Raw genomic sequence first — 53,559 nt, 5'->3', positions numbered from 1 at the left:
AAAAAAAAGAGGAAATATTTTTCATTTTGTTAATCAAGCTATAGAAAATTGGTATGAAAATAGTCCAAAAGTTGCAGGTGGCAATATCACTTATAGTGATGAGGTTGTAATTTTAATACACATAATAGTTCATCTTTTTAGAATTGGCTTGAGACAAGCTGTAGGTTCTGTAAAAGGTTATATGGTACAAATAGGCAAAAAAACTTAAGATTATCAGCTATACACAAGCGTCCAGAAGCTTTAAAAAGCTTAATTTGAAGATTGATGACCATAGAGCCAATAAGGATGATTTTGAAAATATTAAAATTGCCGTAGATAGCACTAGAGTTGGTATCTAAAATAATAACGGTGGCATAGTAGGCTTAATACTCGAAAAAGAAAATACAGTGGTTATGGTCAAGTAAGAAAACTACATGTTGTTTTAAACGTGAATGATAAGAAAGCAATAAGCATGAACTACACTAGTGGTGTTGCTGTAGACTATTTGCCGGTCTGTGATATGTGAGAAGAAGTCAGTGATAAATATAATATTTGTTCTATTCGAGCAGATGTGGCTTATGATATAAAAAGTGTGTATAAAGAATGCAGAAAATACAATGTTGTGCCTATTATTCCCCTAGAAAGGATACTTAAATTTGTTTAGCTGATTACTTCTCAGAAAGAAACGAGTACATTAGTAGAATTAGGTAATATGAGAATTATGAAGATGGTATTAATGAATGGAAGAAAAAAGTTAAGTATGGAGCACGTTCTTATATTGAAGTCTTTTTCTATAGGTTGAAGCAAATATTTGTGTTTAACTTGAAAAATAAATCAGAGGTAAATCGTGAAAAAGAGCTGTTAATTAAGTGCTACTTATTGAATAAATTTACTGATATAGGTGTGGCTAAATTTAAATTAGCTGCGTAAATTTACTTTGATTTACATGCACTATCAGTTCTATGCAATAAAGCCAATCGGCATTAAAACCTTATTTAAACTACCAAAATTTTCTATCAAACTCTTTGCTATTGGCTTTACATCGATTCTACTATATGCTGAATATAGAATGTGTTCTAAAATCTCATAATCAAGTAATGATTGTCCGTTATCTAAAATAATTCTCTCTTAGGCGCTTTCTATGACCTTTTTTGTAATCTTTCATTATTCATGAATTGCTTATCTCTTATAATAATAAATTAAATTTTAAGTAAAATATTTAATAAAACACATGAAGCATAATTGTAAATTTTTGAAGACAGCAAATGAAAGTAGTCCATCTCTTGTCATCTCCTACTCCCTCCTTCTTATCAATTCAAGTAGCCTCTATCCCAGTGCTTGACACTGGGATCAAGCCTTTCTTACCAACAAAAACCTAGCATAACTTTTAGGCTCAAAAAAAATTCCATTATTAAGTGCTGGCCTGAGGCTTTAGCTATAAGTGTTAAGAAATTTACCAAGCAAAAAAAAAGGCAAAAAAAATCCATGTGTAACGAGTCGAGTTTTGACCCTATGATAATGTAAATTGGCGCTGTAATAATGTGCCAACGCTTAAAATAAGCGCGTTTTGGCTAAATGTAGAAAAATAAAAAAAAAAGATATGCAGCCGCTATAATTTTTATTTAATTTGCCAATGAATAACTGAGTTTTTTTACTTAATTTTTGTTGTTGGACCCGCGCAAATCTAAAACAAGGATAAATACTCTCGTTATCATAATAAGGGGCTGGCGCAGTTTGTCAAGGAAGTTTTATGCGAGAGATCTATTGAAATGCTCATGCAAAATCATACTATTAATTAGTATACTATAAATTTATTATTATAAATATGTTAAGCAAATTAGTAACTTTGCTATTAATTTTTATATTTCCTTTTTACTCATATTCATATCAGTTTAGAACCAAAGCAAAGCAAGCAATTGTCTTAGATTTAGCTTCAGACTCGTTCATTTTTGAACACAATTCCAGGGAAAAAATGGTCCCATCTTCAATGAGCAAATTGATGACTTTATATGTAGCTTTTGATTATCTAAAAGCTGGAATAATAAATATGGAAGATAAATTTCAAGTAAGTAGAAAAGCGTGGGAAAGAAAAGGCTCTTCCATGTTTTTGAAAGAAGGTCAATTTGTTACGGTAAAAGAACTACTTGAAGGAGTTACAATTGCCTCAGGTAATGATGCATGCATAGCGCTAGCCGAGGGTATTGCAGGATCAGAGGAGAATTTTGTTGCTGAAATGAATGAAGTTGCACAAGATTTAAATCTTAATGATAGTCATTTTGTTAACTCAAGCGGGTGGCCAGATGAAAACCATTTTATGAGCGCAAAAGACTTGGTAACACTGGCAAAAAGAATTTTCACCGATTTTCCTGAATACTATGATTTATTCTCTGAACAATATTTGACATATAACGATATTGTACAAAAAAATAAAAATCTTTTACTTTTCCATGATATTGGAGTTGATGGTCTAAAGACAGGTCATACAAGTGATGGTGGTTATGGCATTATAGTATCTGCAAAACGGAACGATAGGAGAATTTTTGCTGTTGTGAATGGTTTGGACACCGAGAAAGAGAGAATAGAGGAAGCAAAAAGACTAATACAATATTCCTTAAATCATTTTAATACCAAGAAAATATTTGCTAAGGATAGCGTAGTTGAAGAAATAAATATTGTTTATGGAAAAGATAAAAAAGTTCCCGTTACAGTTGCAAACGATGTTACCATAACTTATAACCGCAGATTATATGATAAAATTAAAGTGCGTATTAAGTATAAAGATATGGTACCCGCACCAATTAAAAAAGGCCAAGAAGTGGGCAAAATTTTTGTAGAAATACCTGGTGCTGAGCAAAAAACTATACCTGTTTATGCAGCAAATGATGTGCAGGAATTGAGCTATATAAAAAAAATTTTTAGAAAGTTGTTTTAATCAGCAAATGTAAGTTAAGGAGACCTGAAATACTAATCTACTTTCAACCTCTCAGCATGTAAACTGCGTGGTAAAGATTCCAACTCTTTTGCAGCAGTGAGTTCTTTATTTTTTGCATGTATACCGAGCTTATTGAATTCTCGAGCAGCAGGAAACACTCTTGCCTCAAGCGAACCAGCAGTTTTATTGTAATGATCAACAGCACTTTTTAAGCTTCTGCGTAAATTATCAAAATTTTCGCCCATTGTGCAGATTCGCTCATATAAAATATGGCCTAGTTCACTTATTTTCTTTGCATTTTCAGCTATCATCTCTTGCTTCCACCCATAGGCTACTGCCCTAAGTAGCGCGATTAAAGTGATTGGTGTTGCAATAATTACTTTTTTTTCTATTCCAATTTCTATCAAAGCTGGTTCACATTCTAGTGCTGCACTGAAAACCCCTTCTCCTGTTAAAAAAAGCACCACAAACTCTGGCGTATTTTCAAATTGGTTCCAATATTCCTTTCTGCCTAGATTATTTATATGTTTTTTTATTGCCAGAGAATGATTCTTCAATTTTTCCTTTTGGATCTGTAAATCATTTTGCGACATAGCATCCATGTAAGAATCAAGTGGTACTTTAGCATCTATTATTATTTGCTTTCCTGATGGCATTTTTACTATTAAATCAGGACGTAACAAATTGTCCTCATTTTTATCAATTACTGAGGATTGAGTAAAAAAATCGCAATATTCAATCATTCCCGCCATCTCTATCACTCTTTTGAGCTGCATTTCACCCCACTTACCTCTAATGTGAGGTTTCCTCAAGGCGTTGGCAAGGCTAGAAGTTTGGTTCATTAATGCTCCAATTTGCTCCCTTAAACCTTCGTAGGCCCCTACCCTCTCTTTCTCTAGCTCACGTATTTCACTGTCGAATTTTTCTAATTTTTCTTTTATTGGAGTGATAACTTCGTTGATCGTTGCTTGCCTTTTTTTGAAGTCACTTTCTGTTTCTTTTAGCTTATTATCGATCACTTCTTTTGCTAAGTTCAGAAAATTATTATTGTTTACCTGAAGAGCATCAAGAGAAAGTGCTTTAAAAGTGTTCGTAAGCCTCTCCTCTGCTTTTGTTAGTAATTCTATTTCCTTTTTCTTTTCTTCACGCTCTTTTTGAAGAATTACTTCAAGTTCTGCGTTCCTCACTTTTAAATCAACTATTTCCTTATTTTTATCTACTAAAGCCTGTTTTGACTCTTGAAGTTCATGTGCTACTTTAAGTAAATTATTCTCAAGATTCTCACTAAATTTTCTGTTCTTTCTTACAACAATATAGAGAAATAGTAGTAAAAAAAGGAAATTTAATACAAAAGCTACAGAATTGAAAAGCATCAGAACACAGAAAAAACCGCACTCACAATACTATCTAATTTTTTTATATATAAAAAAGAAAAAAAGAGCACTTGAAGAGATGCGCTTACTGAAGAGCTTGGTTTGCTAATTAATAATCGTTTTCTTCTACACTTGGATTAGTAACATAATGTCTTTTTATTGAAAATCTTATGCAAGAGTTATTTTTATAATATCAAATAGTAAATATATTAACAACTCAATTTTACTCTCATTATTATAATACTTACATACCAGTTACTTCACTAAAAACTTAGCTTCAATCCGGCAAAAAGCACATATCCGAAGTTATTATCTTCCACTGCAAGCTCCTTAGTACTAAATCTTACAATATCAAAGTAATATGAAGTACCAACAGCTAATGGATATTCAAGACTGAAAGCCTGTGATGTTAATTCGTTTGTACCTTTGTCTGTAATATCCCTAACACTATTAAAATATGTTAAGCTCACTTTACGAGAATCAGAATGATAAGCAATACCTGCATTTACATAATGCATATTATTCGTTTCATGACTACCCTTCTCACCAGATTTACCACCATTCCCGTACGACAAAATGCAATCAAGTTCAAAAAGCTTTAGTTTCACACCAAAATTCCAGTGTAGTAATTGATTATGACACTGAAGATCGCTAGAATTTTTGTTTGTACAGTCAGTTAAATTTTCCCTTGCAAATTCGCCAGTCAAAGCAGTAGTAAAATTTATTTCATCTGATAGGTCATTTTTATAGGAAAGACCAGCGGCTATTAAATTATTATATTGTAAATTATTTTTACCTAGAACATAACTGAATCCAAGTTGAAAGTTATGAATTTCAGGAGAAATATAGTTTATCATTGGTTGTTTTAACTTCATCTCTAGTCCATTATAGTCGCTGTAAACATTGGGTTTTACCCAAAATACCTTGTCCTTATTATACCCAGAGTCATCATCTTTTTTTCCATTACCGCATAGATTTGCATAGTTTGTCCAATGACCATTTATTCCCCCAGCAGCTGTATAAATTTTTGAAGTGTTAATTAACATACTCTGACTAACTAAACTTCCTTTACCATATTCAAATGATCCAAACTCCTTATTCTTTATGACAAAATACCACTTCTCCATTTCTAACTTTTCTATGTCTAGTGCCTTTAAGTTTGCAATACCAGAAACTCCTGCCTTAACATCAAAACCCATTTTAGTATTTGGATAAACTTGCTGTAAACAAAGCAAGCGCATGTCTGAATAACTTGAGGTCTTGTCTTTGGCAGAGCTAAAAGAATCTCTATTGAAAGCGTAGCCAAATCTTAAATCTACTTTTCCATCTAGTTCTACATAAGACATCTCCTTATCCAGAATTACCCTAGCATTAGCACTTCCTCCCACTAGCAATGATAAAAACAGTGTGATTAGTAACCTTATAAGTAAGCTTAAACTCTCATTATAAGCTTAACAGAAATAAAAAACAATCCTTATATCGTGTAGAACTTAGATACTACAAACCAATTAATGACAAAAGCGTTTAAGCATTCTTCACACTATGCTTTTGAATTATATTTCCATAAATAATTGATATACTTGGTAGTTTTCGCTTTAATAACTGCTTGTTAATAGCAGAGCGTATACGATTCACTATTTTAGACGTGTTTTTTGTAACACATTTCATCAAAATAAAAAGCACCTTATTCTCATCAAGAAATCCACAAAAAATCACCAATATGGCAATTTTTATAAAATGCTCTATGAGCACGTTCAATGGATCGTTCGTCTCAATCAATTTACTATTGAAGCCTATTATCCCTATAACTGCATTAATTTGATATTCAAAGGCAAAATTTAGTACAACATATAACTCAAAATAGTGGACTCATTATCTGGTATGTTAAACAAATTGTGGTTTTTATATTTTTTACCTATCAGGTATTTATCCCTAAACATTACCAGCTTATGAAATAGGCTAATGTCACGTATTAATAGCTCATAATTAATATTGCTATTAGTAAATTACGTTGTGCGAAAAACTTTTACCTTTGTTTTTATATCTTCTCCTTTAGCGTCGATTAAAGAAAAGCCTATCACTTTTGGCAATATATCGTGCAAATCGCGCCCATCTTCAGTATACTCCAAATAGATTTTCATATCTTCAGCTGCTCTTTTACTTAAAATATTGATTAACGGCTTATTAAGTAAATTCTCTTCCTCACATTTTAATAAATTCCTTGCAGCTTGCTTGAGTCCCAAGATTAATACGTTCTTTTTCTCATTATCCTGACAAACAGATATCACAGGATCATCTTTCCTTCTTCAGTTATAAAATCTTCCATATCTTCTCACATATAACGTATTCATAATTATAATAAGATTGTATTAAAATACATTTACCCATTAATTTACTCGATAAAGTATAGACAAATCATCATATTGCTGCATGTTCTAAGTCATGATAAAGGAAGCAAAATTACAAATATAATTTTGCTTATTCTCTTTATACCTTCACTATAATAACTTATTTTGCTGTATTGGATTAGATGATTGAATATAACCTAAACTACTGTAACAAGATTCTTCGTGTGAGGGTAGTAGTTCCTCAAGCGATGTTGAAAGTTGTACTTTTTCATAATTGTCAGAAGGAAAATTGTCTAATTCTTTATTATTATTTGCCTTATCCATACATTTTATTTGTTGATCTATATAGTCTTGTACTTCTTCTGTAAAACTATGATTTAGATAACAATTTGTTAAGTAAGCTACACCTGCTATTGTTAGTGCTAATGCTGCAAAAACTAAAGGTGAATCTCCTATACACCTAAAAACCTTTACTTTATACATGCTCATATGAGCAGGTGAGTCAATGGTTATTGCTAAAAAAATAAAAAACCAAGTGAAAAAAAATATTAACACTCAAAATCCAACCAGTGAACAAGATCCTAACACTACTTCTTTTAATGATTCTTCGTTTTTCTTGTTATTATTAAGGACTCGATACATTTCATTAACGTTAGTATTGCTAATATAATCTTCTAGTTATTTTAAAATTTTAGTCTTTAACTCTTCAATATCGTTATCTATTGACGAATAGTATTTTTTATACCGCTGCTTCAATTGCACATCTAATACTGATTTACCACCATTTAGAAGATTTAAAATATCTTTTTTGCATAACTTAATCTCCTGAGAAATTTTAGAATCGTTTTGTTCTTTTATATCTTGATCTATTTTAGCCTGTAGTTTTTGACCAAAATCTTTAAATACAGTTCTGCAAGAAAGGTATTTTAATATAATAGGTAAAGCCAGCTCATTCCCTTACTGAGCAAAGATAAAAGATTCAAAAGCGAAAGAATTAGGTACTGCTTCTCTTGGTAGAATTAAGTTGAAATCTTGGATAGTAGACCGGCGGAACCTCCCCACTGCCATTAAGTTAAGGGAAAGAGAAATTAAGATTGGACAAAAAATTTGAAGTGATTGATAATTATGGTAAATACTAGGGTGAATTTTTAAGAAAACGGAGTCTGAAAAGTGCAAGTTATTTAAAAAAGTAATAATTGCAGGTTATTTTGCAAAGAATGTACTAATGCAATGATACTGAAAAGATATCTTGAATTTAAAACACATGTTTTCTAGCTCTTTTTTGGTAGTTGAGTGAACGAATATCAAATATCTTATGAAGATCAACTCTTCTCCCTTTTCTTACCACTAAAGTGTTCATCAAAAATAACTGTGATAGTTGATCCATAATGCAGTCTATGTCTGACTCTGTAAAAAAAATATCAAAAGCTAAGTTTTAATCGCATTAAATGAGACAGATTTATTGATGCTTTTTTTAGTTTACTATTCTATGCGCTCAATGTCTCTTCATCATCTTCTATCATAATACTTTCTAGATTACTGATGAAGATAATTGACCAAAAATCCTACTTGATAGTTTCAATGCTTTTTCCTGTGAAATTCTCTAAATTTAATCTTCCCTTCAACCTAGAAAAAATGTTTCTACTCCCCAGAGCAAGTAATATAATCTCTCAAACTCTTCGACTGTAAAACTTTGCTTATCTAACAGAGATGTTACTAACACTTCAACTTATCCAGAAGAAAGTATTATTTTGACTAACCTGAATTTCATCTCATCAGGTAATGCTAGCTTTCGTAGCTGTCTTGCTACTCTAATAGGTGCGGTAGACACTACCACCGTACTAGATGGGCTTTCCGTCTTAAACATAGCGTTTATTTCATTGAAAGACGAACTTGGACAGCGAATTATATAATTTATTTTCCTTCCTGTAAGCTCAGTAAGAAATCGAAGAGCAAGAATTAGTGAAGAAATTTTTATCTAGGGATATAAAGGATAGTAAAGAAAAAGTGAAAAAAACAGAAAAAATCAAAGTTGCGAAAAATATAGCAAAGGCATATGTTGCTAGTGATATTATTGTGCGAGCAAGTGGCCTAATTGATGATTAGTTGGGTGATTGTTAAAATTGAATTGTGTTAAAGACGGTTGGGAGTGTTAAATAATATATTAAGATACAAGTAAAAATAGTTATATACTTAATATAAATAAAAGTTGCAAATAATCTACGTATGCTGGATGTTTCTATTGAGGAGCTTGAAAATTGTACTTTCAAAATTTAACCTGGGTTAAAAATAGTGATAGCTTACTGACTCAAAAATAATATATTAAGATATAAATAAAAGTAGTTAATATATCTATTCTAAACCCTTGTTTAGCTGACTCAACTGAAGCATTTTCATAAAGTTTTGCTGCTAACCTGCTTGTTTGATAACTGTCTTTAATGTCATCACAGCTAACACTGAAAACACATATTGCTAATGCTATCAGAGAAGCTAGCTGGTAAAATCGCCACAGCCGTCAGTACTCCCGATTACTTTTCCTGATAATATGATAGTATTCGCAAGTATTATCATATATTACAAAAAAATCAGTTAGCATTTCTGTTTATTAAAATTGTACAACAAAGCTGCATTTTATATAATGCTTCTCAAATTATTTCTACTAAATATTTATGAATATGGTTAAACAGTAGACAGAAGAAGCCTTTTCTATTATTGATCTTTTGTGCAGTACAAGTTATCTCATAAATATTAAATGGGAGTTTTATGTATCACGGACTGAGAGCTTATTTGCTTGGAGTTACCTGGTTTATACTCAGTTTACTTAGTAGTGTAGTCAATGATACTATATCAAAGTGTCTCGGTTTACACCTTCAAAGTTTTGAAATAATCTTTTTCCGTTTTTTATTTAGCACTATTACTCTTATACCTTTTATATTTTACTATGGAATAGGAGTCTGTAAAACAAGTCGAATATCTATTCAAATAACTAGAGGTGCATTGTTGTTTTGTGGAATGTCCTTATGGACCTATGGGTTGACTATTTGCCCAATAGTAACTGCAACAATTATAGGTTTCTCAATACCATTGTTTGTTATGCTTCTTGCAATTCCTTTTCTGGAAGAAAATATAATTTGGCAAAGATGGGTAGTAGCTGTCATTGGTTTTATTGGTATTGCTATTACTACTAAAGCTTATAGCGAGGACTTTAATCCTAAAATTCTTATTTTTATCTTATCCGCATCAATCTTCGCTACACTAGATGTACTTAACAAGAAGATTGTAATGAAGGAGTCAATAATAACTATATTATTTTACTCAGCTCTAACAACAACAATTTTTTCCACTCCATCTTTGTTATTTTATTGGCATATGCCTTCCTTGCCAGAATTAATATTACTGCTGATTTTGGGAATAAGTTCAAACCTAATTCTGTTCTTCATGTTAAAAGCTTTTGCTCTTACTGATGCTACTGCACTTGCACCGTATAGATACATAGAGCTAATAATTTCTGCAATAGTAGCATACGTTATATTTAATGAATTACCTGATAAAAGTGCTTTATATGGTACCTTGATATTAATACCGTCAACCTTATTTATAGTTTACTCGGAAGGTAAGGCAATTAAGCAAAATAATGTAACAACAAAAGTTTATAATTGTTAATGGTATTTATTTTAGATGCTAAGCTATATTTTTAAGGTGATAATAAAATGCACATAACTATTATAGGAGTAGGGTATGTAGGCTTATTATCTGGTCCAATGTTATCGGAGCAGGGCCATAAAGTTGATTGCATTGACATAAATACTAAGAAGATTGAACTTTTGAAATCAGGGAAAATTCCTCTATATAGATATTAATTGGCAGATTATTTAGAGAATAATATAAAGTCACAAAGGGTAAGATTTTTTGATTCGTGTTCTCAAATAAATCCCAATACAGAAGTAGTATTTGTAACTGTATATACTCCATCAGACTACCTAGGAAATGCAAATTTAAAGAATGTATATAATGCAGTAAGTGAAGTTTCTGAGAGAGTTAATCAAGATTACTTAATAGTAATAAAGCCAACTGTTCCTCCTGGTACTGCAGAAAATATACATAATCATTTATCTAATAAGAGCTATAACTTTGATTTTGGAGTTAATCCAGAGTTTCTCAAGCAAGGATCTGCAATATCAGATTTTTTATACCCAGATAGGATAATAATAGTAGTAAAAACTAAGCTAGCTAGGGCAAAACAAGAAGTTGTATATAGATCATTTATAGATAAGAATATTACGTTAATAATCACTGATACAGTTACTGCTGAAATGATTAAATATGCTTCTAATGCTTTTTTAGCAACAAAGGTTGCTTTTATCAATGAGATGGCAGGTTTATGTGAGCTATTAGGAGCGGAAATTGACCTTTTAGCTAACAGTGTGATAATGGACCATAGAATGGGTAAGGAATTTCTCAAAGCTGGTCCATGATTTGGAGGATTATGTTTTCCTAAGGATTTGTCAGCTTTAATTCAGCAACGGTATCAAATAGATTTTTTTGCTGCAGAGGTAAAATAAATCTCACGCTCTCTACTATATCATCAGCTGATTCAATAAGTTTAGCGCCGTTCTTAATTAAATAATTACTACCACTACAGCGTAAATCTAAAGGGAAACCAGAAATTGCAAATACCTCTCTCCCTTTATTCAAAGAAAAATCTGATGTGATGAGAGAACCAGACTTTTTTAATGCCTCAATTACCACAACACCGAGTGAAAGTCCAGATATAATTCGGTTTCTTTGGGGAAAATACTGAGGCTTTGGTTTAGTAGCAAATGGAAGCTGAGTAATTACTAATACGCCATTTTCATTGATTCTTTTGTATAGATCAAAATTTTCTCTTGGGTATACTACGTCAATTCTGCTTGCTGTAACAGCAATAGTGGGGTAGTTTTATATATTACACTGTTTGCTGCATTATCAATCCCTCTTACAAGACCAGAAATTACGATGAAACCAGCTTCGCTTAAATCGAGTGCCAACTTATTGGCAAAATTTCTCCCATTCATTGAAGAATTACGTCCACCGATTATTGCAATAATCTTACGAATTAATAATGATACATCACCAAGTATAGTTATTACAGGAGGACAACCAGAGATATTCCTTAAAATTTCATGGTAATCTGGATCACATGCTGGTGTTATTTTGTCTCCAATTTTTCTGCATTCTTAATTTCTTTTCGTGCATTTTAAATTCCATAATCCTTGTCAGTCAACTTATTAAGATATTTAAGCACTTCATATAGCGACCCACATGCTCTAAGTATACTAAAGAACTTTACTGGTCCCACAGTTCTAGACAAGCTTAGCCATATTTCTAATTCTTCGTTATTTAATTTATTTATCTTCATAAAAGGCTTGAATTTCTTATCAATTTAGTGTACCCAAGATAATGTAGATATACAGTGTTTTATGACGCATTTTGTTACAGATAAATGCATAAAATGTAAATATACGGACTGTGTAGAAGTATGTCCCGTTGACTGCTTTTATGAAGGTAAAAATATGCTCGTGATTAACCCAGATGAGTGTATTGATTGTGGAGTATGTATACCTGAGTGTCCAGTGGATGCGATTGTAACTGATGATTCCATAAAAGATATTATAGAACTAGAAGAAGGCTTGCTGAACAATGAACAAAAAATCTTTAAATCATTTTACAACATAAACGTAGAATATTCGCAAAAATGGCCAAACATTACAGCTAAAAAGCAACCCCTAGATACAGCAGAAGAGTATAAAGAAAAAAAGGATAAGACAGCTTATTTTGATGAAAATTTAGGGTCATAGAGTACAAAAATATACTTACATTTTTTTTTGATTAAATAGATTGTGAAATGGAACTATCTGTAGTTGCTGATCAATATGACATTGAAGGTGTAGAAACAGTTGATTACACAGATGTAAAGTGGAAGTCAAGTGGATTACAAAATTAAATTTTTAAAGAATATTACTGAAAAAGATCTTCCAGTTTTACTTTCAATCTGGTGTCTGATCATAAAGGAACCAGTTTGCATGACACCATCTGCAAGTTTCAATATCTGTACAGCTGTGGAATTTTTCAAAGCGTTTTTTTCTATTGAAGATAAAAGTATCTTTTACATATGATGTATAGCAGAATATTATGGTGCTTATGGTTCCAACTATAGCAATTTTAAGTGGTGGATTTTCTTGCGAAAGAGAAATATCGCTTATGAGCGGAAAAGCAGTAAAGAAGGCGCTTGACAGCCTTTCATATAAGGCAATAGAAATAGATGTTGATATCAACATTGCTCAAAAGCTTAAAAAAACTAATCCCGCTCTTGCTTTTATTGCCTTACATGGACCTTATGGTGAAGATGGCTGTATTCAAGGTTTATTGGAGATTTTAGGTATAAAATATACACACTCAGAAGTTATGGCTTCGGCTGTTGCTATGAATAAAGTGATGTCAAAGCATATATTCCATTCTCTTAATATAGATACTCCAAGAGGTTATGTAATTAGTCGGGAAGATGTGCTAAAAAATAATATTAAAGTTGATTACCCGTACATCTTAAAACCGATTAACGAAGGCTCAAGCATTGGAGTACACATGATTTTCTCACATGAGGATTACTTAGAGCTAAAAAATAACAGTTCTACTATAATGGAAAAGATAATCATAGAAGAATACATACCGGGTATAGAGTTACATACTGCTGTATTGCTGAACGAAGCAATTGGCACTATGGAAATACGACCAAAAAATAAATTCTATGATTATGAAGCAAAGTATACAGATGGATTTGCAGAACATATATTTCCTGCTAAAATTCCTGACAACATATATAGAATGACCTTGGAACACGCACTAAAAGTTCATCAATTTTTAGGATGCAAAACTGTCTCCCGCTCAGACTTCCGTTATAATCCCCAAAATAACACTTTAAAAATGCTTGAGATTAATACACATCCTGGCTTTACTGAATTATCGTTAGTACCAGAAATTGCAAAATTGACAAAAGGAATTGATTTTAATGAATTAATTAAAATTATTGTCAAAGACAGTTTACATCACAAGAATATTAGAGATCAAGCCGATGTTGAACAATGTTACTAGAAGCCAAAGGAGTTTTTTGCGCAAATGTGCTTTCATGATTATAACTGCACTTTTCCTTACACTAGTACTTTATAGTTCACTTGATAAAATAACAAGTCGATTCAATTACTACTTTACTTGGTGTAACGATCGCTTATCGAGCTTATTAATTAGCAATGGATTTTCAATCGACAAAGTAACCGTTACTGGAAACAAATTTACAAATGAACAGAACATTCTAAGCTTAGTAGATAGAACACAACCTATCATGTATGTATCACTCTCAAAACTAACAGATAATATACAATCTGTAAGCGAATGGATAACACATGTAAGAATTTATAGGATTTTACCCAACACCTTACTCATTGATATAAATGAACACAAACCTTTTGCTCTTTGGAAAGATGATGACAAAACTTCAGTAATTAACTCTGAAGGTAAAGTAATTGTAGATGATTACCAGATAGATAACCTCGTTATAATCAAAGGACAAAATTCATTATCAAGCCTAAAATTCATTAAATATATACTAGAGAGGAAAACTCAATTAAGTGATCATATTTCTTCTTGTGTTTATGTAGGAAATAGAAGATGGAATATCATACTCGATGACAGTGCCACAGTAAAATTGCCTGAAGATAATCCTTATAGCGCATGGGATTACTTAAGCCACTTGCAAAATACAACCGACTTTACTTTTAGCAATTGGAGCATAATTGATATGCGTGTTGCTGATAAGATCCTTGTGAAGAAGTGATCTGCTCGGTGCTCCTTTTTCATGTCATGCAAGTAGCCCTTTCTCTGTCATCCGAGTAGATTAAAACTGGAATCAAGGTTACAAGTAATCAATTAGGCTGGGTGAGTATGGGTTTTGCATTATAGAAGGAAGCATTAACCATTACTAAACAAAAAGCCTTGATCTGGAGTAGAATGTTTTAAAACAGAAACATCACAAAGATCTCTCTTAGAATGAGAGATTTCTTTAGCATGTTTGAGTCGTTTAAATATTTCAGTGTCTATATCTATATTCTTCTCAGCATAAGCACATAAAAGATCTAATAACTTTCCACCAGCTTTAATAGCAATTTCAATAGTCGTATTTCATTATTACCATCTTGAGAGTAGTTTAAGCTTGGTTTGAAACTATACTTATTTTTTGATTCCAATAATTCATCTACTTTATTTTAACCTATTTCTGTTGCTGCTTATTTTAGCGTATTAAACAATACATTATCTTGAAGTCTTTTTTGAACAAGATTTTTTTTGCTTGCACTTTTTCCAGTAATAAGTTTAAGATCTGTGCAACCAACATTAATGTTGGGGTTAGAAAGCAGAAGATCAACTATATCTATACGATCATTTTGTGCTACCAAACGTAAAGGAGTAATACCTTACTTAATCTTAGCGTTAACATCAGCCTTTTCCTTTAGAAGAAGGTTAACTATATATGTATGACCATTTTCTGCTGCCAAGTATAAAGGGGTAACACCTTTCTTTGGTGTAACAGTTTAGACCTGATCTAACAGCTTAATGAAGCAAGATAAAAATATAAATAAATTATAAATGAGTGTCAGAAATGAGTACAACACAAGAAAAACACTAGAACCAAAGTTGGGGTTACTAGAACTTGCAAAGCAATTAGGAGATGTATCCCAAGCGTGTAAAGTAATGGGGTATGCAAGGGATACATTTTACCGCTTCAAAGAGCTATATGAAACAGGAGGGGAAAAGCATTATATGAGATAAACAAAAGCAAACCATTACTTACCAATAGAGTACCAAAGGATACAGAAGAAGCAGTAGTTAAAATAGCAGTAGAGTTTCCAGCATATGGACAAGAAAGAGCAGCTAATGAATTAAAGAAAAAAGGAATTCTAATATCTGCTAGTGGTATAAGGTCAATATGGCAAAGAAACGATCTCGAAAATTTTAAAAAGAGATTGAAAGCCCTGGAAGCAAAGGTGGTCCAAGACGGTATAATTTTAACAGAGGAGCAAGTTGCTGCTTTAGAAAAAAAACTAAGGAACAAAAAGAAGCCAATGTTAGAAACAACACCCTGGATACTTAGGTAATCAAGATGCCTATTATGTAGGCAATATCAAAGGTATTGGAAGAATTTATCAACAAACTTTTATTGACACCTACTCTATAGTGGCCTTCGCTAAGCTTTATACGGAGAAAACTGCTATCACAGCTGCAGATCTTCTCAATGATAGAGTTATACCATTTTTTGATAAACAGAAAGTTCCATTGCTACGCATTTTAACTGATCTTGGTACATAGTATTGTGGTAAACTAGGGAATCATGCGTACCTGTTATGTTTGAGAGTAGAAAATATTGATCATTCTAGAACCAAAGCTTATTCTCCACAGACTAATGGTATATGTGAAAGGTTTCATAGAACTATGCAAGATGAATGTTACAATATTATCTTTAGGAAAAAGATTTATAGTACTTTGGAGGAGCTTCAATTAGATGTCGATCATTGGTTGCATTCTTATAACAGAGATAGACCTCATTCCAGTAAGTATTGCTATTCCTATGCAGACCTTTTTTGATAGTATTCATATTGCTTACCAAAAAAAAAATATTGATAACATTAAAATAGATTCTGATGTCGGTTTTGACTTCTTCGATTCTTCTGTCAGGTCAAGTCTAAACTGTTATAAATAAATTAATACCCACTTAATCTCACACATCACTAAAAACCTAAACGACACAGCCATTTCCAGAACCCAAAACTAGCTAGTGAGAGAAGAGTTTGTTTTGGTATGCGTTGGACTACCACGTAATATATAGGAACTTTTTATATGGTGATTTCACTGTAAGCTAAAACCAACTATATTAACCTACTTTACCATGTTTACATACGAACTGTTTTGTGTAACTTTGTTACGACAATTTCACATTCTTATTTACACAACGCGCTTTTATTTAAATTGTTCTCACGAAGGTAGGTGCTTTTTTGTGATTTTTTGAAAGAGTAAATGATCAAATTCCTTATAACACTTATTAGTATGGTCTTTTCATTAAATTTATCCTCTCAAAAAGACTGTGCTTTATCCATCTACTTTAATGATATTATAATATTTTACACCTAAATCTTTTCTATAAAAATTCACAATACGAATTAGTAAATAGATTATATTCAAACCTATTTTATTTATGAAATATAGAGCATACAATGAAGGCATTTCACCTTATAAATTTGCACATTTTCCTGAAGAGGTATTTGAGATTAGCAGTGAAGAAAATCAAGTAAAAGATAGTTTAGAAAGCAAAATAGAAAATCTACAACAGGAAAATTTTGATCTTAAAAAAAATATAGAGTTACAAAAACACTATAAGAAAATGGTAGAAGAGGAAGTAAGTGAACTTTCCAGAGAAATGCAAAACCTAGAAGAAAAAACTAAAAAGCTTGAAGTTAAATTACAAAAAAGTATAAGAAGTTTAACTGAAAATGATCAAGAAATCGAACAGCTAAAACATAAAGTAGGAATATTATTATTAGAAATTAAGAACAAAAGTGATGTAACTCAGAACTTAAATAACCAATTAAAAGAGGCAAAGAATGAAATTAAGTTAACAGACAAAATAAATAAAGAGTTACATCAAAAACTGGGTTTGACTGAAGCTGAGTTAAACAGAGTAAGAAAAGAAAGTACAATGCTGATAAACAGTATAGAGAATTTGAAAGGTCATCATGAAAATCAGATACTAGAAACAAAGAAGGAACTTAGTGACATAAGAGATCAATTGTATATTTATTTATCAGATTATAAAGAGCTATTTGCAGAATTAAGTAGTCTGCAGAAGGAAAACGAGAGTTTAAAACAGAAAAATTTCTATATTGGTAATGAAGTGTCTCTTGCAGATGAAATAAACAAAGAAAACGTAAGAGAAGACAATGTTAGCCCTTGCCCTGATTATGATGAAAGTTTTGGTGGTTGTTATAGTCAACTATTCTATACTGACGAGATAAACCGCAAAGAAAAAGGAAAAGATACTTTTCTTTTAATCCGTCAAAAAGACTCTTTTTCTCTAACAAAGGTAAAGCTGAATACAAGAGAAGAAGAAAAGTATGAAAGTATTTGGCAAAAAATAAATAAGATTCATGATTATCTAGACATTTTAGGTTGCTCTGGTAGTGAAGAAGAGTATGAGGAGTGCGAAAAAGAATTTGATAAAGTTATAAGCGCAGCACTGGAACAAGGAATAATGTTCACTTTTCCATATAAGTCTGGTATGTCCTTGATAGATCGTATAGCTGACACATTTCAAAAGCTATATTTATATGCTGAAACTACTCGAATTCATGAGTTCTTACACAAGAGCAAAATATTTCAGGTAATATCAGAAGGTGCATCTTTAAATAGATCGAGCGACGAAGAGCATGAAGATTTTGTGAACATAATTTATTCAGATTTAGACACTTTGAGTAAACGATCCGAAAACCTTTTAAAGCTTAAGGAATTAGCACTTGAAAGTATTTTAAATAAAAGTGAGCAAATTGATGGGCATGACTTTGGACTAGAAATAGATAATGGATATTTTTGCATAGATTATCCACAAAATAGTATTGTTGAAGTTGCAAGGATATTCAATAATCAAAAAGCTAAAGATTTAAATCTAAACATTGGTATACTTCAAATTGGAAACAGTATAATTAGAGTTGAAAATGTAGGAGGAAGGAGAAATTATACAGAATTATCGGGAGATGTCATTGAAATGTCTTTTACCACTGAAGTAGGAGAGATCAGTATTCATCTGTGTCCTAGTGATAAAGATAGTAATAAAATAGAAGTGAGTCTTGTCGATGAAGTAAGATTCAATAAGTTAGAGAATAAATCAAGTTTAGGGCAGAGTTGTCTTTTAGGTGGGAAAAGTGTTTTGACAGTTATAGAAAATGGGTATTTCGAAAGAAATAGTAGTGCTTTTAAAGAGTTCGGTGAGACTATTAGAAAGTCAGATTGTGCAATGGAAAATCCATCTAGCTTTCTAGAGAGAGTTAATATAAATTGTACTAGACAAAAATTAATCTGACAGGTGAGAATTAACTTACAGAAGAATTCAAAACTAATATCAGTCTCTTGTTTAATGTTACTAATATTTTTCTAAAAAGCAATTTGTTTACTATCAAGACAAGTTTGCATAGGCATAGCAATATTTGCCTAAATGAGGCCTTGTCTCATTGTAAGAACGCAGCCAATGATCAACATCAATCTGCAAATCTTTCAAAGAGCTGTAGATTTTCTTTCTAAAGATAATATTGTAACACTCATCTTGCGTAGTTTTATGAAACCTCTTGCATATTACATTAGTTTGTGGAGAATTGGCCTTAGTTCTTGAATGATCAATGTTTTCAATTCCCAAATAAAGCTGATAAGAATGATTCTCTGTTTTGCCACAGTCCCTATCAGTCAAAATGCGTGATAATGACACATTTTATCCATCAAAGAATGGTATATTAAGAGGATCTACAGCAGTGATTGCAGTTTTGTCTATTTGCCATAGCAACCCTTGAATAGGTATCAATGAAAGTTTGCTGGTAGATCCTTCCTATACCTTTGATATTGCCTACATAATAAGTGTCTTGAGAACCCAAATAACCAGTATTTCAATTTCACCATCTTTATTCTTTCACTTTCTCTAAAGCTGCAAGTTGCTCTTCAGTTAAAATTATTCCATCTTGTGCAACCTTCGCTTCAAGGGCTTTAAGTCTTTTTTTGAACGTTTTAATGTCGTTTCTTAGCTATAACAACCACCTTCGGATACCTCTTTTCTCAGCTCATTTGCAGCTCTTTGCTGTCCATATGCTGGAAATTCTGTTGCAATATTTACTACTGCTCTTTCTATATCTTCGGAAACTCTGTTTGCAAATAGCGGTTTTTTTTCTTACTTATTTCATGTAACGCCTCTTCTCCTCCATTTTCGTATAACTCCTTGAATCTATAAAACGTATCTCTTCAATATCCAATTGCTTTGCACGCTTGAGATACATTCCCGAGCTGTTTTGCTAGCTCTAATAAACCTAGTTTTGGTTTTAATATTTTTGTTTGTATTGTATTCATTTCTAACACTCCTTTCTTTATTATTTTATAACTTACTTTTTTAAAGTGTCAGATTAAATCTTGTTTAATACAGAGAAATCATATATTAGAGGGGTGCTTAGCTATTTAACTGGCTTTGTTGCATAAATGTTTATAAAGAGCAGGGAGTGTTCAATTGTATTAAATAAGAGTCTGATATTAGTTTTTAATTCTTCTATCAGTTAATTCATTCCCATCAGATTAAGTTGTGTTTAGCACAACTTGTTCCACTGTTCTTCATCTAAAATTTCCACACCCAATTCCATTGCTTTTTTATATTTTGAACCTGGATCTTCCCCTGCAATTAAATAGTCAGTTTTAGTAGAAAGGCTTGAACTGATCTTTGCCCCTAAAACTTTAGCTCTTACTTTTGCCTCCCCTCTGCTCATAGCACGTAGCTTACCAGTAAACACTATAGTTTTGTTATTCAAAAAAGAATCGCTAGAGTTGGAGCTCACGGGAAGAATTTGCAGATATGCAGTAAGGTTATTTAACATTTTAATGTTACGTTCCTGAGAAAAAAACGATTTTAAAGATTCAGCTACTTTTTCTCCTATACCATCTATACCTACCAACTCAACATCATTTAATGACATCGCATTATACCAGTTATCATAAGATACATAATAATTTGCGAGCAATTCTGCTGCAACTTGGCCGATAAATCTGATACCCAAAGAAAATATGAACCTATCTAGAGTGATTACTCTTCTGTTTTGTATAGCACTTAATAGATTAGCTATTGAATTCTCGCCCCAACCATGATGCTCTTTCAATGAAAACTCTTTTAATCTTTCCTCTAAAATAAAAATGTCTGGAATTTGTCTTATTAGGCTAAGATCATAAAAAAACTTTATTTGTTTTTCACCAAAGCCAACAATGTCAAATGCATCTTTTGATACAAAATGTTTTAGTTTTTCTACTATTTGAGCCTTGCAATTAAATTCTTCAGGACATCTTACTGCCACTCCTTCAATCTGCACTTTACTGCCACATTCAGGACATATGTCAGGAAAAACAAATTCAGGCATATTTGTATGACGAGAACCTTCATCTACTTTGACAATTTGAGGAATTACATCCCCAGCCCTTTTAATTGTTACAACATCTCCCTCTCTTATATCTTTACGTTTTATCTCATCTTTGTTATGTAGACTTGCTCTTCTAACTAATACTCCACCAATATTGACTGGTACTAAATCTGCAACTGGAGTTAAAACCCCCGTTCTACCCACCTGTATAAATATTTTATTTAACTTTGTCTTCGCATAAATAGCAGAAAACTTATATGCAAGTGCTGAGCGTGGAGCTTTGTGTGTACTTCCCAGACGACTTTGTAGTACCAAATCATTCACTTTATAGACTATCCCATCGATATCATAATCCAAGTTATAACGACAGTCATAGATCTCGTTATAGAACGAGAGCATTCCATTCAAACTACTTGTTAAGGAACGATGCTCATTTACGCAAAAACCAAATTTCTCAAGCTTTTCTAGTATCTCACTTTGACTTTTCTCTATTCCACCAATTAAATAATAAGCAAAATATCTAAGAGGCCTTTTTGCTGTAATGTTCGCATTCATTTGCTTTAAAGAACCAGCAGCTGCATTTCGAGGATTAGCGAATTCATTATTTTCATTTAACTTTAAAAAGTCGCTGTTACTGATATATATTTCACCCCTTACTTCTAGTCTTCCTTGCACATCTTGTAAAAACTTAGGAAAGTCTTTTATTGTTGCAACATTGTGAGTAACATCCTCTCCTACAAAACCGTCACCTCGAGTTGCAGCTTTAACAAATTTCCCATCTTCATAAATTGCAGAAAATGACAATCCATCAATTTTTGGCTCACACAGTATTTCTATTTCATCTGCAATTAAAAATCTCTTTATTTTAGACAAAAATTTTTCTACACCTTGCTCATCATAAGCATTCTCAAGAGAAAGCATAGGTTCTTGATGTTCCACCTTAGAAAATCTCTCATCAGGTGGAGCACCAACACTATCTTGTATTGCATAAGCTTTTGGCTCTATTGCAGCTAACTCTTTCTTCAGTTCATCATATTCAGCATCACTTATCTCTGGCTTACTTTTTTGATAATATAAGGTATTATGATAGTTAATTTGATTTTGCAGTTTTTCTCTCATCTTTTCCAAGTCAGTCATGATACCAATATAATGCTCTTTATCGTCAAGTCATGATTTTTTTTAAGGTACTATAAATTTATACTACTGCCCTGAAAAACTATACTAATATTAATATAATTTTTGTATTTATATATTAATATTAGTATAGTTTTTAAATTAAGGAGTACATTATGAAAGAATACAATTACAAAAATTTGGCTAACGAATCAAACTTCGTCTCTCAAGAGTATCGTGCAGGAATGTTTGATAAAATTCTTGGTATAAGCAAAACAGCAAAAGAAGCTGCGAATCAAGTAATATCTAAAATGGGTAACTATTTAAAACTAGAAGCTAGAAAAGCATCTCAAGATGAAGTAAAAAAATAGAAGGAAAAATGCTAACTTTAGCTGAAGAGCAAGCTAATCAAATAGAAAAATATCGACTTCTCTTGATAAGACAGTAAAGTAAGTGGAAGCAAATGCTAAAAAAGTAGTGAAAAAAAAGTAGGATAGGAAGTTGCAGACCTGCTAAAGCCAGAAATATAAACTCAGGTAGAAGAAGCAGTAAAAAACACACTGAAGAAAAAATTGAAAGCCTTATAAAACCTAAAATTACAGACAAAGTAGCCGATATTGTCACTTCACAAAGCAAAGAAATAAGAATACTTTTAGAAGATGAAATGAATAAATTAATCGAAGATGCACATAAAAATATGAATGGGAAAATAGATCAGATTAAATGTGAACTTACAGAAATAAAATCTAATATCTTAGAAGATAGTGCAAAAAGTTTCCTTGAGAGCGCAAAATTATTGTCTTTTGCTGCACAAGATGAAATATGTAAAAACTAAGATTTAGTGTGTTTTTAATCACAACAGGGGTTTTATATAAGGTTTTTATGTTTTTTTTTAACCCATAAAAACCTGAGGATAAATAAAGAGAAAAATATCTGTTAAGTTGCATGTCTACTGTGCGAAATTGGGATCCATTGTTCCTTTCTGGATTACATCGTCACGCGCTGAAATGACAGCTATTTGTTTTTAGTACTCCCTTTCCTGTCACTCAATTAGCCTTTTCTTTTCATTCCAGTGCCTAGACACTAGTGCTCATAGGCAAACTAATCATAGGAGGTATTATAATAAAAACAACGTTTGCAATGAAACTACATAAAGCAAGTTTCACAAACCGGAATGACACCTATTATTGTTTTTACTTTATATCTTTACTTGTCTATCTTATTTTGCCATTCTATTGAACAAATACAGAAAAATAAACTGTAGTATCTAACTTTGATGCAAAAAGATCGACATATAACACGTAGAAGTTACTGAATCACTTTAGCCATATATAGAATTATTTTGTTAAATATCCTCTACTCCCAGGCTTCATTATGGGTAATTGTTTTAATTCACTTGGCAGTTCTTCCTCGCTATAGTTTTTGATATTTAGTTCAATCAAAGATATGATAGGAAAAGGTAGTTTTGTTTCACTATTTCTCTTGATCAAAGAAGCTCCAGCAAAAACTTCACCTCCCTTCTCTTCTGCACATTTTACTGCTTCAAGTGAAGATTTACCTGTGGTAATCACATCTTCAATTAGTAATATCTTCTCACCTTGTTTAATCTCAAATCCACGGCGTAATTCAAATTCACCATTAACACGTTCGCAAAATATTGTTCGGATTCCAAGCTGTCTACCAATCTCATAACCCACTATTATTCCACCAATTGCAGGAGATAGTATTAAATCTATGGGTTCAATAAGCTCTTTTCTTATTTTATTCGCCAATAGCTCACAAACGTTCATTGCTCCGCTTGGATTTTCAAAAATTTTAGCGCATTGTATGTAAGTGTTGCTGTGCAGCCCTGATGAGAGTACAAAATGTCCGTGCAAAATCGCACCAGCCTCTTCAAATTCTTTTATTATTGTATTATCTAATATCATTCTTGAGTTTTAAATTCTTTATTAATTATCTGTGTTATACAGATATCAGACCATACATTTATTGCAGTTTCAAACATATCAATAATTGTATAAATAGGCAAAATCAATCCCATAATGTACAAAGGAACATTCATTGATACCAAACAACTAGTTGCCATAAAATAGCACCCCATCGGCACTCCAGCGTTACCAATTGCAGCTCCTGTAGCTAAAAAAATCCATATGAACATCTCACTTAAGGAAAATGTGTGCCCATTCATCTCTGCAACAAACATCACTGTGATTAAAATAAATGCAGCACACGCATTCATATTGACTGTTGTGCATATTGGTAGAATAAAAGATGACAATTTCTTTGGTACCTTTAGCTGATTTTGCACACATTCTATAGTTGTAGGCAGCGTTGCACTAGATGATTTAGAAAAAAATGCAAGTGTAAGTGCTGGCATAACACCTTTCATCGTTTGAATTGGTGATATACCTTTATGCCACATAAGTAGTGGCAAAATCACAAATGCTTGCACGAAATTTGCAGACATTATGCAAGCAAAATACCAAAAAAGACTATGGAATTCGCTGCCACCTTTTAACTCGCATAAAAAACATGTGATAAAAGACCATACAGCAAGAGGAATAAACTTTAATAACCCTTGAGTAATGCTAAGAAGTGTATCAAATAGTGCAGAAAATGTTTGGTGTAATATATCTTGTTTTTCTTTTGAGAGCGAAATAATAGCTCCACCCATCAAAAAAGCAATCAATATGCTGCCAATAACGTTATTTTCAAGAAAAACTTGCACAAAATTTGATGGAATGAGTGATTTTAAGTATGAAAAGTAATTGTGGTTGCTGTCACTCACACTTTCTATTGTGTTACTTATGAAATTTTTTCTTACTGGATCTATAAATAAATAGAAAGATAGAGAAACAAATGCAGCTATAATGGTTGTAAGCAGCGTATAAAACAGCGTCTTCTTAAGTAATACTTTAATTTCAATTGAGTCTTTAAGCCCTGAAATTGTGGAAACGACAGATAGAAAAACCAAAGGTAAACTGATTAGTTTCAACAAACTGATGAATATATCACTAAATAGCTTTGCTACTTCAAATAGCACTTCATTATTTAGATAGTAAGCGACAATTGCAAATAGTATAGAAAAGAATATTGCAAGTTTGCGCATCGAAAATAAAACCTCAAAATGATACTATACAATAACTTTTGGAATTAGGTTAAGATAATCAGCAGCAGCTATCCACCTAACACTCTTATCTCCCACTCAAGTTCAATGTTAAATTTATCTTTTACTGCATCTTTTACTCTGTTGCCAATGTTTTCTAAGTCGAATGCAGTTGCGTTATTGTAATTGAGCAGAAAATTACAATGTTTCTTAGAAATTTTAGCTCTACCGTTACTTAATCCTCGGCAGCCAGACTCATCAATCAGTTTCCATGCCTTGCAGCCTATTGGATTTTTGAATATACAACCAGCAGTATTTCCTCTTACTGGTTGACTTTTATTTTTTTTATCAATAACCTTTTTCAATCTTTGCAATATAAGCTCATACTCTGAACTTACTCCTTTAAATTCAGCTTCAATAAAAATCCACCTACCTTCTAGACTATGTCCACGATAAAAATATCCCATTTCTTCACTGGAAAATTCATATAAATTTCCATCTTCTAGATTCACTGCCCTTATAAACTTTACAACACTCGCAACATCACTGCCATATGCACCTGCATTCATCTCTATCCCACCGCCAACTGTTCCTGGAATTCCAGCAAGAAACTCAAGCCCACTAATTTTCTGTTCCCCGGCAAAGTATGCAAGGTTACTAAGCAATGCAGCACCACCTGCAACAATGGAGTTATTACCTTTACATTTTATATATGCAAATTCCTTGCCTAATTTCACCGTTATTCCTCGAATGCCACTATCTTGCACTATTATGTTAGATGTTGCACCGATAATGCTAATTGGTAACTCAGTATCTTTTATCAAGCACATTAGATCTTCAACGTCACGTGGTTTAAATAGTACATCAGCTTGTCCACCAACATTTAACCAAGTTACTTTAGACAGTGAAACATTATAACGGTATATTCCACATACTTTAGGTAAGCTTATAAGCATTTTGATTTTAACTCTAATCCTGCATCCATACCCATTTTTTCTGCATCTTCTACAAACGCAGTGCGTTCAGTAAAGCATATAACTCTCTCGCCCGCTAACATACAATAAAGATGTAGCATGTTTTCACTCACATATTCTGCTAAAGCTGCAAGCGGTGTAAAACATGAACCATTTACTGTCTTCATGAAACTGCGCTCTGATTTCGCCCTTATAAAAGATATATTATTATTAATTTTCTCTAAAAGATCGATAACTTTTATATCATTCTTTCGGCATTGAATGCAAATTGCCCCCTGCCCTACTGCGCTTAACATGACTTTTGGTGGCAATACCTCTGTAATTAAGTGATATTTTTTTAATCTTATCAGCCCTGCTTCAGATAAAATCATTCCATCAAAATTCTGATTTTGCAGTCTAGTTGTCACATTTCCACGCAGTGACACTACATTTAAGTCTGGCCTTAGATTTAACAGCTGAACTTTTCTTCTGATTGAAGAAGTTGCAATTGTAGCCTGCTGTGGCAAAGTTTTTAGGCTCTTATATTTATGAGAAATAAATACGTCACATGGACTTAGCCTCTCTAAAACACAAGGAATTGTTAAGTCCTTAGAGAAAAACGCAGGTACATCTTTTAGCGAATGAACCGCCATATCTATATTATTTTTGAGTAATTCAGCCTCAATCTCCCTGAGGAAGAGTCCTTTACCTCCTATTTCAGCAAGGGCTACATTAGCATATTTATCACCAGAAGTTTTGATTTTAATGATCTCAACGGATAAATTAGGAAAAGACTCTAATAATCTTTGTTTTGCTTCCAAAGCTTGGATGATCGCAAGGTCGCTTCCTCTCGTACCTATTTTAACTAGCATATATCCTTCATATTATATGTCTATATTATATGTCCATTTTTATTATCTCCAGTTTAGTTATTGAATACTTTATAATTAGTGCACAGTATCACGAACATTTAGTAATCGACGAGTATGTATGTTTGATCTTTTAAAAGATTCTAATGGCATATTTAATAAAAAGAATATTTTACCTCTTATAGGTGCCACTGTCGCTATTATTCTAACAGCATTAAGTGCAGTAGTAGTAATTTCCAGATTTTCCTCTCACCCCTCTCTATCTAGTCCTCTCGGTTGAAAAGATTTAAGTTATAATAAGTTTCTTGCTAATCACATACCACTTAGCATAGTTATTTTCTTAACACTTGGTTTATGCACTTACCTTGCAATTGATAAAATGAGACAAAACAAACAGAGAATCTGAGAGCCAACTCTGAACCTAATATATGTGTATATACTGCTTCAATAAATGATATTCTAGAAGAACAAAATCAATTATAGAGATATTGGTTCTAGGCTTCTTTTTCATCTTTCACGGACCTTTTCATTTAGATGCTTGTGATTAGCAACCATTCAGTTTACACTTTACCTAAGTATAGTTTAAATTTATGCTAAACAAGCTCACAGTTAAATCTCTTTCAGTATTGCTAATTTTTTTGTTATCTTTATATATAGTACTGCCGAACTTCTTTGATAATAAGTTTCTCACCTCAAAAAAGAGGATAAATCTAGGGCTCGACCTGAAAGGTGGATCATCTATGCTCCTGAACGTAGACTTAGATTTTTACTTCAAAGAGAAACTAAGCATGCTAACCGATGAAATAAAAGAAGGTCTGTTAACACAAAAGATTGAATTTAGCGCAAAAAACGATAAACAAGTGGTTGTAACTTTAAATAATATTGATGATTACAAAAAAGTTTCAACGTTAATACATAAAATAAACCCAAATTTAGAATTGAGTAGAAAAAATACTGCAATTTTCCTTTCATATAAAACGCATTATAAGAATTCATTAATCAATGAAGTAGTTTCAGAGTCAATAGTCAATGTTCAAAGACGCTTAGATAAGCTTGGTACTAAGGAAGTAAGTGTGCAAAAACAAGGACAAAATAAGATATTAGTCCAAGTTCCTGGAGTAGAAGACACTCAGCAGATAAAATCTCTGCTTGGCAAAACAGCCAAGCTGGCCTTCCATTTGGTAAACACCAATGTAACTAAAATGCAAGATATCGATCACGACACTACGATTATGCTCAAGGATTCTTTGGGTAATTTCTACCCGATATTCCGCAAAACTGAAATAGGCGGTGATTCATTAGTTAACGCATCAGTTAGATTTGGCAATTTAGGTAAACCTACAGTACATTTCAAATTCGACAGCATAGCAAGCAAAAAATTTGCAAAAACTACTAAAGAAAATGTAGGAAAGCCTTTTGCAATTGTTTTAGATAACACAGTCTTAACTGCACCAACAATACGTGAACCTATTCTAAATGGAGAGGGAGAAATTAGCGGTAATTTCACTGAAAAACAAGCGAGTGAACTTGCAATACTTTTAAAATCAGGTGCACTACCTGCACCACTTAAAATAATTGAAGAAAAAAACATTGGTCCAAGCCTTGGAGAAGAGTCAATAAAAGCAGGAGAAATTGCAGCAATAATCTCTATCATAGCCGTTGGTTTATCTATAATCATTACTTACGGCAAACTAGGCTTGTTGGCGTCTGTTGCACTCGTTTTTAATGTAATCTCTATACTACTCATTCTTACCTTACTTGAAGCAACTCTTACTCTTCCTGGAATTGCTGGAATTGCACTAACTGTTGGCATGTCGGTGGATGCAAATGTTCTAATATTTGAACGCATCCGCGAAGAAATAAGAGCAGGAAAAAGAACAGCTCGTGCCATTGAAGAAGGGTTTAAAAATGCAATAAAAACAATTCTTGATTCAAATCTCACCACACTGATTGCTGCAGGAATAATGTTCATTGTTGGTAGCGGAGCAATTAGAGGGTTTTCTGTCACTTTATCGATAGGAGTTTTATGCTCAATGTTTTCTGCAATTATAGTCACAAAACTTCTGATAGAACTGTGCATTAACCTGCAAAAGCTAGTACTTTAGTATCTGTTCAGCAGAGTGACAAAATAAGATAGACGAGAAAAGACAACTAAATAGTTGTCATGCAAGTAGCTGTCCAGTCTTTTCGTCTTCAAAAACTTTGTAACATGTTTGCCAATTTAGTGAGCATAAAACCAATATATTTGTGGAGGAAAAGGAAAAAAGAAACGGAAACCACCTTCAGACTATCACAAAGGATATGGCCATAAGATTAAAGATATGGATAGATTTATCAAATTTATGAATGGAAATCAGGATATTAGGATTGAAAAGATAATTGAAGAATTTGGTAATATGTGTAGAAGCACAGTATATAACTACCTTAGCAAAGTAAACTATACATATAAAAAAACTTTTCTTTATCAAGAAAGAGATAAAGAGAAACGCAAAGAGTTCATAAAAAAAAGTAGAAGAAATAAATAAAGAAAACTTGATATACATAGATGAGTCTGGAATAGAGGACAATGAATTTTATGAATATGGGTGGTCTCAAAGAGGCAAGAGGTTATTTGCCCAGGATTCAAAAGAAAGAAGGTAAGCATAATTGGAGCACTGAATGAAGGAAAAGTTAAAGCACTATGGATAATTGATGGCTACTGCAACAGCAAGATTTTTGATGCTTATGTAGAAAATGTACTTGTTCCTGTATTTAAACTTGGACAGACTATTGTTCTCGACAATGCGAGTTTTGATAAATCTGCAAGGACGAAAAATGTGATAAAAATATTGGGTGTAAAATTTTATTCTTGCCTCCATACTCGAAAGATTTAAATCGAATTGAGAAGTTCTGATCAAGCGCTCCATAAGAAAGGCTCTACAAACCTTTTGGCCCAATATTAATTCGGCTATTAATTTTGCCTTTCAGTGCTTGAGCAGATCTTACTTCGGTTAGCTATATTACTAAAATCTAGTATTCTACATTTTACTTTAATAGCTCTTTATCTTCCTTAAATCTGAATGTTTTATCAATGCATCTTCTATTCAGCCGTCAGCAATACTTTCACTTATTCCATAGCTTTGCGCTATATGGAAATATGTACGGTATTTGCGCAAATATTCTAGTACTATTAACAAACATGCATTGTTTATTTGGTTTTCCTCCTCTTGCCTTTTTCTTGGCCTCTTCCTCTATTAAAATTTCTATTATTTTTCCAATGTTTTTCTTTTTACTCCTCTTAGTCTTCAAAGCTTCTCTTCATCAAGTTTACTTACCTGCTCAAAATTTATACCTTCCTTAATATTGCTTCTACTACTTGTTTCTTAAGTTATCCAAGAAGTCTAATGACAAGAAAAGAAGCACTGACCACTTTTGCTTCAGATGCCCTTGAATAGATATTATTACTAAAAATTAAACATTAAACCAACTTCAATACTATGAGTGGATATATCATCTGAAATAGGTGTTGGAATATTAAAGTAACGATAGCCGAGAAAGGTTTTAACTTCTGGAATTACTGAGTAATCAATACCAAGCTTTATTTGATAAACAAGCCAAGGAACATTCAGTGGCACTAAATTTTTAGATGATTGATCAATCCTTTTTAATCTAAAAACTGTTGATCCTATACCAAGACCAATATACGGAGCAAATTGAGTATTTTGAACATTAGGGTTATAGTAAAAATTTAATAAGAATGCAGATACGCTTGCTGATTTATAAAACACCGGAGGAGAGTTACTATCTTCGATATTGACTTTAGAATACACGGTCTCAAAATCAACTCGGCCATTTTCTCCAGCAGAGTAACCTACAGATATGCTGCCAAGCAACTGAAAATCAATTTTACCGTTAAATTTTTTTATGTTTTTAATTTCATCTCCTAAGAATAGGTCTAAAAGAACACCAACATAACGGCCCTTAGATAAAGCAAGAATTCTTTTTCCTATTGCACGCATACCTTCCACAAATATTTCTGAGTTATCAGAATATATCTTACCACCGTTAGCACTAACATAGAAAACAAGTTTTCTTGGTTTTTCCTTTGTAGGCTCAGCTTGATCTGCAATACTTGGCCACATATTTTTCTGATTAGCTACTTGGAAAACAGAAGGTGAACTACTTTCAAGTTCTTGACGTTTTATTGGCACTTCTTTTTCAGTAACTTCTTCAGAATTTATCACACTTTCATTATTATCTTTTTCTAATTTTAACGATTGTACTTGCTCAATGTGTGTATTATTACTGACATAAGTAATAAAAAAATAGACACACGGAATGAAGATAAAAAATAAAGCAACAGATAATCTAATTATCATAGAGGAGTTATCACTTATAGCACAATTACTATATCATATATTCCTCTAATGTACAAAAATTAAGAAATAATATTTCCAATTAAACAATTATTTTCTATTCCTTTAACATGAGCTTTCACAATACTTTTAGCTTGAACTCTTGATGTAAGTTTTGTTAATGCAAAATTTTCTGTTCTACCAATATTATTCTGCTCAACCAAAACGTTTTGCTCAGTGCCAAGCAAAGATTGATAAAAATTGCTCATCATTTCTTTATTTATTTCTCTTAGATGCTTTACTCGTTCTTTACGTACATTCTCTGGTATTTGTGGCATCCGTGCAGCAGGTGTGTTTTTCCGCTCTGAATATGGAAAAGCATGTAGATAAACTACATTTATTTTTTTCAGTAAATCAACTGTATCCTGAAACATTTCATCAGTTTCTGTTGGAAATCCAGCAATAATATCAGCGCCAAATGCTATATTAGGTCTTAAGCTCTTCATTTTATGACAAAATTCTATCACTTGTTCTCTGTTGTGACGACGTTTCATTCTCTTTAGTATTAAATTATTACCAGACTGTAGACTCAAGTGTAAGTGAGGCATAAGTCTTGACTCATTAGCTATTAAATCCATTAGTTCATCATCAACTTCAGCAACATCAATAGAGGAAAGTCTTAGTCTATTTAACTGTGGTATATCCTTTAAAACTCTTCTAATCATTGAACTGAGTGATTGCTTACCAAACAAATCTGTACCAAAGTCAGTAATATCAACACCTGTAAACACCACTTCTTGATAACCATTTTCTATGAAAATCTTAATTTGCCCTATAATATTGTTTACTGGCACAGATCGATTATTTCCTCTTGCCTCAGTAATTGAGCAAAATGTACAACTATGATTGCAACCATTTTGAATTTCAATAAATGCCCTTGATTTATCTTCAAATCCATTAATGAGAATAGGTTCCACTTGGTTATCACTGACTAAGATTTTATCATTATTTAGTAGATAGTTTTCAGCTCTTAGCTTTTCTTGATTACCTAGCACTTTACTTACACCAGGAATATCACTATATGATTTAGGATCTAATTGAACAGCACAGCCAACTACGATAATTTCTTTACTTGGGTCGTTTTTATAGATCTTACGTATTTTTTGCTTCACTTGGCGTTCTGCTTCGTTTGTCACTGCACAGCTATGCACTACAACAACATTTTCTCTCTTTGCTTTTTTTAATGCTTCTTTGATTAACTCGCTCTCGTAAAAGTTTAGACGACAACCAAACGTTATCACTTCATTCATGCTTTTGCTTTAATAGATCTAAATTATATCAAATATCCAAGCAAAATGACTATTTTTTGGTAGATAAATGTATAAATAGTGCAAAAATACCATCAATCTCACTTTCTTCTTTTTAAATAGAAAGATCTTTACACCAAGAAACATCATTGTGGCCAACCCTTTGATTATCGATCTTTTCTCCCTGGCGAGATGCTTACCACCATTTTCAATAAAGTTAACATCATATGATTGAGCCATATCTCTTAATTCACGGATAAAAGCAAGCTGAACAATGTTTTGCTCAAAAAAAATACGACTTTCAGGTTTAGAATAAGGTATTGCACACATTACGTCTTTTTCAGGCTTAGCTTGGAGTATCTCTTTAATTCTCTCTTTTCCTGGCTTTTCTTCAAATTTTATCTTTATTATATCTTGGCTAAGTATATTTTATTTATAGAGAATGATATTATTTTTTCTGTCAGATTAAGTTGCATCTAGTACAACTGACTATGCAAATAAGCTAACAGAACTTGAGATATTTTAATTGTTAGTTTTAGGGTGTATTTTCGTGTTCATTTCTATAAATAGGAAGAGCTACCTCTTCGAGGTAGCTCATCGGATCACCTAAATCATGCTCTACTTCAAACTTGAACCTTAACTTCTCACAGAATTTGTAGAAATATTCTTTAATGGTATCAAATGAAATTCTGCCATCAATTTTGTAGTCTCTCAATTTTCGGGGCACAGTAAGTGACAATTTGCCATTTTTGTATATCACATCATCTTTCCCATCTTGAGATTTAAGTGCGAATTCTAGTGAGCTGTTCAATTTATATAATTCTTCATTTGGCTTTACAAATACGGTGGCAGAGATTAGCTCTTTAACTGTGACTTCTACACGTTCTGAATTACTGCAATTAATATATGTTATATGACTGGAGCCGAAAGTTAATTCATGTATTTTAGTTACATGAAAATAGGACTATCCTCATTATATAATGTACCTACATAAGCAGCTTGGTTACAGTTAGTAACTAGTTCTTTTAAGATAGAATCGCTTGGAACTTGAGCTTCAGCATATTTGAACATTTCCTTAAAAACTTCTCTTCCAAACGCACGATAACTTTTATTTTCATCTCCTTCTTTTGGTAATAGATGAGCGTACCCTTTACCTAGATTATAAAATCTTTCAAACTCCTTTTTATATTGGTCGATTTTTTTTATTGCCAGGTATCACTTGATTTTTATAATATCTATCCCAAACTTCATCAAAATTGTATTGCTTAGCTCCGTCTATCAATGCACTAATTAAACTTTGTCTAGATTTTTGCTGTTAATAACAAATCTCATTCTTCGAAAATCTTCATACATCTGCTCACCAGTGTTTGCTGACTCATTGGTTTTATCAGCCCTTAACCTGCTAAAATCAAATTTTTCCGCTTGAGACTTTAACGTAACTACTTGATTTCCCTTTTTTTTCCTGTATAGAGTTGTTCATTGTTAATACTTTGATATGAACTGCTGATAGTATAATAATAAATAAAATAGTTAATATGTCAATAATATACTTAACATAGACAGTCATAATAGGGTGGCAGGATTTTAGTAAGGCTCTATTATGAATAAAAGGTTTTACACAGTATGAATGTTGATGAGCAGTCAAGTGTGCTGACTTTTCTAAATAGTAAAATTGAGAATATACCAAGGTTTCATTCCTCAATTTTGCCTAAACTTTGCGGTGGAGACAGAGTAATGGACTTGCTGTTTTATAGGCCGCTCAGTTATGTGGATAGAAGTAAATCACTACCTGATGCTCAAGTGGGAGAATTTACAACTTTTATGGCAAAAGTGTATGAGCACCAGCGCCCCACTGTTAGAGGTAGGCCATATAAAATAATCGTTAAAAGTGAAAGTCAGTATTTATTTATAGTTTTTTTTAATTACTCAGTTAAATATTTGTATAAATTATTTCCAGTTGGAACAGACATAGTAATCAGTGGTAAACTTGAAAAGTTTACCGAACATTGGCAAATTACTCACCCAGATTACATGTTATCTGATATCAATCAATTTAAAGAAATAGCCTGCATAGAACCAATTTATCAATTATGTCGCGGTATTACTAACAAGAGCATTAGAAACATAATAAGTTCTAATCTAAAAGATTTGCCTGATTTGCCAGAGTGGATAGATGAAACATTAATCAAGCAAAAGAAATGGCTGAATTGGAAAGAAAGCATCATAAGATTGCACAGACCGAGCTCACTCTTAGAAGCAGAAGTTTGCAGAGAAAGACTTTCTTATGATGAGCTATTTGCGTATCAGTTGGCACTAAAGCTTGCAAGGGAAAATCATGTAAAAAAAGAGGGAAAAGAATTTATAATATTGAATAAATACAAAGAGCAGGTCTTAAATGGATTAACGTTCCAATTAACAAATGATCAAATTCGAGCGATAGATGAAATCTCAGAAAGACAAAAATCCAGATACCGCATGGTAAGTCTGTTGCAAGGTGACGTTGGGAGTGGAAAAACTGTAATTGCACTCTTTGCGATGCTGAATGTGGTAGAAAATAACATGCAAGCAGCTCTAATGGCACCAACTACTATCTTGGCTGAGCAACATTATAATTGGATCGAAGAAGCTCTATCTTGTACTGATATAAAAGTTGCTTTGCTTACCGGTAAAACTGCGCGCAAGGAAAGGAAGATTATTATCAACGAACTTGCAAGTGGTATTTTAAATATAGTAATTGGTACTCATGCATTATTTCAAGCCAACGTTACATTTAAAAATTTAGGACTCGCAGTCATAGACGAACAACAGCGATTTGGAGTGATACAGAGGAATCGGTTGGTAGGAAAAGGAGAAAATACCGATATACTTTTTGTTACTGCAACTCCCATTCCAAGAACATTGCAGCAAGCTATGTATGGTGATGTTGAATGTTCTATTTTAAGGGAAAAACCAAAATCTAGATTGCCAATAAAAACCGTTATTATGAACGTTAAAAAAGTATCAGATATTATTCAAAGACTGAAAGATGCTATAAATAGAGGCGAAAAAGCATATTGGATTTGTCCATATATAGAAGAAAACGAAGAACTCAATATTGCCGCAGCAGAAATGCGCTTTCAGGAACTACAAAAGACATTTTTTGGTAGAGTTGGAATAATACACGGAAAACTAACTCAAGAGCAGAAAGATCAAGTGATGTTTTCCTTCAAGAGGAATGAATTTTCTCTACTTGTTGCAACTACTGTGATAGAAGTTGGTATAGATGTACCAGATGCAACTATTATGATTATAGAGAATGCAGAGCAGTTCGGGTTATCGCAATTACATCAGTTAAGAGGTAGAGTAGGACGAGGAAATAAACCGTCTTTTTGTGTAATGTTATATGACAATCTCAGTAAAAGTTCGTATTCAAAGTTAAAGATTATGTGTGAGTCACAGGATGGATTTTATATTGCTGAAAAGGATATGATACTGAGGGGTAGCGGAGATATTCTAGGCACAAAACAATCAGGGTGCATGGAGTTTAAATTTGCTGATTTATATGAGGACAGAGAATTGCTCGACCTTGCATATAATAGTGCAAAAGGTACAATGGCTAATTTTGAATTACTGCTTGATATATTTGAATATAGAAGTAGACTACACTTTTCAAAATTTCAGTAATCTTCCAAGCAATAACTTTCATGAGTAGAAATTCCTTGACAGACGGGAATATTTAACAAACTATACGCGTCAAGTTAAGGAAAAATAAGAGTGAAGAAGAAGTTTTTACCATAAGAATAAATTGTCCATAGTTAATAGCAGGCCCTGTAAACAAAATGTTAGCAGGTCAAATTAATCAAGGGCAGGAAGTGTAAAAATGGAAAAAAGCGATAACTTAGCCTAATGAAAGTAAATATATATAGAAGGTACCATCTTACAGAGCATAAAAGGAATACACAGTAAAAGCGAGAAAAAGTTGAGAATATGTATGGAAGCAGTGCGGAGAAGTGGCTGCCAATGATCAAAAATTTACCACAATTATAGAAGTATACACAAAAGGTTTAAAAGGTGATGCAAAGAGGAAATTTTGGCAAAATGACTTAAGTATGCACAACAAGATCGAGATCTGCATAATTGATGATCAGATGTCATTCATTCTCAGCCTATACATAGAAAAAATTCTCAAGCTCAAGAGGGCTTAGGGTGGAACTAAAATTCATGGACTTGTTGACCCACGTAACTAATTTCTTTTTTTAAAGTTAATTAATGTTAACAAGCCACGCCTGCCTGTAATTAGGCTAATACCAAAATATAACGTAAGAGAAGAAATGGGCAGTGCTATGGTTAAATAGAACAATTCCTATTTCTTTCTAACCATGCTTCCACATGAAAAACATATGACATAAAGAGGGAAACAAAAAGCTAAGAACCTTGACGCGCTTTACATCTTGGCTTTACCTTATTTATAATATAAACCTTACCACCCCTTTTCACAACTTTACAATTTTTATCTCTGTTACGATGAGATTTTAGTGACCCTTTAACTTTCATATCTACAGTAAGAATAGAATCAACTTACATTATGATCACTGACAGAGAGTTAGTCAATTGGTAAATTTTCACATTTTATTAAAATACTGTATAATTGTTGCTGATGCTTCTTCGATTGACCTTTGCGTGACATCAATAACTGGCCAGTTATTTTGCCTAAAGAACTCCTCTGCTTCTTTAATTTCCTTTTCTACTTTTCTAGGGTCAGCATATATATTATTACCTTCATTATTAATTGAAGTCAGTCTATTTTTGCGTATTTCTATTAGCCTTCTTACGTCTATTGTTACTCCTATAGTCAGTTTATTTTTTAATTTTGCTAAGTCGAAGTAAAAAGGTATCTCGCTAACAAAAGGAACATTTGCAACTTTATATCCTCGGTAAGCTAAATACATACTGGTGGGAGATTTTGATGTGCGTGAAACTCCAACCAAAATTATATCGGCTTTATCAATATCTTGAATATTTTGTCCATCATCATGATTAATGGTATAGTTTATTGCCTCAATGCGCTGAAAATATTCGTTATTTATCTCAGCGTGTAAGTCAAGTTTTTCGTCTTTTTCAATTTCAAGATAGGATGAGATTTCCCTAATAATGTGTGATAATATCGCTCTGTAGGGAATTTTTAGCTTTATACAATTATTTTTTAGATATTTCCTTAACTCATCATTAGTAATAGTGCATATAACAAAATTATGCTCATCACTTTTTCTATTAATTTCCTCTAAAATTTTGTCAATCTGCTCTTCTCCTTTTACGAAAGACCAAACATATTCGATCGTTTCTACAGAACGAAAGTGTTTCAGAGCTGATTTTGCAACTGATATAACAGTTTCACCACTTGAATCTGACACTAAGTGTAGGTTAAGCTTTTTAAGGATCATCAACGCTATACTAAAAATAATGGCAAGCAATCTACCACTGAAAGTGGGCTAATTTATTATACTACGTAAATATAGAAAAACTATCTTATTGATAAAACTCAAACTAATTGATAAATTCTTAACACAATTATTCTCAAAACAAATGTTTTTATTAAATCCTACAAATTTCACTTCTTTTACTAAAAAAGCTCTACCTTGGTTTGGGGTTATTTGTTTCGCATGTTTTTTAATTGGAATGTTCTTGGCATTATTCTTCTCCCCAGGAGATTACAAACAAGGAGAAATCGTACGAATTATGTATCTTCATGTGCCTTCTGCATGGCTTGCTCTAGGAATATATGGACTCATTGCATCACTCAGTTTCATTTCGTTGGTATGGAACAATAGCGTTACCAGTGTCTTAGCACATGCCGCTGCTCCTGCAGGGACAGTCTTTTCAGCAATATGCTTAATCACAGGTAGCGTCTGGGGAAAAGGAACATGGGGTACTTGGTGGGTATGGGATGCAAGGCTTACTTCAATGCTGATTTTGTTTTTTCTGTATGTTGGTTATCTTTCATTGTGGAGCGCTTTTGATAATCAAGCAAGAGCAGAGAAATCATCAGCAGTATTTGCCATTTTTAGTGCTATAAATATTCCCATAGTAAAATTTTCTGTGAATTTATGGTCTACTCTTCATCAGCCAGCAAGTATTTTTAGAAAAGGTGGAGTAGCAATAGAAGGTTCTTTACTTCTGCCACTCATTGCAATGTTTATATTTTGTGCAACATTCTTTTTAGTAGTGTGGATACTTAATGCCCTTCATTTAATTAATTTGCAGAAGATAAAGAGGGAAATCAGTATGCGGTATTAGGCATTAATTTCCAGAGTGTAATGTTGTGAACAGCGATAGAGATTAAAACGTAGAGCAATTATCCATTAGCAAGTTCCAGAACTAATTACGTACAAACCACACTTCAAGATTATAGTGATTAATCACATGAAAGTAGAAGAATCATGACTCTCTAAGGTGAACTGTATGCAAAATTAGCAAAGATACGTTAGAATTGAAAGAAAATTTTTATTGATAGATATGCTATATTTACAATGCAAGTTATTAAATTTTTAATTATTATGGTTTATAATAGCTACTAAGTTACCATGAGTTTTCTTGAAATGTGGTTTCTTTTACTCACATTAAATGTGTAGTTTTTTTATTTTAATACAATTTCAATTTTGACTGTAGAGGAGGTTCCGATGTCAAAAAACACCTATAGTGACCAAATTAATAATAGTTATTTATATAACAACAAACTTTTTTTTATGGTGAAGAGGATATAGATGAGATCACTGAGAGTGAAACTACGACTGTGAAGGAATTTACAAATAGTTCCGTAGTAAAAGAGGATTTTGAACTAGTAGAAAAGAAGCTTACGAAATGTGAAGAGGAGGTTAAGCGAGCAAAAGCAGAGACTGAGTGGTATAAAAAATAGCTGAAGAATGTAAAAAAGGAAGTGGTACAGGCGAACCTGTTAGCGATGAAGGAGATAATGAAAATGGAGAAATTACATCTCGAAAAGCAACCTCAGATTGTTCCAAATATGAAAATTGTGGGCCTTATTCTCATTTTTATAAAGTTGATAATAAGATAGGTTGTCAAGGTTTTAGTGCATCTGATTTACTAAAGGAATTATATCCTGAGATGTATAGTAATCCTAAGATTGCAAAATATATAGAAGAGGGAGTAAATGGTAATTATGGTGCAGTAAATTTTAAATTTGCCTTTACATAGGATCTTAATTCAATATCCTGGCTTGGTAATATAGAATGTGAAAATGTATGGATGATCAAATAGAGTTAGAGTATCGAGAAGAAGAGATTAAGAGTTTCTGCTACCCGAAAGTTTACCGTAGCAATCCAGAATTCAACAAGCGCTTTTTTTTCTAGAGGATCATGCCCTAATCTCTTTAGAGAGTCCAGTGAAATAAGTGTTGTAAAAGCAAAACAAGTTGCACCATTGATACTTGTTAATACCTTAGGACAAATGGTAGATAAAGAGGGTAATAACACTAAAGTATACTATGATGCATTGAAGCGTTATCTAAATGATGATGATAAAATCAAGGATTGTGGAGATAATCAAAAGTGTAAGGATTATATTCCAATTATGGAGAAAGTTGCATGGAATAGTGATAAGGAAGTACTATTAAAAACTGCTGTTAATAATACGCAAGAGGTAAATTCTTACTATTATGGAAATAAGGATAATTCTACTTCTGTTGAATTTGGTTCCATATAAGGCTGAATTTGTCTAACTTTTTCTACACTAGACACAATTTAGCCGTATCTAAACAAATACATAATCTATATGAGGACGTAGGTAACATCTGTCCTTTTAAGGCATTTATGTCAATGATATGCGTAATCCATGATTTTAAACATGATGATCCTCATAAGTAATACAAAAAAACTCAGAAAAATGTATATAGCTATGATAGAAGTTATCTATACATAAGTACAATATACCTTAACTAGAGGTTACAAATTAATAAAGTTAAAAAGTCTGCAGACGAAGATAGATTTCGAGCTATAGAATATCTTCACTATCGAAATGACAAAGCTGTCAAAATTTGTCAAGTAATTTTATCGCAACTGTACAAACATTGCACAGGGCAAATTTAAAATTCTTTAAAATTGTGTCTTTTCAGACGTATGTGAAACCAGTGCTTCTTTTCATCCCACTTCCATGCGGCTAAACCCTTTTAATAATCTCCTATCTATCACTTCTTAAACCACTCCCCTAAAAGGATACAATTAAATACATTTTTAACATTTTTACAGAAAACTATTAGTATAGATTTGTATGCTGCCCTCATGGCTATTTTAAAATGTTTAATACTCCTTTTCGTTATTTCTTGTACACGTCTACCTAATAAGCAACATTCTATTAATATAGACAATAATAAGCACGATTATTCGTTGCAACAATATAATACTCCTTTGAAGAATAACGAACCAGCAATACCAGAAATGATACCTTTACCGGTAGAGTTTCCCGATCTTACAACCAGTAATCAGTTTCTTTCGATTAATGTTGATGAAAAAGTACCAGTAAAGGATTTACTGATTGAGATAGGAAAACTTTCTGACATTAACTTAGACATAGACCCCAAAATATCAGGTAATATCACTTTAAAACTAAAAGATAAGAATGTAAACGAAGTAATTCAGAATATAGCCAACAGCGCCAAATTGCGTTACTCAATGAATAATGGTGTAATTAGAATTGAACAAGATTTGCCATATGCACAAAATTATTACGTAGACTTCATCAATATTCAACACTCTGCGCAAAGTAGTTTTATCATTGGTAGCAATATTAACGACAGTGATGGTGATAGAAACTATATGAAATCTCAATATAGTAGTGATTTATGGAATTCATTAGAAAAAGGCTTAAATGCAATAATGGATGTTAACGGAGTAGATGATGGTGAGTTTCTTTCATCCAACAGAGAAGCTGGTATCATTATACTAAATGCTAGAAAAGATACTCACAAAGCTATTGAGGAATATATTAATAAAGTTAAGAAATTGGCGTATTCTCAAGTAATGATCGAGGCCAAAATAGTTGAAGTTTTATTAGACGATAAATACCTTTCTGGTATCAACTTAAATGATTTGCATAATGAAACCAAATCTATAACAAATCAAGGTAACTCTATTATTGACCTATCAATTAACTCTAGTGTTAGTGATTTAGGATATTTAATAAAAAATTTAAGCAAATTTGGCACTTCAACCGTAATTTCAAGCCCTAGAGTACATGCTATAAATAATCAGCGAGCAATGATTTCATTTACTAAAAACCATATCTATTTTACTTCCGATATACAGAAAAATACCAAAAATTCTAATCATGCATTAATTACCAAGATGAATAGCACTCCAATAGGAGTGGTGTTAATAATCCACCCAAGCATTAACATTGATACTAATGAAATATTCATGGATATACAACCAACCTTATCAAGAATTAACGATTATACTAAAGACCCAAATATAGAATATGTCGCACAACAGAATAAAATGAAATTAAATAGTGACATTCCAATTGTTGAAACCAGAGAAATGCACTCTACGTTAAAAATTAAGAGCGGCGAAGTTATGGTAATTGGTGGGCTTATAGAGCATAGAAAAGATAACCAAAACTTATTGCATCAAAAGTCAAAAAAACTGGCTAAGACAGTAGAAACCGTCATCTTCCTGAAAGCAACAATCGTACCAACACTTGGTTTATTAGATACAAAAGATAGGAATTTATATATATATTAAACGTATCCGTTCAGGCAATGGCATCAACTTAAGGAAAGATGTTGGGGTTGCTATTATGATAAGAAGAGAGTATCGGAATGATAATTAAGACAGCTTAATCATAAATCTGTTGCGGTAAATTTAAGTTACTTTAGTCATGTATTAAAGTTTTTAAACAGGTCTTAGTTTACTTACTTTATTGTTTTCTTTATTATCAAACATTGCTTTAAATAATATGGAGGAGCACATTGTCAGCAATTGCCATTATTGATTTTGGTTCACAGTTTACACAGCTTATTGCAAGACAAATAAGGGAAATGGGCGTTTACTGTGAAATATTTCCAAGCAATATCGATTTCGAAACAGTATCAAAATACAATGGATTTATTTTTTCTGGAGGACCGCAATCTGTAAATGACAATTGCTCTGAAGTAAGTGAAGTAGCACATAAAATTATAAAACTTAACGAAACAATAAACACTCCCATACTCGGAATATGTTATGGACAGCAACTCATTTGTCATTATTTCGGGGCAAAGGTAAGAAAAGAATTCAATCAGGAATTTGGCAAAACTAAAATCAAGATACTAAAAGAATCCCCAATTATAAAGGATACTTGGGACGTTAATTCCGAAGTCGATGTGCTAATGAACCATGCAGACAGTGTCGAAACTATACCGCAAGAATTTACTGCTATTGCCTCAGGTATAATAAATCAAACAATCGCAATAATTGCCAACGAACAGCGGAAGATTTACTGTACTCAGTTCCATCCTGAAGTTAAGCCTACGACAAATGGTAGTAAACTTCTCTCTAATTTCTTAGATATTGCAAATTGTGAGAGAGATTGGACAATGAAGTCATTCATTGAAAAACAGAAGGAAAAAATTCAGAACTTAGTAGGGGAGAAAAAAGTAATTGCTGCAGTAAGTGGGGGAGTTGATTCAAGTGTTGCAGCAGTTCTTACACACAAAGCTATAGGAAAACAATTAAACTGTATTTTTATCGATACTGGGTTATTGCGTAAGAGCCAGACCACTGCTATGTTAAAAGAAATTCCAATAAATTACGTTGATAAATCAAACTTGTTTTTAAGTAGGTTAAGGGGAATAACTGATCCGGAAGAAAAGCGAAAAATTATCGGTAATACTTTTATCGAAGTATTTGAAGAAGAGGCAAAAAAAATAGGTGATGTGGATTTTTTAATGCAAGGCACCATTTACTCTGATGTAGTTGAATCAGGGCACGCTTCAGGAAACACTAGTACAATTAAATCTCATCACAATGTTGGTGGGTTGCCAGAAAAAATGAATCTGAAACTAGTAGAACCTTTACGCTATCTCTTTAAAGATGAAGTAAGGCTGCTTGGCAAAGAAATTGGGCTTTCAGATAAGATAATATTGCAACATCCATTTCCTGGACCTGGACTTGCAGTGAGGATTATAGGTGAGGTTGATGAAGAAAAGGTACGAATATTGCAAGAAGTAGATGAAATATATATCAACACAATGAAAAATTATGATCTGTATGATCAAATATGGCAGGCTTTTGCTGTACTGTTACCAGTAAAAACTGTGGGAGTTATCGGAGATAATCGTACATACGGATATGTTTGCGCTTTAAGGGCTGTGACTTCATCTGATGGCATGACAGCTGATGCATTTCCATTTGAAAATAAAGATCAACATTCGTTAGTATTTTGGAGGTTTTTGCAAGACATCAGTAGTATAATTGTTAACAAAGTTTCCGGAGTAAATCGAGTTGTATATGATTTAACTTCCAAGCCACCAGCAACTATTGAGTGGGAGTAGCAATAATTTCATTCCAGTTTTAGCTACTCGAATCACACCAAAGAGGCTGCTTGCATAACTCAAATTTCAAAGAAAAATATTTAATGTCGCTGCGGCGCATGACGCTGGAATACAGAAAAAAAAGAATAATGGATCCCAGTGTCAGCTACTCGGATGACATCGAAATGTTCGTACAGATATTCGTCATACACCGGAATAAAATTAGATTTTTGCTTTGTACAAAATAATTTCAAGGCCGAATTTTCCTTATGGCTTCCACAAGTAGTGCAAACATAAATGAAGAATACAAATATGCTTTTGGTAGCTCTATGTGAAGTCCTTCAAGTATTAAATATATACCGATGAGTAACATAAATAGAATGGCAATTACTTTTAAGTTTGGGCTCGATTTTATTAACTTAGCGGTATAACTCGATGAAAACAGCATTGCTAATATGGAAAATGTAAATGCCATAGCAATGATTATCATATAATGAGTTAATGCTATAGCAGTTAATATTGAATCAACAGAAAAAACTAAATCTATTAATATAATTTGTAGCACAACTAAAAAAAATTGTGATTTAACGTTTATCTTTGTTTTGTTCTCCTTATGTACAAAAGTTTCGCTCCATAACTCCATAGAACTTTTAACAATAAGAAATAACCCTCCTGCAATCATAAGCAAATCTTTTACTGAAATATCTAGTGATACAGAGTAAAATATAGGCTTTTCCATTGATAATATATGTGATATAAAAAATAGTATTACAAAACGCATCAATAGCGCCAAGCAAAAGCCTATCAGGCGGGCTCTTTCTCTCAGCAGATTTGGCACCTTCTCTATTGCTAGAGAAATAAAGATTAAATTGTCTATACCAAGTATAGTTTCAAGTAGCGTAAGTATCAATAAATTCCAAGCATCAGCTAGCATTTTCATTCCAAAGTTAGCCTTTGTACTTTACAATAGATATGTAAAAATTAAGTAACTTCGACTAGGTAATTCAAAATCAGCCTTACCCGGGAAAGGGTGAGAGAAAAAAGAGCATTTTTATAATAAAAGTACTTTTGTAGGAGAAATAATGAAATTAAAAATCTAACTCTCTTTACGAAAACTTTAAATAGATTGTAAAATAGTTGTACCATGAAAATATATGCCTTCTTTGTGGACTAAGATTTTTCTTTAAATTAAGATAGATACATGATAAAAGGAAATATGATAAAAGAGTCATTAGCAAAAACTGATATAGTAAAAGTTGAAGATAAGAAAGCACCAAAGGGCTTTTTTAAAATATTAGGTGAAGTAGCAGATGCTGTAAGGTCATGGGTTGGCAATATTAACCCTGATTTAAGTAGTAGTCGCGATGTCGATAGTTTAGTCTTGAAGATAAACGAATGCTTAAACCCAAAGGGGGATGAAGTCTCAGCACGTAAGAACACTGTATCTCTTGGTAATTTGTACTTGAGTTTATCAGAGGAAGGTCAAATAAAATTTTTACAAACCCTGGCAGAAAAGTTCAATCCGGATAAAACGAAAATAGATGAAGAAATAAAAGTATATAAGAAAAATCAAGATTCTGAGTCGAGCTATAAGTTTGAACAAGACTTAATAAAAGTCCTTGAATCACCACGCTCTAAAATATTGAAGCAGTTTATCTCCTTACCGGAGGGCCTTAAGTTTATTGTTGATATGCGTTCTGATGTACTCAAGCTGAAGAATCAATATAAAAGTCTAAGTCCACTAGAAAACGAATTAAAAAGTATACTTTGTACTTTGGTTGATGTTGATCTACTTGATCTTCATCAAATCACTTGGGATTCACCTGCATCATTGTTGGAAAAACTTATAAAATATGAAGCTGTACATAAAATTTCCTCTTGGGGTGACTTAAAAAACAGACTAGGTTCTGATCGTCTCTGTTTTGCTTTCTTTCATTACAAAATACCAAATGAACCTTTAATTTTTGTAGAGGTTGCACTGATGAATGAGATTGCAAATAGTATTCAACACGTTTTGGACGAGTCAGTTCCTTCAAGTGACCCAAGCAGTGCAAGTACTGCTATATTCTATTCAATATCAAACACTCAAACTGGTTTATCTGGAATTAGCCTCGGTAACTTTTTAATAAAGAGAGTCGTGGAAAAACTATCGCAAGAATTTAAAAGCGTAAAAGTGTATGCAACTCTTTCTCCAGTTCCTGGATTTACAAAATGGCTAAAAAATCAAGACGTAGCTTTATTAGGTAAGCTTAATATAAAACAATCAGGTACAGAAATTTTAGAAAGCATAAAAACTAACATTGAATGCAAAAAACATTCCCTACTGAAACTTTGTGCACATTATTTGCTAAAGGTTAAAAGCAGTGGTGGTGGTGCTTATGATCCAGTAGCACACTTTCATTTAAGCAATGGTGCATCAATTAAACAGATCAACTGGATGGCTGATACTTCTGAAAAAGGCATCAGTCAGTCAGCCGGAATAATGGTGAATTATCTGTATGAGCTGCCTAAAATAGATGACAATCATGAGAATTATATGATTAATAAAGCGATTTCTCATTCAAAAAAAGTATCGTCTATGTTAAAAGAATAATAGGAAGTATGCAAGAATGTAGAAAGTTTTAACATTTCCTAATCTTTATGTATATAATATTGAATAGCTCTATTAGGTAAAATATATGAATAGTAAGATATTAGAAGCAATAAAATGAAAATACAAGATAAAGTAGAGCGTAAGGAACTGCAGATTCTCTTTATAGATCCTTAAGAAATAAAGTCATTCAATGATTAACTATGTTTTTTTGATTTTTTGAGTTTAGTTTTATTACAACTCTTGTTTGTAATTTTGTGTTTCTACTCAACTAGAAAATGTACCTTCGGTAATAAAAAATCTGATTTATTGCAGAAAAAGAATTTTATATCAAACAGCTGTTACTGCTTGGATCTTATGATTAATGAATATGTGCTTTCAGTTTGTATGGGCGCACATATTCATCAACCTATTTCTATGCAGCTTTTTTTTATTTCATATTAATTGCTTCTTTAAGTCGTGGGTTGGCAATTACTATGATCTTTCGCATTAGAACTGTTATAGCCACCATCTTCTTTTTACCTCTACCAATAAGATTAGAGTAAAAAGTACCAAGTACAGATTTAGATCTTGTAGCAGCCATCGCAGCTATAAAAAGCTTTGTAAGAACATTGCTTCTACCGCCTATTATTCTTAGATAGCCAATAGTTTTTCCACTTTACTTTGGATGTGGAGCAACTCCAGCAATACTTGAGACTTCTTTTTTGTTTAAGTATACAAGTTCTGACATTAGATATACAAAATCTTGAGACAATTTTCGACCTATTCCTGGCACTGTTATAAGGATTTTTTGGCTCTTCTCTAACTCTGGATTTTCATCGATAATCTTTTGTATGGAATCGTTTAGCTCCTTTATCTGACTGTTAAAAAAGTCAATAGTTTTTTGGCAACTTTCTTTTACATAACTGTTTTTAGGTGCTTCTAATCTGCATTAGATAACTTTTTAAAGAGGATTAAAGATTAAAGTCTCACTATGAGAAATCTCTGAATTTTATGATTTAAAACGTTTTAGAAGGTTATTATAGCGTTATCTCTGATTTAGATAGTTTGTTTGTATGCTTTTACTAAAAACTCATGTAATTTCTGAGCTGCATTAAAATTATTTTAACTTTTTTTTAGAAAATACCGGAAAAAGTAGTAAGAAATCCAGTATATATGTTATAGAAGGGCATTGATGCAGTTTGTGGATGCGCTTCAAATACAAAAACTTTAAGCGTCAATCCGAAACTCGGCAAACAAACATTGAGTAGATTTGTATTTTTTTTGATGTAACAGTTTAGACCTGATCTAACAGCTTAATGAAGCAAGATAAAAATATAAATAAATTATAAATGAGTGTCAGAAATGAGTACAACACAAGAAAAACACTAGAACCAAAGTTGGGGTTACTAGAACTTGCAAAGCAATTAGGAGATGTATCCCAAGCGTGTAAAGTAATGGGGTATGCAAGGGATACATTTTACCGCTTCAAAGAGCTATATGAAACAGGAGGGGAAAAGCATTATATGAGATAAACAAAAGCAAACCATTACTTACCAATAGAGTACCAAAGGATACAGAAGAAGCAGTAGTTAAAATAGCAGTAGAGTTTCCAGCATATGGACAAGAAAGAGCAGCTAATGAATTAAAGAAAAAAGGAATTCTAATATCTGCTAGTGGTATAAGGTCAATATGGCAAAGAAACGATCTCGAAAATTTTAAAAAGAGATTGAAAGCCCTGGAAGCAAAGGTGGTCCAAGACGGTATAATTTTAACAGAGGAGCAAGTTGCTGCTTTAGAAAAAAAACTAAGGAACAAAAAGAAGCCAATGTTAGAAACAACACCCTGGATACTTAGGTAATCAAGATGCCTATTATGTAGGCAATATCAAAGGTATTGGAAGAATTTATCAACAAACTTTTATTGACACCTACTCTATAGTGGCCTTCGCTAAGCTTTATACGGAGAAAACTGCTATCACAGCTGCAGATCTTCTCAATGATAGAGTTATACCATTTTTTGATAAACAGAAAGTTCCATTGCTACGCATTTTAACTGATCTTGGTACATAGTATTGTGGTAAACTAGGGAATCATGCGTACCTGTTATGTTTGAGAGTAGAAAATATTGATCATTCTAGAACCAAAGCTTATTCTCCACAGACTAATGGTATATGTGAAAGGTTTCATAGAACTATGCAAGATGAATGTTACAATATTATCTTTAGGAAAAAGATTTATAGTACTTTGGAGGAGCTTCAATTAGATGTCGATCATTGGTTGCATTCTTATAACAGAGATAGACCTCATTCCAGTAAGTATTGCTATTCCTATGCAGACCTTTTTTGATAGTATTCATATTGCTTACCAAAAAAAAATATTGATAACATTAAAATAGATTCTGATGTCGGTTTTGACTTCTTCGATTCTTCTGTCAGGTCAAGTCTAAACTGTTACAGGTATATAAATTACTATTATTAATTTGATCGCTAAATTACTATTATTAACTTGATCACTATAGATAGTGTTTGATATTCTGACCTCCTATATAGTTAAAAATGGAATTAAATTATAGTATAAAAGCTAAGAATTCAACATGGGTAAAAGAAACCACAGCTCAGGAAATCTAAGGTTAACTCAGAAATTATTATAAGCCAAAATGATTAAAAATTTTATAACTTATATTATAGATCTAGCATGATAAACGACAGCTAGATTTTCTTCAATTTCCACCACAGTCCATCTTTAATCATTAGAGAGCCGTGATTCCTCTACTCTCTAATGATTAATCACTTGTCAGTTTTGAGTTTAGTAGTTGATAGCCTGTACGTAAATACGTTACTTTTGTTCTTTAGAAATTTTTAGTCTACTATCTTTATCCAGAAAAAAATTGTAAAATTTCTATAGTTATGGTATAATTACAAGTACTCCTTGCCAATAAGCTGAGTATAAAAATGCCTTTCGGACAAATCATTATATATAGTACGGAACTACTTGCTGTAATTGCAGTATTTCTCTTTTTGAGAAAAATATACAAAAATCATATTAGAAAAATTATATTTCCTCTAAAAGTTCTCAAAGAAGAGTGGGAAGAAAATAGAAGATTTAATGAATTATATCAAAAAAATAAGCAAAAAGAGTTGATGAAACAACAGGAAATGCTAAGGGAGAAACAAAAGAATATGCAAGTTTACAAAGAAGATCTAGAAATAGTTGATATAGCAAAACCGCTAGGTAAATGGACAAAGATGGTTATGATGGGTAGCGTTTTAATTAAGCATTTTGCACAATTGATACACGGAGAAGGTGATAAAAAAGGATTTTGGGAGCTGTTTATAAAAGCTCAGTCTTCAACTAAGGGTAAGTATAAAGGAAAAGGTAGATGACGTATCCGTTGTATAACCTGCTTTCTGGCATTAAACTTCTTAAGTGTTATAGTCAGTCAAGTATAAGGGTGTCATCCCAGTGCTTGACACTGGGATCCAGCTCTTCATGTAATCTAATTAAAAATATTAATTTTAACATAAAGCAGCTACTTTTATGCCAACCAGCTCAGCGTGCTTACTTAAAATTCCTGGACCACAGTGTCAAGCACTTGGATGACACCATCTGCTACTTACAAACCAAATGTTCGTACAGTTGTATGTCAAACACTGACTGTTTGTTGTATAAGCTATCCAATGTTCGTACACTGAAGTGTTTAGGCTCCAAGTTCTCTTTAAAGATCCAATAGATGCTTGAATGTAAAAATCTATCCTGTGCTCGTAATAACAAAGTACTATTTAAAAACCTCAATTTTAAAGCTGAACCAAAATCAAAAGTCTTAATCACTGGTCCAAATGGTAGCGGCAAAACCAGCTTAATCAGGAGTTTATCTGGACTTTTGCTGCCAGTGTCAGGTAATATAATGTACTGTGGAAAAGATATATACGATGACCTAAAATCCTATATACCTTCCATGGTCTATATAGGCCATAAAAATGCCTGTAAAGATAACTCAACAGTTGGTGAAAACATACGATTCTGGGCAAGAATACGTAATACTAGAGAATTAATTATGGCAGCCGTTTATTGCTTACAGTTGCAACCTGTACTTAATATCAAATATAGTGAACTTTCTGCAGGCTGGAAAAGAAGAGTTGCACTTGCTCGCCTGTTAATTTCTAATGCAAACATTTGGCTAATAGATGAACCATTCTGTAATCTTGATAGCACAACATGTGAATTAGTATTGAACCTAATCTCAATACGCTCTGAGCAGAACGGTATAGTAATTATTACAGGACATAGCTCTACAAAACAACTTTGTGACTTCAAGACAATCAATGTAAGTGATTTTAATAGACCTCTTGTATAATTTTTGGCCTTAAAATTAACTCATCTCTTTCAAAGGATCTATATTAAAAACAGAAAGCCCAGAAGAGATTACGTGCGCTAAGGCTTGGACGAGAAGCATTCTTGCAGCGGTGAGTTTCAAGTTATCTTCTAGTATGAACCGCATATTTAAATCACTTTTACCATACCCCCATAAAACGTGAAACGCTTCTGCAACTTCAAGTAAGTAGAAAGTAATTCTATGTGGCTCACAAAGCCTTGCAGATATTTCTACCACATCTGGCCACTTTGCTAAGGTTTTTATGAGGAATAGCTCCCCATCTGTCTTTAAAAGTGAAGGGTCTGCTGTTGGGAGCTCTTTTGGAGCATTACGCATTAACGAATGAGCACGGGCGTGCGCATATTGCACATAAAAAATAGGGTTGTCTTTTGACTGTTCTTTAACTTTAGCAAAATCAAAGTCCAAGACCATATCATTCTTTCGTGTTAACATTATAAAACGAGTTATATCCCTGCCAACCTCTTCCACTACATCCCTAGCTGTAAGAAAATTTCCTGATCTTTTCGACATCTTAACAGGTTTGCCATTTTCGAAGAAATTCACAACATTATGCAGTTTTACCTCTATCTTTGCTTGATCATCACTGAGCGCAGAGACAACTGCTCTAAGCCTCTTAATATAACCGCCGTGGTCACTGCCGAGCTCTACGATCATATTGTTAAAACCACGTGATATCTTATCAAAATGGTAAGCAATATCCGATGCAAAATAAGTCCAGCTACCATCCTCTTTTTTTAGTGCGCGGTCAACATCATCACCAAATGTTGTAGAGCTAAATAACATTTCTTTTCTGGAAGTCCAACTTTCACTTTCTTTGCCTTTTGGTTTCTCCAAGTATCCTTCATACACAAGACCCTTATCAGATAATATCTTTATACTCTCTTCGATTTTGCCATTTTTTTGTAGCTCATACTCTGAAGTAAAAATATCATGATTGACCCCAAGTAAGCTCATGTCCTCCTTTATAAGTTCTAAGATAGAACTTAAAGTATATTCTCTAACTACTCGATTATCTTCCTCTTCTCTAAGATCCTTGCCATATTTTTTAGCTAGTCCCTTCCCTATTGGCTTTAAATATTCACCTGGGTATAAACCTTTTTCAATGCTAACTTTCTCTCCAAGAGCTTCCTTATACCGCAAATATACTGACCGAATTAGCTTATCTATCTGTGCTCCAGCATCATTGATATAGTACTCCTTAGTGACATTATAGCCAACTTTCTTTAGTAAATTTGCTAAAACATCACCAAACACTGCCCCTCTTGCATGACCAATATGTAGTGGCCCAGTTGGATTTGCGGATACAAACTCAACATTGATTGCCTGATTGTTTCCAATGTTGAGAGTGCCAAACTCCGTTTTTAGCTCATTTATTTGCTTTAAAATACCATGCCATACTTCCATTTTCAAGTGCATATTGATGAAACCAGGGCCCGCTATTTCCACTTTTGCAACTTCACCAAAAAGTTCAAACTCTTTAGCTAAAACTTCTGCGATTTCAATTTGATTCTTCTTTTCATGTTTTGCAAGCACCATAGCAACATTTGTATAGATATCACCATGTGCTCTATTGCTTGGAGGCTCTATGATAAAGTTTGTTGCATTCGTGCTTATAACACCCCTTTGCCTCAACTCATTTAACTTGCTTGAAATGAGAGAGGAAACCTGCTTAAAAATACTCATTAACTAAAAAGCTATAAGACCTGTAGTAGTATAGTGGATAAATGGGGGAAGTTGAAGGGTTATCTTGTATCAGCTTATTGATACACTTGACAATGACTGAAGTCTATGCTATAATAAGAATTATATTAACAGAGGAGTTATAAACATGATGGAAGTAGAACTTAATAAATATGTTAATGGTAATACCTTAGACTAAAATAGTCTGCATATACACATGGAGAAGTTAATAAACTTTTTATAAGAGAATCCAAGTATTACAAGCCTTATCTTACAAGACTGTTATATTGATTCTGAGGGTGCAGAAGTTTTAGATGAAACATTAAAGAATGTTAATGCTCCGAATCTTACTGAGTGTAAAGTAACTTCTGATATTAGGGGTAATCAAGGTTCAATAGCAATCACTAAATTATTAGAGAATGGTAACTTTCCAAATCCTGTTAAGATTGATTTAATTTCTAATAATATAAGCCCTGATAGTGGAGTGTAATTTATAAATGCACTAAAGAATGGCGGTTTTTCAAAGAGTTTAATTTACTTTCTGACAGTGTCTGCGATAAAGGTATAGTAGCATTACACGAATCATTGAACAACAATAAGCTTCCAAAGCTTGTTCAGTTTAATTTCCCCCTTAATCCTACTAATGATGAAAGCATAGAAACGCCAAGCGAACATCTATTCGCTGACAGCATTATATAAAGGTTTTAATATGTAACAGTTTAGACCTGATCTAACAGCTTAATGAAGCAAGATAAAAATATAAATAAATTATAAATGAGTGTCAGAAATGAGTACAACACAAGAAAAACACTAGAACCAAAGTTGGGGTTACTAGAACTTGCAAAGCAATTAGGAGATGTATCCCAA

Annotated in this window: 40 protein-coding genes and 13 pseudogenes (1 of these 53 cut by a window edge); 28 read left to right on the top strand and 25 right to left on the bottom strand. The window is 32.6% G+C overall.

Translation table 11 applies throughout. The features are described from left to right. Window positions 1-909 (top strand): annotated as a pseudogene (locus tag wTpre_RS07440) (IS5 family transposase); the annotation flags it as partial. Between the two features lie 57 nt (window positions 910-966). Here the strand turns inward: wTpre_RS07440 and wTpre_RS07435 are convergent. Further along, window positions 967-1,144, bottom strand: a pseudogene (locus wTpre_RS07435) (RadC family protein); the annotation flags it as partial. Window positions 1,145-1,804: 660 nt separating this feature from the next. Between wTpre_RS07435 and wTpre_RS00535 the strand changes: the two are divergent. Next, on the top strand, window positions 1,805-2,911 hold the full coding sequence (locus wTpre_RS00535; RefSeq protein WP_068651176.1) for a D-alanyl-D-alanine carboxypeptidase family protein: 1,107 nt from the start codon (window positions 1,805-1,807) through the stop codon (window positions 2,909-2,911). Window positions 2,912-2,943: 32 nt separating this feature from the next. Here the strand turns inward: wTpre_RS00535 and wTpre_RS00530 are convergent, their stop codons facing one another. The 5 genes and pseudogenes from wTpre_RS00530 to wTpre_RS00510 form a co-directional block, all read right to left on the bottom strand. Continuing rightward, entirely contained in the window at window positions 2,944-4,284 is a 1,341-nt protein-coding gene (locus wTpre_RS00530; protein ID WP_068651175.1) for a DNA recombination protein RmuC, read from the bottom strand. A 263-nt stretch (window positions 4,285-4,547) separates the two neighbouring features. Continuing rightward, entirely contained in the window at window positions 4,548-5,708 is a 1,161-nt protein-coding gene (locus wTpre_RS00525; RefSeq protein WP_068651173.1) for a porin, read from the bottom strand. A gap of 582 nt (window positions 5,709-6,290) precedes the next feature. Beyond that, window positions 6,291-6,572, bottom strand: coding sequence for a hypothetical protein (locus wTpre_RS05990; protein ID WP_245609451.1), 282 nt, complete (start codon window positions 6,570-6,572; stop codon window positions 6,291-6,293). Window positions 6,573-6,782: 210 nt separating this feature from the next. Then, the gene (locus tag wTpre_RS05775; protein ID WP_179945519.1) at window positions 6,783-7,115 is read right to left on the bottom strand and encodes a hypothetical protein; all 333 of its coding nucleotides are present in this window, start codon (window positions 7,113-7,115) and stop codon (window positions 6,783-6,785) included. Between the two features lie 772 nt (window positions 7,116-7,887). After that, a pseudogene (locus wTpre_RS00510) lies at window positions 7,888-8,589 on the bottom strand (transposase); the annotation flags it as partial. A gap of 5 nt (window positions 8,590-8,594) precedes the next feature. Between wTpre_RS00510 and wTpre_RS05550 the strand changes: the two are divergent. The 4 genes and pseudogenes from wTpre_RS05550 (at window position 8,595) to wTpre_RS05980 (ending at window position 11,107) form a co-directional block, all read left to right on the top strand. Beyond that, the gene (locus tag wTpre_RS05550) at window positions 8,595-8,738 is read left to right on the top strand and encodes a hypothetical protein (protein ID WP_179945518.1); all 144 of its coding nucleotides are present in this window, start codon (window positions 8,595-8,597) and stop codon (window positions 8,736-8,738) included. 657 nt (window positions 8,739-9,395) lie between these two features. Continuing rightward, on the top strand, window positions 9,396-10,295 hold the full coding sequence (locus tag wTpre_RS00505; protein ID WP_068651169.1) for a DMT family transporter: 900 nt from the start codon (window positions 9,396-9,398) through the stop codon (window positions 10,293-10,295). A gap of 47 nt (window positions 10,296-10,342) precedes the next feature. After that, a pseudogene (locus wTpre_RS05985) lies at window positions 10,343-10,807 on the top strand (UDP-glucose 6-dehydrogenase); the annotation flags it as partial. 138 nt (window positions 10,808-10,945) lie between these two features. Next, the gene (locus tag wTpre_RS05980; protein WP_245609571.1) at window positions 10,946-11,107 is read left to right on the top strand and encodes a hypothetical protein; all 162 of its coding nucleotides are present in this window, start codon (window positions 10,946-10,948) and stop codon (window positions 11,105-11,107) included. 52 nt (window positions 11,108-11,159) lie between these two features. Here the strand turns inward: wTpre_RS05980 and wTpre_RS07250 are convergent. Next, window positions 11,160-12,030: pseudogene (locus wTpre_RS07250) on the bottom strand (DNA-processing protein DprA); the annotation flags it as partial. A 61-nt stretch (window positions 12,031-12,091) separates the two neighbouring features. Between wTpre_RS07250 and wTpre_RS00490 the strand changes: the two are divergent. From wTpre_RS00490 to wTpre_RS00475, 3 genes are all read left to right on the top strand, one after another. Beyond that, entirely contained in the window at window positions 12,092-12,469 is a 378-nt protein-coding gene (locus wTpre_RS00490) for a ferredoxin family protein (RefSeq protein ID WP_068651167.1), read from the top strand. Window positions 12,470-12,806: 337 nt separating this feature from the next. Beyond that, window positions 12,807-13,760, top strand: a complete 954-nt coding sequence (locus wTpre_RS00480) for a D-alanine--D-alanine ligase (RefSeq protein ID WP_068652564.1) — start codon at window positions 12,807-12,809, stop codon at window positions 13,758-13,760. After that, a complete protein-coding gene (locus tag wTpre_RS00475) occupies window positions 13,741-14,499 on the top strand; it encodes a cell division protein FtsQ/DivIB (RefSeq protein WP_068651163.1) in 759 nt (252 codons plus the stop codon). The genes wTpre_RS00480 and wTpre_RS00475 overlap by 20 nt, the downstream gene beginning before the upstream one ends. Window positions 14,500-14,947: 448 nt before the next feature. Here the strand turns inward: wTpre_RS00475 and wTpre_RS05545 are convergent, their stop codons facing one another. After that, window positions 14,948-15,130, bottom strand: coding sequence for a hypothetical protein (locus tag wTpre_RS05545; RefSeq protein ID WP_369665145.1), 183 nt, complete (start codon window positions 15,128-15,130; stop codon window positions 14,948-14,950). A gap of 3 nt (window positions 15,131-15,133) precedes the next feature. Then, a pseudogene (locus wTpre_RS07245) lies at window positions 15,134-15,226 on the bottom strand (ankyrin repeat domain-containing protein); the annotation flags it as partial. A gap of 79 nt (window positions 15,227-15,305) precedes the next feature. Here wTpre_RS07245 and wTpre_RS00465 point away from each other — a divergent pair. Then, a pseudogene (locus tag wTpre_RS00465) lies at window positions 15,306-16,416 on the top strand (IS481 family transposase). A gap of 492 nt (window positions 16,417-16,908) precedes the next feature. Next, window positions 16,909-18,786, top strand: a complete 1,878-nt coding sequence (locus tag wTpre_RS00460) for a hypothetical protein (protein WP_068651159.1) — start codon at window positions 16,909-16,911, stop codon at window positions 18,784-18,786. A 71-nt stretch (window positions 18,787-18,857) separates the two neighbouring features. On the opposite strand, the pseudogene wTpre_RS00455 reads toward wTpre_RS00460, so the two are convergent. Beyond that, window positions 18,858-19,814: pseudogene (locus wTpre_RS00455) on the bottom strand (helix-turn-helix domain-containing protein). Between the two features lie 230 nt (window positions 19,815-20,044). Continuing rightward, window positions 20,045-22,000 carry an NAD-dependent DNA ligase LigA gene (ligA, locus tag wTpre_RS00450; protein ID WP_068651155.1) on the bottom strand — a complete coding sequence of 652 codons (1,956 nt, stop codon included), beginning with the start codon at window positions 21,998-22,000 and terminating at the stop codon, window positions 20,045-20,047. A gap of 152 nt (window positions 22,001-22,152) precedes the next feature. Here ligA and wTpre_RS00445 point away from each other — a divergent pair, with 152 nt between their 5' ends. Next, window positions 22,153-22,347 carry a hypothetical protein gene (locus wTpre_RS00445; RefSeq protein WP_245609449.1) on the top strand — a complete coding sequence of 65 codons (195 nt, stop codon included), beginning with the start codon at window positions 22,153-22,155 and terminating at the stop codon, window positions 22,345-22,347. Window positions 22,348-22,640: 293 nt separating this feature from the next. Continuing rightward, window positions 22,641-22,811, top strand: coding sequence for a hypothetical protein (locus wTpre_RS05770; RefSeq protein ID WP_179945517.1), 171 nt, complete (start codon window positions 22,641-22,643; stop codon window positions 22,809-22,811). A 502-nt stretch (window positions 22,812-23,313) separates the two neighbouring features. On the opposite strand, the gene pyrE is transcribed toward wTpre_RS05770, so the two are convergent. The 4 genes from pyrE to hemC all read right to left on the bottom strand — a co-directional run bounded on the left by pyrE (window position 23,314) and on the right by hemC (window position 26,907). Beyond that, window positions 23,314-23,904 (bottom strand): orotate phosphoribosyltransferase, encoded by a 591-nt coding sequence (gene pyrE / locus wTpre_RS00440; RefSeq protein ID WP_068651153.1) that lies wholly within the window; start codon window positions 23,902-23,904, stop codon window positions 23,314-23,316. Beyond that, complete coding sequence (locus wTpre_RS00435) at window positions 23,901-25,085, bottom strand: dicarboxylate/amino acid:cation symporter (RefSeq protein WP_068651151.1); 1,185 nt, start codon at window positions 25,083-25,085, stop codon at window positions 23,901-23,903. Before wTpre_RS00435 ends, pyrE begins: the two co-directional genes overlap by 4 nt. 68 nt (window positions 25,086-25,153) lie before the next feature. Continuing rightward, window positions 25,154-26,038, bottom strand: coding sequence for a UDP-N-acetylmuramate dehydrogenase (murB, locus tag wTpre_RS00430; RefSeq protein WP_068651149.1), 885 nt, complete (start codon window positions 26,036-26,038; stop codon window positions 25,154-25,156). Further along, window positions 26,029-26,907 (bottom strand): hydroxymethylbilane synthase, encoded by an 879-nt coding sequence (gene hemC / locus wTpre_RS00425; protein WP_068651147.1) that lies wholly within the window; start codon window positions 26,905-26,907, stop codon window positions 26,029-26,031. Before hemC ends, murB begins: the two co-directional genes overlap by 10 nt. A gap of 587 nt (window positions 26,908-27,494) precedes the next feature. On the opposite strand from hemC, the gene secD reads away from it, so the two are divergent. The 3 genes from secD to wTpre_RS00405 all read left to right on the top strand — a co-directional run bounded on the left by secD (window position 27,495) and on the right by wTpre_RS00405 (window position 29,777). Beyond that, window positions 27,495-29,009: a protein translocase subunit SecD gene (gene secD / locus wTpre_RS00415; RefSeq protein ID WP_068651145.1), complete on the top strand. Its 1,515-nt coding sequence runs from the start codon at window positions 27,495-27,497 to the stop codon at window positions 29,007-29,009. Between the two features lie 216 nt (window positions 29,010-29,225). Next, entirely contained in the window at window positions 29,226-29,429 is a 204-nt protein-coding gene (locus tag wTpre_RS00410) for a winged helix-turn-helix domain-containing protein (protein WP_245609448.1), read from the top strand. Between the two features lie 60 nt (window positions 29,430-29,489). Next, window positions 29,490-29,777 (top strand): transposase, encoded by a 288-nt coding sequence (locus wTpre_RS00405; protein WP_068651143.1) that lies wholly within the window; start codon window positions 29,490-29,492, stop codon window positions 29,775-29,777. 225 nt (window positions 29,778-30,002) lie between these two features. On the opposite strand, the pseudogene wTpre_RS07350 reads toward wTpre_RS00405, so the two are convergent. From wTpre_RS07350 to wTpre_RS07345, 5 genes and pseudogenes are all read right to left on the bottom strand, one after another. Further along, a pseudogene (locus wTpre_RS07350) lies at window positions 30,003-30,233 on the bottom strand (transposase family protein); the annotation flags it as partial. A gap of 114 nt (window positions 30,234-30,347) precedes the next feature. Beyond that, window positions 30,348-31,262 (bottom strand): P44/Msp2 family outer membrane protein, encoded by a 915-nt coding sequence (locus tag wTpre_RS00395; RefSeq protein WP_068651139.1) that lies wholly within the window; start codon window positions 31,260-31,262, stop codon window positions 30,348-30,350. A gap of 59 nt (window positions 31,263-31,321) precedes the next feature. Further along, window positions 31,322-32,548 (bottom strand): tRNA (N(6)-L-threonylcarbamoyladenosine(37)-C(2))-methylthiotransferase MtaB, encoded by a 1,227-nt coding sequence (gene mtaB / locus wTpre_RS00390; RefSeq protein ID WP_068651137.1) that lies wholly within the window; start codon window positions 32,546-32,548, stop codon window positions 31,322-31,324. A gap of 18 nt (window positions 32,549-32,566) precedes the next feature. Then, a complete protein-coding gene (locus tag wTpre_RS00385) occupies window positions 32,567-32,875 on the bottom strand; it encodes a hypothetical protein (protein WP_068651135.1) in 309 nt (102 codons plus the stop codon). Between the two features lie 205 nt (window positions 32,876-33,080). After that, window positions 33,081-34,025, bottom strand: a pseudogene (locus tag wTpre_RS07345) (hypothetical protein). A 143-nt stretch (window positions 34,026-34,168) separates the two neighbouring features. Here wTpre_RS07345 and wTpre_RS00375 point away from each other — a divergent pair. Next, window positions 34,169-36,208, top strand: a complete 2,040-nt coding sequence (locus wTpre_RS00375; RefSeq protein WP_068651133.1) for an ATP-dependent DNA helicase RecG — start codon at window positions 34,169-34,171, stop codon at window positions 36,206-36,208. Window positions 36,209-36,534: 326 nt separating this feature from the next. Continuing rightward, entirely contained in the window at window positions 36,535-36,729 is a 195-nt protein-coding gene (locus wTpre_RS00370) for a hypothetical protein (RefSeq protein WP_068651132.1), read from the top strand. Between the two features lie 220 nt (window positions 36,730-36,949). Here the strand turns inward: wTpre_RS00370 and ykgO are convergent, their stop codons facing one another. Together ykgO and wTpre_RS00360 are read right to left on the bottom strand one after the other, a co-directional pair. Then, window positions 36,950-37,078, bottom strand: coding sequence for a type B 50S ribosomal protein L36 (ykgO, locus tag wTpre_RS00365; RefSeq protein WP_006015378.1), 129 nt, complete (start codon window positions 37,076-37,078; stop codon window positions 36,950-36,952). Between the two features lie 68 nt (window positions 37,079-37,146). Then, complete coding sequence (locus wTpre_RS00360) at window positions 37,147-37,965, bottom strand: pyruvate, water dikinase regulatory protein (protein WP_068651131.1); 819 nt, start codon at window positions 37,963-37,965, stop codon at window positions 37,147-37,149. Between the two features lie 142 nt (window positions 37,966-38,107). On the opposite strand from wTpre_RS00360, the gene ccmC reads away from it, so the two are divergent. The 5 genes from ccmC to guaA all read left to right on the top strand — a co-directional run bounded on the left by ccmC (window position 38,108) and on the right by guaA (window position 44,069). After that, on the top strand, window positions 38,108-38,818 hold the full coding sequence (gene ccmC / locus wTpre_RS00355) for a heme ABC transporter permease CcmC (RefSeq protein WP_068652562.1): 711 nt from the start codon (window positions 38,108-38,110) through the stop codon (window positions 38,816-38,818). 496 nt (window positions 38,819-39,314) lie between these two features. Continuing rightward, window positions 39,315-39,437: a hypothetical protein gene (locus wTpre_RS07125; protein WP_256359288.1), complete on the top strand. Its 123-nt coding sequence runs from the start codon at window positions 39,315-39,317 to the stop codon at window positions 39,435-39,437. A 551-nt stretch (window positions 39,438-39,988) separates the two neighbouring features. Further along, the gene (locus wTpre_RS05960; protein ID WP_245609446.1) at window positions 39,989-40,243 is read left to right on the top strand and encodes a hypothetical protein; all 255 of its coding nucleotides are present in this window, start codon (window positions 39,989-39,991) and stop codon (window positions 40,241-40,243) included. Between the two features lie 575 nt (window positions 40,244-40,818). Next, complete coding sequence (locus tag wTpre_RS00345) at window positions 40,819-42,279, top strand: type II secretion system protein GspD (RefSeq protein WP_068651130.1); 1,461 nt, start codon at window positions 40,819-40,821, stop codon at window positions 42,277-42,279. Between the two features lie 227 nt (window positions 42,280-42,506). Then, on the top strand, window positions 42,507-44,069 hold the full coding sequence (gene guaA / locus wTpre_RS00340) for a glutamine-hydrolyzing GMP synthase (RefSeq protein WP_068651129.1): 1,563 nt from the start codon (window positions 42,507-42,509) through the stop codon (window positions 44,067-44,069). Window positions 44,070-44,298: 229 nt separating this feature from the next. On the opposite strand, the gene wTpre_RS00335 is transcribed toward guaA, so the two are convergent. Continuing rightward, entirely contained in the window at window positions 44,299-44,982 is a 684-nt protein-coding gene (locus tag wTpre_RS00335) for a TerC family protein (protein WP_068651128.1), read from the bottom strand. Between the two features lie 282 nt (window positions 44,983-45,264). Between wTpre_RS00335 and wTpre_RS00330 the strand changes: the two genes are divergently transcribed. Continuing rightward, on the top strand, window positions 45,265-46,641 hold the full coding sequence (locus wTpre_RS00330) for a malonyl-CoA decarboxylase (protein WP_068652560.1): 1,377 nt from the start codon (window positions 45,265-45,267) through the stop codon (window positions 46,639-46,641). 427 nt (window positions 46,642-47,068) lie between these two features. On the opposite strand, the pseudogene wTpre_RS00325 reads toward wTpre_RS00330, so the two are convergent. Then, window positions 47,069-47,569: pseudogene (locus wTpre_RS00325) on the bottom strand (transposase); the annotation flags it as partial. A gap of 400 nt (window positions 47,570-47,969) precedes the next feature. Between wTpre_RS00325 and wTpre_RS00320 the strand changes: the two are divergent. The 3 genes and pseudogenes from wTpre_RS00320 to ccmA all read left to right on the top strand — a co-directional run bounded on the left by wTpre_RS00320 (window position 47,970) and on the right by ccmA (window position 50,973). Further along, window positions 47,970-49,014 (top strand): annotated as a pseudogene (locus wTpre_RS00320) (IS481 family transposase). A 556-nt stretch (window positions 49,015-49,570) separates the two neighbouring features. Then, window positions 49,571-50,002: a hypothetical protein gene (locus tag wTpre_RS00315; protein ID WP_068651126.1), complete on the top strand. Its 432-nt coding sequence runs from the start codon at window positions 49,571-49,573 to the stop codon at window positions 50,000-50,002. Window positions 50,003-50,349: 347 nt separating this feature from the next. Continuing rightward, window positions 50,350-50,973, top strand: coding sequence for a heme ABC exporter ATP-binding protein CcmA (gene ccmA, locus wTpre_RS00310; protein ID WP_068651124.1), 624 nt, complete (start codon window positions 50,350-50,352; stop codon window positions 50,971-50,973). A 15-nt stretch (window positions 50,974-50,988) separates the two neighbouring features. Here the strand turns inward: ccmA and argS are convergent, their stop codons facing one another. Continuing rightward, window positions 50,989-52,695: an arginine--tRNA ligase gene (gene argS / locus wTpre_RS00305; protein ID WP_068651122.1), complete on the bottom strand. Its 1,707-nt coding sequence runs from the start codon at window positions 52,693-52,695 to the stop codon at window positions 50,989-50,991. A 771-nt stretch (window positions 52,696-53,466) separates the two neighbouring features. On the opposite strand from argS, the pseudogene wTpre_RS05955 reads away from it, so the two are divergent. Continuing rightward, window positions 53,467-53,559, top strand: a pseudogene (locus tag wTpre_RS05955) (helix-turn-helix domain-containing protein) (its annotated part continues 752 nt past the right edge of the window); the annotation flags it as partial.

The sequence above is a fragment of the Wolbachia endosymbiont of Trichogramma pretiosum genome, from assembly GCF_001439985.1.
Taxonomy (GTDB): Bacteria; Pseudomonadota; Alphaproteobacteria; order Rickettsiales; family Anaplasmataceae; genus Wolbachia.
Note: the sequence above shows the minus strand (reverse complement) of the source record. Positions and strands in the feature narration are given on the sequence as shown.

Coding starts and splice junctions, on each gene's coding strand:
- wTpre_RS00505 (WP_068651169.1), top strand. CDS start 9,396: ATGTATCACGGACTGAGAGCTTATTTGCTTGGAGTTACCTGGTTTATA.
- pyrE (WP_068651153.1), bottom strand. CDS start 23,904: ATGATATTAGATAATACAATAATAAAAGAATTTGAAGAGGCTGGTGCG.
- ligA (WP_068651155.1), bottom strand. CDS start 22,000: ATGACTGACTTGGAAAAGATGAGAGAAAAACTGCAAAATCAAATTAAC.
- murB (WP_068651149.1), bottom strand. CDS start 26,038: ATGCTTATAAGCTTACCTAAAGTATGTGGAATATACCGTTATAATGTT.
- wTpre_RS05960 (WP_245609446.1), top strand. CDS start 39,989: ATGGTAGATAAAGAGGGTAATAACACTAAAGTATACTATGATGCATTG.
- ykgO (WP_006015378.1), bottom strand. CDS start 37,078: ATGAAAGTTAAAGGGTCACTAAAATCTCATCGTAACAGAGATAAAAAT.
- wTpre_RS00490 (WP_068651167.1), top strand. CDS start 12,092: ATGACGCATTTTGTTACAGATAAATGCATAAAATGTAAATATACGGAC.
- wTpre_RS00335 (WP_068651128.1), bottom strand. CDS start 44,982: ATGCTAGCTGATGCTTGGAATTTATTGATACTTACGCTACTTGAAACT.
- wTpre_RS00360 (WP_068651131.1), bottom strand. CDS start 37,965: ATGATCCTTAAAAAGCTTAACCTACACTTAGTGTCAGATTCAAGTGGT.
- wTpre_RS05775 (WP_179945519.1), bottom strand. CDS start 7,115: ATGTATAAAGTAAAGGTTTTTAGGTGTATAGGAGATTCACCTTTAGTT.
- secD (WP_068651145.1), top strand. CDS start 27,495: ATGCTAAACAAGCTCACAGTTAAATCTCTTTCAGTATTGCTAATTTTT.
- wTpre_RS00530 (WP_068651175.1), bottom strand. CDS start 4,284: ATGCTTTTCAATTCTGTAGCTTTTGTATTAAATTTCCTTTTTTTACTA.
- wTpre_RS00330 (WP_068652560.1), top strand. CDS start 45,265: ATGATAAAAGAGTCATTAGCAAAAACTGATATAGTAAAAGTTGAAGAT.
- wTpre_RS00345 (WP_068651130.1), top strand. CDS start 40,819: ATGGCTATTTTAAAATGTTTAATACTCCTTTTCGTTATTTCTTGTACA.
- wTpre_RS00435 (WP_068651151.1), bottom strand. CDS start 25,085: ATGCGCAAACTTGCAATATTCTTTTCTATACTATTTGCAATTGTCGCT.
- ccmA (WP_068651124.1), top strand. CDS start 50,350: ATGCTTGAATGTAAAAATCTATCCTGTGCTCGTAATAACAAAGTACTA.
- hemC (WP_068651147.1), bottom strand. CDS start 26,907: ATGCTAGTTAAAATAGGTACGAGAGGAAGCGACCTTGCGATCATCCAA.
- wTpre_RS00375 (WP_068651133.1), top strand. CDS start 34,169: ATGAATGTTGATGAGCAGTCAAGTGTGCTGACTTTTCTAAATAGTAAA.
- wTpre_RS00535 (WP_068651176.1), top strand. CDS start 1,805: ATGTTAAGCAAATTAGTAACTTTGCTATTAATTTTTATATTTCCTTTT.
- wTpre_RS05980 (WP_245609571.1), top strand. CDS start 10,946: ATGATTAAATATGCTTCTAATGCTTTTTTAGCAACAAAGGTTGCTTTT.
- wTpre_RS05770 (WP_179945517.1), top strand. CDS start 22,641: ATGAATAAATTAATCGAAGATGCACATAAAAATATGAATGGGAAAATA.
- wTpre_RS00410 (WP_245609448.1), top strand. CDS start 29,226: ATGGATAGATTTATCAAATTTATGAATGGAAATCAGGATATTAGGATT.
- wTpre_RS00395 (WP_068651139.1), bottom strand. CDS start 31,262: ATGATAATTAGATTATCTGTTGCTTTATTTTTTATCTTCATTCCGTGT.
- ccmC (WP_068652562.1), top strand. CDS start 38,108: ATGTTTTTATTAAATCCTACAAATTTCACTTCTTTTACTAAAAAAGCT.
- wTpre_RS00445 (WP_245609449.1), top strand. CDS start 22,153: ATGAAAGAATACAATTACAAAAATTTGGCTAACGAATCAAACTTCGTC.
- wTpre_RS00460 (WP_068651159.1), top strand. CDS start 16,909: ATGAAATATAGAGCATACAATGAAGGCATTTCACCTTATAAATTTGCA.
- wTpre_RS00385 (WP_068651135.1), bottom strand. CDS start 32,875: ATGTGTGCAATACCTTATTCTAAACCTGAAAGTCGTATTTTTTTTGAG.
- wTpre_RS00315 (WP_068651126.1), top strand. CDS start 49,571: ATGCCTTTCGGACAAATCATTATATATAGTACGGAACTACTTGCTGTA.
- argS (WP_068651122.1), bottom strand. CDS start 52,695: ATGAGTATTTTTAAGCAGGTTTCCTCTCTCATTTCAAGCAAGTTAAAT.
- wTpre_RS00475 (WP_068651163.1), top strand. CDS start 13,741: ATGTTGAACAATGTTACTAGAAGCCAAAGGAGTTTTTTGCGCAAATGT.
- mtaB (WP_068651137.1), bottom strand. CDS start 32,548: ATGAATGAAGTGATAACGTTTGGTTGTCGTCTAAACTTTTACGAGAGC.